The sequence below is a fragment of the Micromonospora sp. ATLC20 genome (assembly GCF_057196585.1).
This window is the reverse complement of the sequence record NZ_JBXUOV010000023.1, coordinates 1-50,767: the sequence shown is the minus strand read 5'-3', so window position 1 is coordinate 50,767 and position 50,767 is coordinate 1. Positions and strand designations below refer to the sequence as shown.

Here is a 50,767-nt window from a genome sequence, read left to right as displayed (position 1 = left end):
GCGAGGCGCAGCCGGCCGGCGCGCGAGCCGCGGCCGCGGCGGCCGGAACTCCGGTGACGAGGAGCGTCGCCAGGGCGGCCACGACGGGGTACGCGACTGGCCGAGACATCGACGACCTCCGTAGCGTGTCGGCTCCGGAACGGGATGTTAGCGCTTCGCTCACTTCGGGGCGGCCCGTCGATGGGCAAAAGTCCTGATCTTGCCGCCACCTTGTAGGTTGTATGCGATGCCTGTGGCCTGTTCGCGGAAGGAGAGGTGGCCGTGACCGGATGGGAGCCGGCCACCGAGGCCGAGGTGGCGATGCGGGATGCGCTGCGCGCGCAGGACCAGCAGCAGTACTTCCGCGTGCTGACCCGCGTCGATCTGCTGCTTCCGATCGCGAGCGGGCCGTCCGCCGGGTGGGGCACCTGGACCGCCGGGGGTCGTACCCACGTCCTGGCCTTCACCTCCGTCGCCGCGCTGCGCGCGAGCCTGGGGGAGAACGCGGGTGCCACCCGCCGCGTCCCCTACCCGGATCTGGCGGCCGGCTGGCCCAACCCCGAGTGGTGGCTGGCGGTCAATCCCGGCCTGCCGATCGAGGGCTACCTGCCAGCCTGGCACGTGGCTCAGCTATCCCGGGGCGACGTCCGCCTCCCCGGCCGCACCATGGGCGCCCGCGCCCGGCTGGAACGCGTGGAGAACGCCACCCGGGGAGCCCGGAACACGGTGCCCGAGGCCGCGCCCCGCCCGCCTGCCGTCCCCGTCCCCCCGGCCGTCGTCACGCCCGCGCCGGTGCCCCATGCCGCCGTCCCGTCGGCCGCTGTTCCGCCCCCGGCCGTGCCGCCACCCGCGATGCCGCCCCCGGCCGTGCCGCCGGTCGCCGGTTCGCCCGGCCGGGACGAGCGGCTGACGGAGGCCGGTGAGCCGCCCACGGTGCCGATGCGGGCCGCCTCGGTCCTGGGGCGACGGCTGCCCACCGTGCCGCCCCGCCGCCGAGGGCCGGACGGCGACGTCCGGAGCCGGACCGCTTCCGGCGCCGAGCCGGACACGGACGCCCTCGACGGCTGGCTCACCGACCTGCGCCGGCGCCCGGACGAGCCGGACCCGTTCGCCGCCGCCTCGGCGGCACCCGCCGACGAGCCACCGGCCGCCGCCGCTCCGCCCCCGGCCCGCTCCTTCTTCGAGCCCTCGTCCGGCGGCCGCTCGGCCCGTCGCCCGTCGCCGCTGGACCCGTCGCGCCGGGCCGGTGAGCGTGCCGCCCCGCCGACCCGGTTCGCCGGCGGACAGCCGTTTCCGCGTCGGCGGCCGCTGAACGAGCCGGTACGCGAGGGGCCGACCCAGGCCTTCCCGACACGGACGGACGAGCCGTCGGCCGTGCCCCGGTCGGAGGAGGCCACCCAGGCGTTCCGGCCGACCCGCCCGTCCGAGGACGCGACCGAGGCGCTGCCCCGGCGGCACACCGGCCCGGCCCCGGCTGCGCACACCGCACCGGCCGCTGCGGCGCAGGCCGGACCGGCCGCCGCGCACGCCGGACCGGCCACTGCCGACGGGTGGGGGGCCGCGCCGGGCAGCACGGAGGGCGACACCGCGCGGTGGGAGACGATCGACGAGCCGGTGGAGGAGCTGCCGCCGTCGATCGCCGAACCGGTGTCCGCGCCGCCCGCGTCGCGCCGCGACTTCACACCCATCGTCATCGAGGGCACCGTCATCGAGGCCCGCGACCTGACCGAGCCGGAACCGGTCCGGTCCGCGCAGCCGACCAGCCCGGTGCGTGCGGAACCGGCCGAGGGTGCGCCCTGGGCCGGCACCGCCGACCCGACGATGCCGCTCTCCGTGGACCGGCCGGTCGCCGACGACACGGTGAACCTCGCCGAGCCGGCGCCGACCCACCTCGGTGGACCGGACCGGAGTTCGGGGCCCGACGACTCGACGGTGTCGCTCACGTCCGCGCCCACCACGTCGCTGTTCGAGCCGTCGCCGCCGGCAGCGGAGGCCACGGCACCGCTGTTCGCGTCGTCGTCCGAGCCGACGGTCTCGCTGTTCGACCGGGTGCCGGCCGAGCCGACCGCGCCGCTGACAGGTCCGGCTGAGGGCGAGTCGACCGCGCCGCTGTCCACGTCGCCGGCTGAGGCCGAGCCGACGGCGCCACTTGCTTCGGCATCCGAGCCGACCACGTCGCTGTTCGAGCCGTCGTCCTCCGCAGGCGAGGCCACGGCGCCGCTGTTCGCGTCGTCGTCGGCTGAGCCGACGGTCTCGCTGTTCGACCCCGCACCGACCACGCCGCTGTCCGATCCCGCTCCGGCAGAGCAGCCGACCGTCTCCCTCTTCGAGCCGGCGACAAGCGACGACGAACCTGTCACCACGTCGCTGTTCGCGTCCAGCGACGCCACCGTCGCGCTGTCCCCGCCGACGGCGGAGCCCGCGGCACCCGCCACGACAGACGCCCCGCCGGCCGCCGAGTTCGTACCGGCGAACGACGTCGAGGAGGAGCTGCTGGCCGCTGCGGGCAGCGGCAGCACCGACGGTTTCCTCACCACCCTGCTGCTGGCCCGGGTGCTGCTGCCGGTCGCGCCCGATTCGGCCGCCGGCAGCCGGCCGGGCGACAGCGGCTTCGTCTGGCACGCCGACCAGGTCGACGGCGAGCGGTGCGTCTCGGTCTACACCTCGCCGGAACGCCTGGCCGAGCACACCGAGGGCCAGATCGAGACGGTACGGGTCAAGTTCGTGCAGCTCATCCGCAGATGGCCGGACGTGGCCTGGTCGTTCCGGGTGAACCCGGGCAGCCCGGTCGGTGCGACGTACCCGGGGGAGCAGGTCCTCGCGCTCGCCAACTGGGCGGCCGAGGTGGGCCTCGGCGACGACCCGGAGCCGGCCGCCGCGCCGCAGCCGGCGGAACGACAGCGCCCGGAGGCGCCCACCATCGCCGCGAACCGGCCGGTGACCATGCAGAAGGTGATCGCGGCGAGCCAGCTCGCGTACTACCTGGAGCGTGGCTACGACCGGGTCTCCGGCTTCGTGCACCGGGCCGGGGAGCTGGCGCATCTGCGGACCCCGGCGGAGCTGTACGGCGCGCTCGGGCTCGGCCACCCGGGTTCGCCGTTCTCCCCCGACGACGAGGAGATCTACCTGCTGCGCTGGCCCGCCTACCGGCCGAGCCTCTACCGGATCCCGTACGGCGGACCGAACGAGGCGGCGATGCGGGCGATGGAGGGCTGGGTGATCGAGCGGCCCCCGTTCCGCGGCAACGGCTTCGCGCCGGGGGAGAGCAGCGATGTGATCGCCGAGTTCAAGGTGGACAGCGCCCGGCTTCCGCACGGCGCCGAGCTGTGGCGGGTCGGTGCGGACGGCGACAGCAGGCTGGTCGCGGTCCTGGACACCGACGAGCTGCTGTGGCGCAAGGCGGACGAGGCGTGAGCCGCGACGGCTACGTGGCCCGCTGGCGGGGCCGGGAGTACCAGGCCAGCCCCGACGGCGACGACATCCGCCTGTACCAGCCGGGCCCGGACGAGGGATTCACCGAGGTACGCCCCGGCCGGTACGTCCGGGTGGTGCCGGCCGCCGAGGTCGACGATCTGGCGTACGTGCGGACCACCTGCACCTGGCAGGGGCAGCCGTTCATCGTGCTGGCCGAGCACGAGGGCTGGCTGCGGCTGGAGTACACCGGTGGGCGCTGGCCGGTGGCCGAGGCGATGGGGCTGGAGGCGTTCGACTTCGGCGTCTACCAGGGCTGGGCGCCGGCGGCCGAGGTGGCCGACCTGGGCGAGCAGCGGGTCTGAGTCAGGACTTCGCCCAGCGCAGGATCTCGCCGAGCACCAGATCGCGTGCCTCCACGTGCGGGAAGTGCCCCACGTCGTCGAGCAGCCGCCACTCGTACGGGGCGGTGACGTAGCGGCCGGAGCCCTGGGCGGTACGGGGAAGTGAGGCCCGGTCGAGGGCGCCGTGCAGTTGCAGGGTCGGCGTGACCAGTGGCTTCTGCATCAGCTTCACGAAGCGGTAGCCGTGCAGCCGCAGCACCGAGCGGAACGCCCAGCGGTAGCCCTCCATCGCGCAGAACGCGGCCTGCGGGATCTGCATCGCCACCCGGCAGCAGTGCGCGTAGTCGGCGAAGCCGGGGCCGGACACCCAGCGCGGCCCGCCCCACCGGCGCAGGATCTCCTCCACCTCGGCGGCGTCGTCGCGGGTCAGCACGTGCTCGTAGCGGGGGAGCTGGAACTTCAGCGTCGCGGTGGCCGAGGCGAACTGGCCGCGCGGGTCGGCGAAGATGGCCGCGCGCAGTCGCAGCGGGTGCGGCGCGCCGAGCACCACGAGCCGCCGGACCAGGGTCGGGTGGAAGGAGGCGGCGGTCCAGCCGATCAGTCCGCCCGCGCCGGTGCCGACAACGGTGGCCGACCGTTCACCGAGCGCCCGGATCAGGCCGGCGACGTCGGCGGCGAGCGTGTAGCCGTCGTACCCCCGGGGTGGTTTGTCGCTCGCGCCGTAACCGCGCAGGTCGACCGCTACCGCGCGGAAGCCCGCGTCGGCGACCGCCGGCAGCATCTCGTGCCAGGCGTACCAGTATTCGGGGAAGCCGTGCAGGAAGAGCACCATCGGACCGGTGCCCGCTTCGACGACGTGGAACCGGCTGCCGTTGGCGCCGACGAACCGGTGCGTCCACGGCCCTTCGGGCAGGACGCAGGAGTCGTCGACGGGTCCGCCGCGCTGGTCGGTCATGGGGCACAGCCTAGGGCCGCCGGTCACCCACCGGACCCGCAGGTGACGAGGATCAGGGATTTCTCCGGGCGGTCACCCGGAACCGCGCACCCGGGCCGACTCCCGGCGTCGTGAGCGGCCTGCCACCGGCTGTCACTCCTCGATGATCCGCATGGGGATGCCCGGTCCGCAGTCGACGGAGCGGTCCCGCGCGGTGAGCCGCAGCGTGACCAGGTCGCCCTTGCGCAGCTCACCGGCGTTCGGGCCGTACACCGCGTACTCCGTGCCGTTCTCGTCGATCAGGCCGTAGCACGGCCCGGAGCCGCCCCGGGTGATCCAGCCGGCGACGACGCCCGTCGGCCGGTTGTCGGTCGGCGTCTTCGGCGGCCCGGTGGGCCGCCGAAGAGTAGGCAGGTCGGTGGCGGACGACGGCGTGGGGCGATCGGCGGGCGAGGCGGGGCCGCTCGCGGCCGGCTGGTGGTCGTCGGACACGGATCCTCCGTCTCGGCCGCGCCGGCGATCAGCGCCCTCGCGGGGCGCCCGCCGGCGTGGTGCGGGTGTCGAACGGATGGGACGCGGGCGGGGTACGCCGGGTTCCCGGAAAGGGCGATGCCCGGGCGGGTGAACCGCCCGGGCATCGTGTGGTGCGTCGATCAGTGGATCAGGAGAAGCGGACCTTCAGCGAGGTGCCGTTCTGCTCCAGAACCTTGATCTTGGTGCCGGTGGCCGGGAGCTTGACGCCGTGGTTCGGCAGCTCCGGGAACCAGTACTGCTTGGTGTCGTCGAACAGCGGCTGCGCCGCCTGGCCGCGGATGTACTGCGGCTGGCTGTTGAGGTGCAGCGTGAACGAGTCGGCCTTCTTCAGGCTGAACGGCGCGTCGTAGACCTGGACACGGGCCCGCCAGGGCGCCCCGGTCAGGTTGTAGATCGGCCGCGGGTGCGCGTCGATGATCATGTTCCGACCCTCACCCGGGTGCGCGAACGTGTCGTTGTCCGCGAACCGGAGGTTCCAGTAGGAGATCAGCAGACCCTCCTGGTACGCGTAGTGGTCCACGTAGTCCGGGCGGGTGTTCGCGTAGCCGAAGAAGTACGGGCCGGTCTTGAGGTACTTGTCGTACGAGACGTACGACCGGTTGCCGGCGATGTAGTAGTTGTCGAACTTACGGGTGTAGGTCTCCTCGACGATGCTGAAGCCGCTGAGGGTCCAGCCGTTGGCACCGGCCTCGGCGCCGTCGGTGAGGAGGGTCTGACCGTCGGCGGTCACGGTGATCGCGTCACCGTAGAAGCCGCCCTCGGAGACACCGCCGTCCGTCTGGTAGCGCAGCCGGAACTGCACGACGTTGCCGGCGACCGCGTCCATCGGGATGTTGACGTCGACCCACTGGTCGTTGCTGGAGCCGTCCAGGGCGTAGCGCCCGGGGGAGATCTCCTTCAGCGGGGTGCCGTTGGCCGTACCGGGCAGCGAGGTCCAGGTCTGGCCACCGTCGGTGGACGCCTCGAAGAACAGGTAGTCGTAGTCCGCCTCGATGCTGTAGCGACCCTTCATCGACAGCGCGGCGCTGGTCTTCCCGGTGAGGTCGACAGTGCGCGTCATCGTGGTGTTCAGGTCGTCGTCGTTGCCCGAGAAGAACTGCTTCGTACCCTCGAACGGCTTGCCGTTCTGGAACGTGTACTCCCGCTGCGGCAGCACCACCACGGCGCCCTGGGCCTTGTTGGAGTTGTACTCCTGCGGGCCCAGCTCCAGGGTGCGCTTCTGGCCGGCCACGACGACCTCGTAGTCGAGCCAGCCGAGCTGGAGCTTGTTCCAGGCACCGAGGTCGCCACCGCGCTCGCCGATGCCGCCGTCGTTCTTGGCGCCGAGCCGGCTCTGGGCCATCAGGGTCCAGTGCTCGTTGTTGTTGTCCCCACCGCTGACCACGTTGTAGTCGTCCGGCAGACCGAGGTCGTGGCCGTACTCGTGGTAGAAGACGCTCCGGCCACCGTTCTCCGGCTGGATGGTGTAGTCACCGATCCAGACGCCGGTGTTGCCGATCTGGGTGCCGCCGGCCGGGAAGTTCTCCGGGCCGGTGTTGCCCTGGTCGCTGGCGAAGGCGTACCACCGGTGGCTCCAGATGGCGTCCTCACCCTGGTACGGGTCACCGTCGGCCTGGTCGCCGCCGGCGTGGACGATCTGGAAGTGGTCGATGTAGCCGTCCGGCTCGTTGAAGTTGCCGTCGCCGTCGAAGTCGTACCGGTCCCACTCGTCCATCGCCTTGACGTCCGCGGCGATCTCCGCGTCGGAGCGGCCCTGCGCCTTCTGGTCGGCGACCCACTGGTTGGCGGCGTCGCGGACCAGCGCCCAGGTGTTGGTGCAGACGTTCGAGGCGCACGGGTAGCCGTCGGAACGGCCGTAGCGGGCCTCGTTGTACCGCACCTTCACCCAGTTGGTGACCTCGCCGTCGACGCTGTACCGACCCGAGGACTGGGCCTCGTAGTACTGCTTCAGCGACTCGTCACCCGGGTTGGTGCCGAAGTACAGCTGCCGGAAGTGGTCGGCGCTGTAGTCGGCCTGCCACACGGTGGAGTTGTCCACCGCCCGGTTCGGCTGCGGGATCTGGTTGCGGAGCGGACCGTCGAACCGGGTCGGGCCCGGGGTGTCCGGGTCGGTGTCCTGGTCCGGGTAGTTCGGGTGCCGCTCGTCGCCGAACTCCGCGAGGATGACGAAGATCTTGTCGGTCCGCTCGCGGGAGAGTTCGACGTACTGGTCCTTGGTCGGACCCTTGCCGGCCTTGGTGCTCTTGGCGGACCTGCCCGCCGCGGCACCTTCGGCAGCCCGCTCGCCGACCTTGACGACCGTGCTGCCGTTGATCTTCTGGGCCTTCGCCCTGCCGGACAGGACCTCGCTCAGGCCCTCCTGGCGCAGCGCGCGCCGCTTCTCCTCGAGCGGGTTGGGCAGGTCGTGCTCAGCCTGCGCAGGCTCGGCCACCGACGGAGCGGCGGCCGGCAGCTTCGGCGTCGGCGCGGCGCTGGCGGCCGTGCCTGCCATCAGCCCCGTCGCGGTCAGCGAAAGCCCGAGCAGACCCACTGCGACTTTGCGCACGTGGTACCTCCGGTGTGAGGGAACCGGCCCAACTGGGGGTACGGGCCGGTGGAACGTCCCACTAGTGGGACCAAGGGTGAACATAGACACTGCTGCGACTGGTGGGAAGATGTGTGCGTCGATTTGTAGCAACTTTTTGTTGGGGATGCTTTCCGCCGTCACACCCCGCACCGTCACCGAGTCGTTGACCAGCAGCGATGTGTCGATCATGTAGTGCAGTGACAGTCATGGATCAATTGGTTACGCGGAAGGGCCGGGAGCACTCACGCTCCCGGCCCTTCCCCCATCGATACCGTTCAGATCATTTTTCGGTCATTCCGGTTCCGGTTTGACCGTACCGTTCAGTTGCGCGGCGGAACCACGTACACCTGGGCGTACGAGTTGTCCTTGGCGGCCCGCTTGATGATGATCGAGACGCCGTACTGGACACCCGCGTCACCCGGGTTGCCGGTGCCGAGCACGATCGCCCCACCACCCAGCGTCGAACCGTAGTAGTCCGTCGCGGGAGTGCCGTCCGGGTTCACCACCCGGGTCGTGTACTGCTGGTTGCCCCGCGACGGGATGACCACCGAGGCGTCGTTGTCCCGCGAGTACGCGGCGCCGTCACGGATCTCGATGCCCGGGTACCAGCCCTTGGCGTCGGTGAAGCCGCGCACCGGAGCCTGCGGGCCGAACTTCGTGCAGTACTCGCTGTACGGCTCGTCCGCCGCCTCCAGGCACTCCTTGAACGGGTACGTCGGCTTCAGGCCGAACGCGGCGTTGGAGGACTGCGGCCGGCTGGGCAGGTTCTTCAGCACCGACGGGTCCTTCTCGGCCGCGACGCCCTTGCGGCGCAGCGGGTCGTTGTGCGAGTCGACGATCAGCAGACCGCCCTTGGCGCCGTAGCTGGGCAGCGCGGTCATCTGCGCGGTGACGTGGTTGACGTCGCCGAGCTGGGTGTCCCGGTACCAGACCAGCATGCCCGGCGCGTTGTACGCGATCCGGTCGACCTTCCAGGCCTCGTGCGAGTAGACGGTGTCGTAGGTGTACTTCAGGCCCTTGTCGAAGCCGTCGAAGTTACGCCACTCGGCCAGGTAGTAGTGCGACTTCACCTGGGTGCCCGAGTCGATGTACCAACCCGCGCCGCTGGTGTCGGTGAAGGTGCCGCCGGTCTGGGTCCAGCCCGCCGCGCCGCTCTCCACGTCGTCGCTCCAGGTGGTGGCGCCGCCGCCGGTCACCGAGAAGTCGTCGGCGAACCAGCCGCGCTCCACGAACGCCTCGTCGGTGGCGTACCGCAGCCGCACCTGCACTGTCTGCCCGGCGTACGACGACAGGTCGACGTAGTCGTGCCGCCAGCCGTTCGTGCCGCCGGTCAGGCCGTACTTCTTGTTGCCGAAGTCGACCATGCGGCCGTTCGGGTCGGCGTAGCCGTCGTTCGTGGAGACGAGCGCGCCGCCCTCGGCGTACACCTTCTGCTCGTTCCAGGTGGCGCCGCCGTCGGTGGAGACCTCGACGAAGCCGAAGTCCCAGTCCGCCTCGATGACGTAGTTGTTCCACATCCAGAACTTCGCGTCCGCGGCGTTCGGGACGGTCACCGTGCGGCTGAGCTTGACGTCGGCCCAGTTCTGGTCGGCGCCGGAGTACCACATGTTCCCGCCGCTGTGCGGTGTCGCCAGTGAGATCACCTTGTCCGGCAGGTCGATCTTGATGCCGTCCTCGGTGCCGACCGGCGTACGCGACGTCTGTCCGAGGTTGACCAGCTTGGACCGGTCACCCGGCCCGAACGTCTTCGGCTCGGCCCAGCCCAGCACCCACTTGTCCCAGAGGCCCATGTGGGTGGGCAGCGCCTGGAAGATCTCGCCGGAGTGCGAGCCGGACGCCATCAGGTCCCAGAAGTCCACGTCCGAGTCGGCGTTGCCGGAGGTGTCGTACAGGTCCGGCAGACCCAGGTCGTGCCCGAACTCGTGGGCGAAGACGCCGACGCCGGCGTCCTCCGGCTGCACGATGTAGTTCGACACCTTCAGGTTGGTGCCCGGGATCGTGTAGCCACCGGCCACGGTCGAGGAGTGCGCCCAGACCGAGTAGATGCCGACGTCGCCGCCACCACGGGACTTGCCCTGGTTGGCGTGCACCAGCACGAGGTGGTCGATCACGCCGTCCGGCTCGTGGTAGTTGCCGTCGCCGTCGCGGTCGCTCTGGTCCTCGATGTCGTAGTCGGCCCAGGGGAAGTCCGGGTCGGCCGCGGCCAGCGCGTCGATCGCGTCGGTGGCGAGCCGGCCGGCGCCCTGCGGGTTGTCCGGGTGGCCGTTCATCGACTGCTCACGCCCGGCGACCCAGTTGCCGTTCTCGTCCTGGAAGCAGCGCGAGGCGGCGTACCAGCCCTCGGAGTGCGGCACCGTGATCCACGGGCTGGCCTGCCCGTCCACGGTGTACGCGTTCTTGGACATCTCCAGGTACATGTTGTGCATGGTCCGCCCGGCGAGGCTGATGCCCGGCTTGCCGTCCGGCCCCTTCAGATCCTTGCGGACCCGCTCGGTGATGCCCTTCTTGCTGTACAGCATCTTGTCGTAGTGGGCCGGGGAGAAGTCCGGCACCCACATCGAGTTGTTGTCCTTGTGCGGCAGCGTGGCCGGGTTCGGGATCGTGTTGTGCCGCGGCCCGTTCTGCACGGTGCCGGGAACGCAGGTGCGGTCCTCGAACACCGTCTTCGGGACCATCACGTTCGTGAAGTCGTCGTTGGCGTTGTCGTTGAACTCGACGAGCAGCGTCAGCAGCTTGGCGGTCTGCGTACTCTTGGCCTTCTTGATCTTGCGAGGGCTCTGGCCGGTCCGGATGGACTTGGCCTCCAGCTTGGCCAGCTCGCGCGCCGCGATCGGGTTGCCCCCGGCGTACTTGCGGTCGTAGGCGCGGGCCTCGTCCGCCGGCGAGGAGAAGATGCCGTCGCGGCCCTTCACCTCCTTGCCGCCGGTGTCCGGCTGGACCTCGGGCTCGGCGTAGTTGATGTAGTGCTCGTCCGCCCCGATCGTGACCGGTGCGGACCGGGCCGGCTGAGCCGCCGCGCTGCCCGTCACGGTCAGTGACGTGGCCGCGAGCGCGATGGCGGGCAGTGCGACGAGTAAGCGTCGCCGTGCCCTGTGCTGCGACATGGGGAGCATGCCACTCCGTTCGTAGGGAATGGTGAGGGACCGGCCGTCTCAGTGACGCTCGTCGAAATCCGCCGGCTGGCTGAACGTAACCGACGACGAGCGACATCGACAGAGTTGATCAGGCCCTCTGGCCGATCAGGTCAGTCCCGGCTCCCCCGATCGACCGGCGCGGATCCCGGATGCGACGAGGGGGCGGGCCGCCCGGCGGCCCGCCCCCTCGTCGTCAGTCGTCGTCAGTCCTCGTCGGACTTCCCGCCGCTCATCCCCGACGAGATCAACTCCATCACCGAGGAGTCCTGGAGCGTGGTCACGTCGCCGAGCGACCGGTTCTCCGCCACGTCCCGCAGCAGCCGGCGCATGATCTTCCCGGAGCGGGTCTTCGGCAGCTCCGGGACCAGCATGATCTGCCGCGGCTTGGCGATCGGGCCGAGCGTCTTCGCCACGTGGTTACGCAGCTCGGCGATGAGCTGCTCGCCCGCGTCACCGGAGATCTCCGCGCTGCCGCGCGGGATGGCGAACGCGACGATCGCCTGGCCGGTGGTCGGGTCGGTCGCGCCCACCACCGCCGCCTCCGCCACCGACGGGTGGCTGACCAGCGCCGACTCCACCTCCGTGGTGGAGATGTTGTGGCCCGAGACCAGCATCACGTCGTCCACCCGGCCGAGCAGCCAGATGTGCCCGTCGTCGTCCTTCTTCGCGCCGTCACCGGCGAAGTAGACCCACTCGCCGCCGGTGTTCGCGCCCGCGCCGAACCGGGACCAGTACGTCTCCAGGAACCGGTTGTCGTCGCCCCAGATGGTCCGCAGCATCGACGGCCACGGCTCCTTCAGCACCAGGTATCCGCCGCCGCCGTTCGGCACCGACTGGCCCTGGTCGTCGACGACGTCGGCGACGATGCCGGGCAGCGGGCTCATCGCCGAGCCGGGCTTCGCCTCGGTCACGCCGGGCAGCGGCGAGATCATGATGGCGCCGGTCTCGGTCTGCCACCAGGTGTCCACCACCGGCAGTTCGCCGCGGCCGACGTGCTGCCGGTACCAGATCCACGCCTCCGGGTTGATCGGCTCACCGACGCTGCCGAGCAGGCGCAGCGACGACAGGTCGTACCCGGCCGGGATGTCCTCGCCCCACTTCATCATGGTGCGGATCAGCGTCGGCGCGGTGTACAGGATGGTCACCTTGTACTTGTCGACGACCTCCCAGAACCGGCCCTTGTGCGGCGTGTCCGGGGTGCCCTCGTACATGACCTGGGTGGCGCCGTTGGAGAGCGGGCCGTACACGATGTAGGAGTGCCCGGTCACCCAGCCGATGTCGGCCGTGCACCAGTAGACGTCCGTCTCCGGCTTCAGGTCGAACACCGCGTGCGTGGTGTACGACGCCTGGGTCAGGTAGCCGCCGGTGGTGTGCAGGATGCCCTTCGGCCGGGCCGTCGTGCCGCTGGTGTAGAGGATGAACAGCGGGTGCTCGGCGTCGAACGCCTGCGCCTCGTGCTCCGGCGACGCCGTCTCCACCGTCTCGTGCCACCAGTGGTCCTTCGCCGACCAGGCGACCTCCTCACCGGTACGCCGGACCACCAGCACGTGCTCCACCGACGGGCAGTTCGCCACCGCCTCGTCCACGGTCGGCTTGAGCGCCGACGGCTTGCCCCGGCGGAAGCCGCCGTCCGCGGTGATCACCACCTTGGCGCTGGCGTCCTGGATCCGGTTGGTGAGCGCGTCGGCGGAGAAGCCGCCGAAGACCACGCTGTGCGTGGCGCCGATCCGGGCGCAGGCGAGCATCGCCACCGCCGCCTCCGGGATCATCGGCAGGTAGATCGCCACCCGGTCACCGGCGGTCACGCCCAGCTCGGTCAGCGCGTTCGCCGCCTGGCACGTGAGCTTGTGCAGGTCGGCGTAGGTGACGGTACGGGTGTCGCCCGGCTCGCCCTCCCAGTGGATCGCCACCTTGTCGCCGCGGCCCGCCTCGACGTGCCGGTCCAGGCAGTTGTACGCCACGTTGAGCCTGCCCCCGGTGAACCACTTCGCGAACGGGGCGTTCGACCAGTCGAGCACCTGCTCCCACGGCTGGGCCCAGGCGAGCCGGCCGGCCTGGCGCTCCCAGAAGGCCAGCCGGTCACCGGCCGCCTCCTCGTACGCCTCGGCGGTCACGTTGGCGTTCGCGGCGAGTTCAGCCGGCGGCGGGAACTGGCGCGTCTCGTTCAGCAAGTTGGCCAATGCCTCGCTCATGCGGTGACTCCTTCGTCGCGTGACCTGCGTCTCCTGATGCGGGGAAGGTTAGTCCCGGCGTACCCCGGCCGCGACCGCCCGGCCCCTCACCGCGCGCCGAGCGGCCCCGTCCCCGCGCCGAGTGCACCGCGCGACGCCGACGGCGTCACTTTCCCGGCGGGCGGAGGCGGATACCGGCCCGGCGGTCGCTAGCGTGACGGGGTGACCACCGATCCGCTCGCCCCGCTGCTCGCGCTCGCCGACGTCGCCACCGCCGTCGAGCAGGCCCGCGAGCGGGTCGACCTGGCCCACCGGCACCGCGCGCTGCGCCGCCAGGGCGGCCAGGTCGCCGCCGAGGTCAGCCTCCGCTCCGCCGTGGCCAGCGCCGCGCTGGAGGGCCGCGTCCACGACCGCGAGGAGGTACGCGCCGGCACCGTCACCGACCCGGTGCTCCAGGGCGCGCTGCGGGTCGCCGGGGCACTACCCGGCCTCAGCGACCTCTGGCCGAAGGCCCCCCGGCAGGTGATGGCCCGGCTGCACGTACTCGCCGCCCGCGACGTGGTGACCGAGGAGGAACTGGGCCGGCCGGTCGCCGACCCGGTGGTCGCGGCCCGCCTCGACGGCCTGGCCGCGCTGGTCGCCGGCGGCACCAAGGTGCCACCGCTGGTGCTGGCCGCCGTCGTACACGGCGAGCTGCTGAACCTGCGCCCGTTCCCGGGCCCGTCCGGGGTGGTGGCCCGCGCCGCCGCCCGGCTGGTGCTGATCTCCACCGGGTTCGACCCCCGCGGGCTGGTCGCGGTGGACGTCGGTCACCGCGAGCGCGAACCGGAGTACGTGGGCGCGGCCGGCGCGTTCGCCACCGGCACGCCCGACGGCCTGCGCTCCTGGCTGCGGCACTACATGACGGCGGTGGAGGTCGGCGCCGACCAGATCACGCTGATCGGCGACGAGATCCTCGCCGCGTCCTGACGGGCGCGAGGCGTCAGGCGGTGGGTGCGGCGGCGCGGGTGCGCCGGTGCCGGCCGTACCAGGCGATGCCGATGGCCACGCCGACGCCCACGCCGAGCGCCGCCGCCGCGACCGGCACCGCCGGCCGCTCGCGCAGCCGGCGGCCCAGCGGGATCGGGTGCCGGAACTCCAGCACCGGCCACGCGTTCTCCACCGCCAGCTTGCGCAGCGCCCGGTCCGGGTTGACCACCGTCGGATGCCCCACGCACTCCAGCAGCGGCCGATCGGAGTACGAGTCGGAGTACGCGTACGAGTCGGCCAGGTCGTAGTCGCGCTCCAGAGCCAGTTCGCTGACCGCCTCGACCTTGCTCGGGCCGGCGGCGTAAAACTCGACCTCGCCGCTGTACCGGCCGTCCACCACGCCCATCCGGGTGGCGATCACGTCGGTGATCCCGAGCAGCTCACCGATCGGCCGGACCATCTCGTCGCCGGACGCCGAGACCAGCACCACGTCCCGCCCGGCGGCCTGGTGCTCCTCGATGAGGGCTGCCGCCTCGGCGTACACATAGGGGTTGATCAGTTCGTGGAGTGTCTCCGCGACGATCTGGCGGACCTGTTCCACTGGCCAGCCCTTGCAGAGCGTGGCGAGGTAGTCCCGGGTGCGGGCCATGGTCTGCTCGTCGGTGCCGCCCAGCCGGAACATCAACTGCGCGTACGCCGACTTGACCACGTCACGCCGAGTGATCAGCCCGTCCCGGTAGAACGGCCGACCGAACGCCAGGGCGCTCGACTTGGCGATGACGGTCTTGTCGAGATCGAAGAAAGCGGCGCTACGGCCCACGGCGCGAAAGTCTAGCCCGACCGGAGGCGTCGAGGCGTCCGCCCGGGTCGCGAAAGCCGATGAGCACCCGGTGGAGTGACGGCGGTCACAGGCATCTATCGATGAATTTAGCTTTGCGTGGAGTGAACAACACTCGACGTATAAGGGTCGACTGCGGCATGCTTGTCCTCGCGGCGGGAGTTCGCATACCCGGCGTCGATGGGCCTCGGCGGTTGCACCCCCCGTAACCGCTGAGTCGGTTCGGCTCGACCCCCCCGGAGCCGAACCACAAGACGACCCCCGTCTCCCCCCGACGGGGGTCGTCCCTTTGTGGCCTCCCCTTTCGGCGCAGGTGGAGGCGGGTTCTCCGGATCGGCCGGGTGCGGCTCCGGGCGGAAAGTCAGCGAATCGTCAGCGAACGTCAGCCGGACCCGATCGGCGTAGTCGTCGGGCGTGTGCGTGTACCGGTCAAGCGTCGTCGACGCCTTCTCGTGGCCCACCACCCGCCGCACCACGTTGACCGGCACCCCGTCCGTCACCAGCCACGTGATGTACGAGTGCCGCAGGTCGTGGAACCGCAGCCCCCCGACCGCCGAGGCCGCCGCGTGCGCAACCGCCGCCGCCTCCGTGGCGAACTCCGTCCGCTGCTCCCGCCCGTCCCGGTCCGGCCATACCGCCAGCCACCGGCCCGGCGCCACCTCGGTCACGCGGCCGAGCAGGCTGGCCCGTACCAGCGACGGCAGCCACACCCGGCGCCGGAAGTTCGACCGCCGCTGCGGCCCGCCGTCCCGGTCGGCGAAGACCAGCGCCCGGCCGTCCGGCGAGCCGGCCCCGCGCCGCCGGCGTAGCTCGTCGACGAGGAACTGAGGCATCGGCACCGCGCGCACGCCGGCCCGAGTCTTCGGGTACGCCCGCAGCACGACCCCGCCGTGGGTCTCGACCGCCACCTGGGCGACGTGCACGAGCCCTCGGTCGAGGTTGACCGCTTCCCAGGGCAGGCCCGCGCACTCACCCCAGCGCAGTCCCGCCCCGGCGGCGGCGCAGACGATCCCCCGGTGTTCGGCCGGCACGGCAGGCAGCAGCCGGCCGAGGAAGACCTCTCGGCTGATCGTGCCGGCGCGAGCCTCACCAGCCCGGTTTCGCGGTATCCGCACCCCCTCGCACGGGTTCACCGCGATCAGCCGCGCCCGGATCGCCGTCTGCAGGATCATCGACAGCATGCCGAGGTGCTTAGCCGTCGTCGAGGGCGCCAAGGCCCGGCCCAGGTTCGTCACCCACTCCTGCACCGCCAGGTAGTCGATCCGCGCCAACGGCCATTCCGCCCACTGTGGCAGCAGATGCGCCCGCAGCATCGATTCCGTCCGCTCGGCCGTCCGAACCTCCACCGACCGCCCGGCCAGCCACCGCGTCACGAACTCGCCGAACCGCATCCGCCCGGCGTGCGGGTCGACGTACGTGCCCCGGTTGATCGCGCCTTCCACCTCAGCGAGGTACGCGTTCGCCTCCTTCTTCGTGCGGAACGTCTTGGCCTTCTGTCGGTTGGCTGAGTCCCGCCAGTTCGCCCGGTAGGTCCCGGCCGGCGTCTTGCTCACGAAGCCCACGGTCACCATCCCCCACGTGGCGAGTCGGTCCCGGTCGCCGAAAGCCCGCCGGCCGCACCGTCCAGCCAGGCGCCGATGTCCAGCCGCCCGTGATCTTCTTCTAATCCTCGGGCTGCTTGGAGCGCTGGTCGGATGCTGGACCTAGCCCGCTTCACCGACGTGTGGTCCGGCACCAGAGGCAATGGCAACGTTTGATGGGAACTGGAAGAGCTAGTGGGAAGATCTCTCGAAGTTCCGCGCAATTCCATCACATTCATTGAGGCAGCGGTCACAGACAACATTCATGCCAGGTTTGAACCGTTCGCCGAGTCGAGCGCGGAACTCGTGATTTCCAATACTAAGGGACTGTATCCGAGCATCGGGCATGTTTGGCCTCCCGACAATAGAAATCTCCAGCAGTTCGAAATCTGTGATTACATGATGGCACCGTTGGCCATCGTATTCGAATCCCGCTATGTGGTCACAGTCTTCTGGGTCTAGGTTGCACACCGAGCATTCGATATCGCTGATCGCGAAAGCTGGACTCAAGCCCACTCGGTTGTGTGCAAGCGCGACTGGGCATCGCTGGTGATACGCCCCGTCTTCGTAGGGAAATCGGCAGCCTCGTGGAAAGTATGTTCGAGCAAGTCGGCCGGCCTCGTCGAGCATCAGGTGGGCAATCTCGAACCGAGGCGAGTCCTCCAGCCAGTTCATCGCGCTACGCAGAGTGCGTAGGGCCTCCCGAAGCTCTTTGTGCAGCTGGTCGGTCGGTCCGGTAAGTGGAAGCAAGTGGGCGACGCTCTCAAACCTTCTGCGCCCCCTACTAAGGATCCTTTTGCCCTCAGCCAGCGTGTGATCGTTGAAAGGCATTGATTGCCTCCACCACTTCCTGCCCTGGTCCATGCGCCTCGAAATTGCGCTCGCTGCCGTCGGGCGAGGTGACAATGAACTTCACGTGCAGATTCTTCTCTTTGTGGCCAATCTCTCCGAAGTACTGCATGATGATCGTCGATAGAATATTTGCTGGAATGTTAGCTAAGACAGATTGGGCGAAGGCGAGCACCGGCAACCACGCATCGGCCGCATTGTGGCTTACCTGAACGCGCTCATCGCGTTCGTGATCGTATGTAACACCGAAGCCGTTCAGTTTTAGTAGCTTCGCAATGTCGCTCGTCGTGGCCGGGTAGGCGTATCGCCCGGTGTCCAGCCGGTGCATACCTGTCCCGGGTACGCCCGCTCGAATTTGCACCTCTGCACTTGTCATCCGCGGATGTCCTCAGCTGTTGGGCGTGGCTTAGTGGCAGGGATAGTAGCTACCGCTTGCAACCCGAGTGGAGCACCCGCCGCTGGGGTGCCAGGAAGGGAAACGGCCGAGCGTTGGTGCAGCGGCTGCTTGTCCAGCCGATCGCGTATCGCTGGGCCCGTCTCCGTGCTCGGAAGGCGGTCACGCGGCACATGTCTGAGCAGTAGAGGTCGTTCTGCGGCGGAGTCGCCTCCGCGACCGGTGCTGTCCGGCATGAAGATTCGGCTCAGCGGCACCAGAGGCAACGGCTGGCAGCCGATGATGGCGACGTGCGGGACGAGGAGGCCGCCGACCGGCAGGTGAGGGTGGACACCCATGCACCAGTGACGGCCTGCTAGACCAGGTTTCAGTACAGATTGAGAACCGGTGGTCGTGGCGGGCCAACGCCTATCGCCGCCGGTGCTGCCGATGGACTGTGGACCACGCGCGCACCAGCAAAGCGAGTCGGATTAGCGACAGTTGGAAGCTATCCGAGGTTGGTACATTGGCAATTCTGCCAGCGTCAATCGGGCGAAAGAGCAATGAAAGAGTGGGCCGGATGACTGAATTTATCGACTTTCCAACATTGACTGGGGCTGCACTTGGCCAAACGGTAGGATTTTTTTTTGGACGTCTGAGCGCCTTGCTCGACCGGCGGCGAGCCTCAAACGAAAAGATAGAAGCTAGGGAGGTCCCGGATGTCCCAGAGGTATTCGAGGGAGAGCTTGGGCCCTTCCAAGTCGACGAAGCGCTAGTCGAGCAACGCGCGGACGAGTTGGCATCCCTCGCAAACGCTCTCGGCGTTTACAACGACCATCCTGAGATCCTGCGAGCCGATGATTCTCGCCTCTTCCGAAACTTGGCGCAAGCGAGAAGTCTCCTCGAAGAGGTGTATGGGCAGTACTTCACGCTCAAAGGCGAAAAAAGGCCGGAATCCGGCGTGAGAATCGACCAAGACATTAAACGTGTGGCCGGAGAGGTTATCGGCCTCGATGCTGATGGCTTCGGTCGAAAAGCAAGCGCGGAAGTAAGTCAGAAGGTGGAAGACAGTCAGCCTGGTTCTTCTGTAATTGGCGCGCGAATCAAAAGGTTGGGATAAAACAATTCGCTTCTTTCCTCGGAGCCAGAGAATGCACCCAGATGAGCGCGTTGCCATTAGTTCTGACCATGATGCAGTCAGCCCGTCGACGGACATAGGACCGGAGGGCGCCAAGAGAGCCGATACGGGTGAGTCCTCACAGGCACGCCGCCCCGCCGACGGCACCGGCTCGTCCTGGACGCATAATTCAGCGAGCGACATGGTTTCAGATAGGTCGCTGTGGTTGGCGCAGAATGTTTCGACCTATACCGAAGATCCCGATAAGACGGAAGTCGCCCCATCGTCTGAGCCGGCGGGGGGGACATATGGCGCCGAGTCAATTCTAAGTCCGCATGAACAGCAAGCCGACCACCTCCGATCCGATTCTCCTAGCGAGTCGACGAGCCGTGACGCGGCTGCCCAACTATCGCCTGAAAACACCCGTTCCCAGAATAGCGAGGATTTTGGAGTCCAAGAGAATCTACCGTTCGACAACAGCGAGGATGCGCTCGTATCGATCAAACAGGAAGTATCCCACAATGAAGGGGTTATAGTTGGAGTTCTGCACCAAACCGTGCGTCGAATGCTGGACTCCCATGACCTGCGGTCAGATTATGTAAGTGAAGTAGCCGCACTCTTCGAGCCGCCTGATAATATCAGCACGGCAGCCGAGCGGCTTCGTCAAAGCCGTATTGTGGTGCTCGTGGGTGATTATCAATCCGGAAGACACAGCGCGGCGGTGTCGCTCTTGCACGAGCAGGGAGGGCTGGAGCTCCGGGAAGTGCGACGAGAGCCGGGCGATGGCTTTATTACTGAAAACCTGGTTTCGCGCCGACCTACGGGGTGGATTCTCGATCTACGTGGAGACATCGACTCGGTTGCACTGAACTTCGGCCGAGTTCTCGCAACCAGCAGCGCCCTACTTACCTCAACGGATTCCTTTCTCGTGGTTGTAATTCGTCGTGGGCTGTGGGAGAAGACCCGAGCGGGCGCCATGCACCTTGCAGTAGAACTTAGCCCCCCCGACGCTGTAAAGGTTATCGAACGCAGACTGCAGCACCTCAATCCTTCCTTGTCACCTGCCGACATTGAACGGTGGACTGGCGATGGTGAACTGCGACGGTACCTGGAAAACCTTCCTCCCGCCCGAGCCGTTGAATGGGCGGAGGCGATACGGGAGGAACACTTCGCGCATGCGGACTCAGGTATAGCTACCACTGCCAGTAAGCTAAATGCTGACGACGCGTTCCGTTTAAGAGTAGCGAATGTAATTAAGTCTCGGGGCAACTGGCGGACCGACTTATTGGAATGGCATAGAAAGAATCCGGATAGCAGGCGTCGTAACTTTTTGCTGGCCACGGCCTTGCTCGAAGACGCCTCCGCTGCCGATATTTACACCGCTGCAGAAGAGCTAGCTCAGACATTCCGAGAGCCTGAACCAGTCGCGCCCGGCCAAACGGGCCCTGGCCTTATTGAGTTACTCGACGATGTTAACGCGACGTTGGCTGACGACGACTCTGTGTCCTACGCCCGTACTGGATTCGCGAATGCAGTGCTGGACTACTTTTGGCTTGACAGAATGCACCTTCGTGGGGATTTCATGAGTTGGGCCACGAGCCTGCCTCTCCGCCACGAGGGGAAGTCCGCTCAAGAGATTGCTGACCGAGTGGGGCAATATTCTCTCAGATGGAGTATCCAACGCAACGACTTGGAGTTGGTCGAGAAGGCCGTTCTGGCATGGGCGGAGCACGAGAATGCCGCTCCATCGGCCGAGGCTCTGCTATCAGCAGCCGCGCTCGATAGTGTTCTCGGAAGTAACATGCGAGCAAGGATGCTCACCTGGTCAAAAAGTGACACAGAAATAAGCCCTCGGGTTCAAGTAATCGTGGCGCAAGTGTGCGGGGGCCCCGTGGGCGCTATCTACCCTAAGCTGATGCTGTACCGACTCGGGCACCTAGCTAAGAGCTTCGATCCGAAAGTTCGGAAAGCTGTGGAAGAGGCGACCTTCTCCCTTTGGGCTCGGTTCGATTTGCGAGACCAAATTCGTTCTGAGATTGCGAAGTGGCTTGACTCCCCTCAAGAAGCTCAGAGCGGGGCTGGTCGACGGGCCTTCACTACCCTTGCAAGTCTTACTGAACCCAGTGGTTCACTTCCCATTCTACTTTCCAGCGACGGAAATCTTGATGTGGCGACCCTTGAGACTGGGCGCGAGTTCCTGGTTAAGGGCTGGCGTTCTGTCTTTAACCAGAGGCGCCCTGACTCGAAGGCCGATGCAGCTTTTGCTCTTTTCATGGAAGCCGCTCTAGCATCGGAGGAGTTTAGGATAGAGCTGCTTTCGGTCCTGGTTGACTCCGTGCATAGATCGGGCGACGGCATGTTTCATGCTACTCGTCGAGTAAGCCTTGACAACCTGGCTTTTCGGTGGCAGCCGAGTTCGGCGGGAGAATACGGAAGCGATCGCCAGCGGATACGCGATGAGCTTATTCTAATGGCGTCGAACCGAGATCCCGTTCTCCCGAACGTCGCGTCCTTGCCTAACGAAGCGCGGTCGGATGAGTAAGTGGTTCCGTTGGAGGCGAGGGCCTCAACTAGAACAGTACCGTTTCGATCTTCCGGCTGTTAGGAGCGCGGACGAGGACCTGTGCTTCCACGTTTCCTTGACCGTACGATGGCATTTGCTTCCGTCTGCGTCGGTTCATCATGACCCGCTCGCTGCCATTCGCACGCATGTTTCGGAAGTGGTCCACGTGGAAGCATCGCGTGAACCTGTGAACCGGGCTGCACTTGTGCAAGATCGGATTAACTCGCGGATGGGTCTCCCTGCGGGGCTGAAGGAGTCGTGCGTTCAGCTACTGTGGGTCGAGGCTACGGTCACGGTCGACTCTATTTCATTGTCGACAGCCCTGCGGCGAGCGGTGCGACGCAGCGAACGCCGCCAGCAAAATGAGGACCAGGAAGCCCATGTCCAGCGCATAGAGACGTTTCGCCGACGCGTACTTACAAAACCTGATATGGCGCTTACCTTCTATTTTCTTGAGAACAAGGGTTCTTTGGACGAGTCGGTGTTGACGCACCTTGAAAAACTTTCGAAGCGCATTGCAAGTTACGATCCCGAGAACTATTGGATCCAGGTGGCAGAGATCCTTCTTGCGTTCGTACGTGACCTTAGCGACGAAGAGCGTCAGGATAGTATAAGGGCGTTGACTTTTTGGCTAAAGAGATACGATCGAAAGTCGCTTGTTGCGGATCTGGAGTCGTTGCAGCCCTCAAAGTCAGGCCTCGATAGTGCTGGATAAAGCAGCCCGTCCAGGTCTCTCGTGGGTGGACTGCCTGAGCGAGATCGAGATCGAAGCGGGGCCGCTCGCGCCGTCAAGCTTGGGCGGACATAGGGCCGCCGCGCCTCCGCCCGCGAGCGCTTGGGTCGCAGGTCGTCGGCGGCTCGGAACGTGGCGAAACCGCGGCCGCTGATCCCAGCAGGTACCAGGGCTGCTGGGACGCCGTCGGTCGCTACGTCAGTTAGGAGTCCGACGTTCTTCATCGCTAGGCGACCTAAGGCGTGTTTCATAAGCCCGGTCAGAGCCATTCACAGATGATGGTGATGGTCAGGACGGCCTGGAACCGGACGGCTAACTTGTCGTAGCGGGTGGCCAGGCCGCGGTGGCGCTTGAGCCTGTTGATGCCGTTCTCGACGGCGTGTCGCATCCGGTAGAGGTCTCGGTCGAACTTCGGCGGGCGCCCGCCGCGGCTGCCCTTGGCCTTGCGGTGGGCGTCTTGATCGGTCTTACTCGGGATGCACGCCTTGATCCCGCGCTTGCGCAGGTAGGCGCGGTTTCCACGGCTGGTGTACGCCTTGTCGGCCAGGACCAGGTCGGGGCAGGTGCGGGGCCGGCCCACCCCGAGACGGGTCACCTTGATGCGACGCAGGACCGGGATGAACTGCGGGCTGTCACCACGGTGCCCGGCGGTCACGACCATCGATAGGACCTTCTGTCCCTGCTCACAGGCCAGATGCGTCTTGGTGGTCAGACCGCCGCGAGATCGTCCGAGGGCGTGATCGGCGGGTTCGTCGTGCACGCCGCCGGGTGGCTCTTTCTGCAGGTGGCCGTCTCTGCGGGCGCCGGCGGCATGCTGGTGGGCGCGGCTGGTCATCGAGTCCACGCTGACCGTCCAGGTGATCCGGCCTTGCGCATCGCCGGCGGCCTGTGACGCGGCCAGGATCTTGTCCCAGGTGCCGTCGCGCTGCCAGCGACGGAACAGGCCGTAGAGCGTCTGCCAGGGTCCGTACTCGGCCGGGACGTCACGCCAGGGCGACCCGATCCGGATCCGCCACCTGATCCCGTCGATGAGCTGCCGTTTCTGCCACTTCGGCGGCCGGCCCTTCGCCGACGCGGCCGGCAGTAGCGCAGCGAGCCGCTGCCACTGAGCGTCGGTGAGGTCGTACCGCCTCGTCACCGCTAAGGTGGCCACGAGGTCTCCGGTATGAAGTTCTTGCTTGGTCGCAGAACCAGATACCGGAGACCTCTTCAGTTGTCGATCACCGCCACGCCGCGACCTTCACCGGCCACCACGACTTCTGAAACACGCCTTAAGCCCGCGGTGAGTACCGAGGCGAGTGTATCGGCGAGAGACAAGAGGCATATGCGCCAGCCACCGCGGAGCTTCCCGCACGAGGTGAGCACGTCCAAGGCCAGAGCTGCGAAAAGGCGGCGACCGGGAGGTAGCTTCTGACGGCTGGGTGCCTGGGTCATCTTGGTCTCTTTGGCGCAGTCGCGCTGGCCGCACGGATTCGATCACAATGGGCTGTCGACAGCAACGAGCCGGGCTCGGTGCAGCTGTAGCGCCGGGAGGCCGGACGTTCGAGGTGAAGGACGCAGCCGGACAGCACTGATTGCGGGGCAGAGCTTCAGGCGAGACGCCGGCGCCTGTGGCAACCGCCGCGTCGAGGGCGGGCTGCCAGCATGAGTTACGACTTGGCGGTCTGGGAAGGCGATTTGCCGGCCGACGACGGTGCGGCTGGGGAGGTCTATGACCAGCTCTACGCCGAGTACCTGGAGGGTGAGGAGCTGCCACCCACCCCGGGGATTCGCGCCTAAGTCCTTGCACTGCTTGAGCGGTGGGTTGACATGCCTGACGACGAGTACGACGTGAGCCCCTGGTCCGCTGGTCCCCTGATGGACGAGGCGTCGGGCCCGTTCGTCTACTTCACCATGCGGTACAGCGTGTGCGAGGAGGTGTCGGCCGAGGCGGCGCGCATGGCGGCAGATCGCGGGCTGGTCTGTTACGACCCACAGTGGGAGCGCCTTCGCCCGACCGCTGACGAGTGAAGCGGAATACCTACCGTGGACGGTCCCGGGGCGTCGACCCCATGCCCAGGCGCCTGAACTAGCCGGGAAGCAGGCTGCCGGCACCGGGAGCCTCGGCCTTTACTCGCATCGTCAGCGGATCGTCAGCGAGCGCCGTACCGCGTAGCGACTCTCGATCATGCTCGACGGCACGACCAGCGCGTCTGACCACGCGGTACGGCACTCGATCACACTCGCTGCTACGTCAGGTCACTTTCCCCCCCCCCCCGGGACGGGGGTCGTCCCTTTGCATCCGCAGTGAGATCAGGACGCGCGGCGACCGCCTCGGCGATCCGGGTGAGCCAGTGCAGATCGTTGGCCCGGGACTCCGCACTGGCCTCCGGATCGAGGATGCTGCCCAGAAACGCCGCGACGTCGTCGAGGTGCCGCTCACCGCGGTAGTAACTCAGCAGGACCGGGTCTGGCTCCAGCGGTCCGTAGCCTTCGCGGAAGAGTTCGGCCCGGCGCGCGTCGATCGGGTGGTCGCCGAAGTCGGTGCTGTAGACGAACATCAGGTCCCGCTCGCGCGGCGCGAGGATCGGTGCGTCCCAGTCCACGACGTGCAGGGGACCGTCGCCGTCGGCGATGAGGTTGCCCGGATGGATGTCCGCGTGGCAGATGACGTGCTGCCCCGGCGTCACGCGCGACGCCAGGTCGTCGACGGTCTCCGCCAACCGGTGCAACGCGGCGCCGTACCGCTTCCAGAAGGCGCCCAGGGTCTCGCTCGTCGCGGCCCGCCGGCCGAAGGTCCGCAGCCGCTGGCCCGCACCCGATCGGTAGGTCTCGGCCGGCAGGACGGCGGCGATCTCCGCGCTCGGCGTGACCCGGTGCAGCCGGCCCAGGAACTCGCCGTACTCGATCCACTGGCGGTCGGTGAGGCCGCGCCCCCACAGGCTGCCGCCGTAGTGGAACGGGTAGAGCAGTAGTCGATAGTCTCCGTACCCGCGCCCGGCGCCACCGTCGGGAAGGTCCAGCGGCGCGACCACCTGCCGAAGGCCCTGCGCCCGGAGGAAGCCGGGCAGCAGGACGGCGGCCGGCGTGAAGTCGCCCCTCCGCACCTTCAGGAAGTAGCGCCCGCCGTCGGACGTCTCCACCCGGTACGCCCACGCCTGCCCGTCGAGTCCGACCGGCATGAACACCAGGTCGACGACGTCCACCGACCAGGCGGCGGCGACCTCGGCCGCCAGCGTCCGCTCGTCGATGTCCGGCTTGTCGATCACCCGACGGAGCGTCGCAGCCGCCGGTCGGGCCCGGCAAGGGAGTTACCGGATCACCGCGCGCAGCGTCCGCCGGTCCGGCTCGAAGCACACCAAGCCTCGGCCTCGCTCGTCGGCCACGACCCACGGATGACCGACGTATGTCTGCTGCCGGTAGGACTGCCCGGGGCGCAGAACCGCGTACTGCTGTCGACGGCCGTCGTAGTTGATCCAGTGGACCACCACTGTCGACTCCCGGGTGTTGACGAAGTCGATGAAGGTCGACGGACCACCGCCGTGCGAGCGCAGCCGCGACTCGCGCGAGGCCGGCAGCGGGGCCAGTTCCCCGGGCCCGACCACCGGCGGCTTCGGCCGGGGAGGCGTGGGCTTCGACGAGGTCGGCCGGCTGCTCGGGGTGGGGCGGCGGGTCGGTGCGGCGGTGCGGCTGGGCGGCACGGCACGGCTGGAGAACGACACCGACGGCGGCGCGTAGGACTCGGCGGGCGTCTCCGTCACCGACCCCGCCCTCGTCGGGGATGCCAGGATCGCCTGGCCTTCGAGCGGCGGCGGGAGGTCGGGGCGACGGGGTGCGGCGAAGACGCTGACGATGCTCGCCAGCACCACGACCACGAGTCCGATGGCGATGGCGGCGAGCAGTGTCGGCGACGGATCGCGGAGCCAGATCTCGCTGCCGGCCGTGGGGGCGGACCGTGAGTGGGGTCGTACCGAGGGGGGCGTGAGGGGGTGCGGTGAATCGGTCATGGCCTCGATTCCGCAAGCCGGTGCCGTTCATCGAGCGGCGAGGGGCCCCGATTATCCGTTACTGATCGTCCCCGTCGTCAATGGCCGACGGGCCACTCGTTGTTCCCGTCTCCGGCGCATAGCAGATCAACCGGGCCACCGAGGTCTGTCCACAACGCCCTCCGTTGTCCACAGGGCACCTGTCTCACCTCCCCCGGCCGGGCAGGCTGCACCGCGGCACGTCCGAGTTCGACTGATGGAGGCCGCCATGCCGCCCCGTACCCCGCTCCCGCCGTACCGTCGCCTGCCCCTGCTCGTCACCTCCGACGGCGACCTTCTCGACGAGCTGTTGCGACTCGCGGCGGCCGGCGGCACCGAGGTCGAGCTGGCGGCCGATCCGGCCGCCGCCCGGGCCCGCTGGGCGCCGGCGCCGCTGGTGCTCATCGGCGCCGACCAGGCGGCGGCCTGCCTGCGGGCGCGCCTTCCCCGCCGCGCCCGCACGGTCCTGGTCGGTCGCTCCGGAGAGCTCGACCCGGGTACGGAGTTGGCCGAACTCGTCGGCGCGGAGCACGTCGCGACGTTGCCGGCGGCCGAGCCCTGGCTGGTCGACCGGTTCGCCGAGTGCGTGGCCGGTCCGGCGGGCCCGGGTCAGGGCCGGGTGGTGGCTGTCCTCGGCGGCCGGGGCGGCGCCGGAGCCAGCGTGCTGGCAGGTGGGCTCGCCGTCAGCGCGGCCCGGTCCCGGCTCCGCACGCTGCTCGTCGACGCCGACCCCCTCGGCGGCGGTCTCGACCTGGTGCTCGGCTGGGAGCAGCTCGACGGGTTGCGCTGGCCCGAGCTGGCCGGCACGGACGGGCGGGTCGACCCGCCGTCGCTGATCCGCGCGCTGCCCAGCCGGGGCGACCTGGTGGTGCTCTCCTGGGACCGGGGCGACCTGCGGCACCTGCCGGCCGAGGCGATGGCCGCCACCGTCGACGCCGGCCGGCGCGGGCGGGACCTGGTCGTGCTCGACCTGCCCCGGCACCTCGACGACGCGGCGGTGGTCGCGCTCCAGGCCGCCGACCGGGCGCTGCTCGTCGTACCGGCCGAGCTGCGGGCGGCGGCCGCCGCGGCCCGGGTCGCCGCCGTCGCCGCGCCGCACTGCGTCGACCTGTCGGTCATCGTGCGCGGTCCGGCGCCCGGTCGGCTGCGCGCGGCCGAGGTGTCCCGGGCGCTGGGGCTGCCGCTCGCCGGCACGCTGCGACCCGAGCCCGGGCTGTGCCGTGGGCTGGAGCGGGGCGAGGCGCCGGGCGCGAGTGGGAAGGGGCCGCTCGCCGCGCTGTGCCAGCGGCTCGTGGACGAGATGATCGGGTCGTCCGCCGCGGGTGCGGCGTGACCGCGCCCGCCGGCCCGGGGGAACTGGCCGCGCGGGTCCGGCACCGGTTCGCCGCCGAGGCCACCCCGGTCACGCCCGCGGCGATCGTCTCCGCGGTTCGCGCCGAACCGGCGACGGCGGTGCTCGGCGACACCACGCTGCTGCGGATCGCCGACCGGGTGCACGACGACCTGGTCGGCGCCGGGCCACTGGCGCCGCTGCTCGCCGACCCGCAGGTCACCGACGTACTGGTGAACGGGGTGCGGGTCTGGGTCGACAGGGGACGGGGACTACAGCAGGTCGCGGTGCCGCTGGGCACGCTCGACGACGTACGCCGGTTGGCGCAGCGCCTCACTTCGGCGGCCGGTCGCCGGCTCGACGACGCCTCGCCGTACGCCGACGCGCGGTTGCCCGACGGCACCCGGCTGCACGCGGTGCTGCCTCCGGTGGCGACCGACGGGCCCTACCTGTCGCTGCGTACCTTCCGGCAGCGGCCGTTCACCCTCGACGAACTCGTCGAGCGGGGCACAGTGCCCCGGCCGGTCGCCCCGCTGCTCGCCGCACTCGTGGCGGGCCGCCTCGCGTACCTGGTCAGCGGCGGCACCGGATCCGGCAAGACGACGCTGCTGAACACGCTGCTCGGACTCGTGCCCGGCACCGAGCGGATCGTGCTGGTGGAGGACGCCGCCGAGCTGCGCCCGGTGCACCCGCACGTGATCGGCCTGCAGGCTCGGACGGCGAACGTCGAGGGTGCCGGTGCCGTCGGGCTCGGTGACCTGGTCCGGCAGGCGCTGCGGATGCGGCCCGACCGGCTGGTGGTGGGCGAGTGCCGGGGCGCCGAGGTGGTCGACCTGCTGGCCGCGTTGAACACCGGCCACGACGGCGGGGCGTGGACGCTGCACGCGAACGCCCCGGCCGACGTTCCGGCCCGGCTGGAGGCGCTGGGGATGCTCGGCGGCCTGCCCCGGCTCGCGCTGCACGCCCAGGTCGCCGCCGCGTTGCAGGTAGTCCTGCAGCTCCGCCGCACCGGCGAGGGACGCGTCCTGGACTCCATCGGCCTGCTGCTGCCCGACGGGCCCGACCGGGTGGTGAGAGTGGTGCCGGCCTGGGTGCGAGGCAGAGGTCTCGGTCCGGCGGCCCGGGCGCTCGCCGACCTGGTGCGCGAGCGGGGAACGCCGGTGCCCCCGATCCTCCAGGCGGCGTGGCCCACCCCGGCGGAACCGTCGTGACCGGCCACCTCTGGCCTGCGGTGCTGCTCCTGGCCGCCGCGGCGGTAGCCGTGGCCTGGCCGGTACGAACCGGTCGCGCCCGGCGGCTGGCGGTCCTGGGCGAGGCGGGTACCCCGGCCGAGCCGGCGAAGGGCGCGCGTGCAGCATCCCCGGAACCGCCGCGGCGGCCGCTTGACTCCGGGCCGACGGCGTCCGCCCGTCCGCCCGGCCGGGGCCGGGAACGACGTCGACCCGGAGCCGGGCATCAGACACGGCGATGGTCCGACCTCGGGTCGGCAGCGGCGTCCGGCTCGTCGGCGTCGGTTCCCGGATTGGCGGGGCGGATCCGGAGGTGGGCCGGACTCGGCGCGCCCGCCGCGTCAGCGCCTCCCGTCGAACACGTCTCGCCTACCACTCCCGCCCTGTCCGCCGGACGCGTGCTGCCGGTGGCGGCGCTGTGTGGCGCCGTGACCGGGGCGCTGCTCGGTGGCCCGGTGGCAGCCGTGGTGCTCGCCGCCTATGGCGTGCTCGGGGCCCGGGCGGTGCTGCGCCGGCGTACCCACCGGACGGCCGCCCTCGCGCACCGCCGCGATCTCGACCGGCTCGCCGCCGTCGCCGCCGACCTGCGGGCCGGGCTACCCGCCGACGGCGGTGTCGACGACGGCCCGGGACGCGTCGCGCGGCTGGCCCGAGCCGCCGGAAGGCTGGCTGACCGGACCGGCGCGCCGCTGGCCGATCTGCTGGAACGGATCGAGGCCGACGCCCGCGCCGCCGACCGGGGACTTGCCGCTGCCGCCGCCCAGGCCGCGGGGGCGCGGGCGACCGCCTGGCTGCTCGCCGGGTTGCCGCTCGGCGGGATCGGGCTCGGCTACGGCATCGGGGTGGACCCGGTGGCGGTGCTCCTGCACACGCCGGTGGGTGCGGGTAGCGCGGTGGCGGCAGTCGTGTTGCAGGTCGGCGGGTTGCTCTGGGCCGAGCGGCTCGGCGTCACGCCCGGGCGGGCCGCCTGATGTCGCGCCAGGTACTGGCCGCCGTCTGCCTCGGCGGCGCCGCGTCGCTCCTGGTCGTCGCCGGTCCGGTCGTCCGTCCGGTACGGCGGCTGCGCCGGCTCGCCCCGGCACCGCCGCCGACTCGCCCGGCGTGGTGGCCGGACCGGGTACGCCTCGGCGCAGCGCTGGCCGGGATCGCCGTGGCCGTGGTCGTCGGCGGGGTGACGGGCGTGGTCCTCGGGCTGCTGGCCGGTGTCGTCGCCGACCGTCTGCTGCGCCGGATCGAGCCGCGCGCCGCCCGGGAACGGCGACTGCGGGAGACCGCCGACCTGCCGCTGGCCGCTGACCTGCTGGCCGCCGCGCTGCGGGCGGGCGCACCGGTCGACCGCTCGGTGCTGGCCGTCGCCGAGGCGCTCGACGGGCCACTCGCGGACCGGCTCGGCCGGGTCGGCCGCACGCTCCGGCTCGGTGGCGGCCCCGGCGAGGCGTGGGCGCACCTGGACGGCGTCGCCGGTGCCGAACCCGTGGTCGCGGCGGCCGTCCGCTCGTCGAACAGCGGCGCCGCCCTGGCCCGCGCGCTGACCAGGCTGGCCGACGACCTGCGTGCCGAACGGTCGACCGCGGCCGAGGCGGCGGCCCGTCGCGCGGGTGTGCTCATCGTGCTGCCGCTCGGGCTGTGCTTCCTGCCCGCCTTCATTCTCGCCGGTCTGGTGCCGGTGATCGTCGCCGTTCTCGGCGACGTGCTGTGAACCATCGAGAAGGGACGTACGACATGCGCAAGCTCCTCACCCGCCTGCGAGGTGACGCGGGTATGAACACCGCCGAGTACGCGGTGGGCACCCTCGCGGCGGTCGCCTTCGCCGGGATCCTGCTGAAGGTGCTGACCTCCGGCAACGTGCAGTCCGCGCTGACCGCCGTCATCGACCGGGCCCTGAAGTGATCGGGCGCCGGCGGGCCGGCCGTGGTGGCCGGTCGCCCCATCCGCTCGACGTGTCGACCGAGTCCGCCCGGGACACCGCCGGCCGCCGGGCCGGGGCGGTGTGGCGCGGGTGGCGCTCGCGGGTCGCGTGCGAGCGGGGCTCGTTCACCGCCGAGTTGGCGGCCGGCCTGCCGGCGCTCATGCTGCTCCTCGTCGCCGGGTTGACTGCGGTGAACGCGGTGGGTACCCGGGTCGCGTGCGTCGACGCGGCCCGGGAGGCGGCTCTCGCCGCAGCCCGGGGCGAGTCCGGCGCGGTCGCCGGAACCCGGTACGCCCCGGACGGCGCCGAAGTGGCCGTGACGGTGGCCGGTGATCGGGTCACGGCGACGGTCCGGGCACCGGTCCGGACGTTCGGTACGCGGCTGCCCCGGCTGGTCGTGTCGGCGGAGGCGGTGGCCGCCGTGGAACCCGGCGCGCCGGGCCCGGTGCCGTGAGTCCCAGCAGTGCCGGGGCCGACTCCTCGTTCCGCCGGCTCGCCGTGGAAGGGCCAGCCAACACGAGCAGGCTCAGAACAAGCAGGCTCAGAACAAGCAGGCTCAGAACGAGCGGGCCCGGGACGACCACATCCCGGGTGGACGGGACCGTGGGGAGCGGAGAGCGCGGGGAGCCCGTTGGTGGGGCGCCCTCGGCCGACCGGGGCGGGGCCACGGTCTGCCTGCTCGCGATCGGACTGGTGTTCGTGCTGGTCGGGGTGTTCGGCGCCGCGGTCGGGGCGGCCCGGTGCGCGCGGCATCAGGCCCGCAACGCGGCGGACTTCGGTGCGCTGGCCGGTGCCGGTCGGGTACTCGACGGCGTGGACGCCGCCTGCGCTCGCGCGGCCGACCTGGTCTCGGTCAACGGCGGCCGGATGACCGGGTGCCGGGTCGACGGACTGGACCTGATCGTCACGGCGCGGGTACGCGTCGCGCCGCTGCCGGGACTGACCCGGGACGCCACCGCGACGTCCCGGGCCGGCCCGGCCCGGTCCTGACACGCGAAAACCGCGCCTGAGCCGAAAACCGCGCCTGAGCCGAAAACCGCGCCTGAGCCGAGAGTCGGGCCAGGCCGAGAGCCGGGCCAGGTCAGCGGGACTGGAGGGCGTCCAGTCCGACCGCCATGGCGATCACCAGCCGGCGGTCGATCTGCGGGTGCTGGATCTCCACCGAGTACCGGTCCCGCAGGCCCCACTTGCGGTCGACCGAGAACACCGGCTGGCCGCCGGCCATGAAGTCGAAGTGGTACGGCAGCCAGGAGAGCGAGTCGACGAACCGGCGCAGCAGCGCCACCGGCAGGCTGCGCTCCTGCCCGGTGGCAGGCGGCAGGCCGGGCTGCTCGACGTGCCACGTCGAGCGCAGCAGCGACTGGGCGAAGTCCTTGCGGAACAGCCCGATGGGGTTGCCCGCATGATCGGTCACGTCGTAGGTGGCACCGAGGTCGAGCCGCTGACGGGCCTTGAAGCCGAGGAGGGGGTACTGCTTGGAGTCATCGGTGTAGATGGTCACCTGCTCCTTGAAGGCGAGCCGCTTCTGCTGCGCGAACGCGAGCAGCCCGCCTTCGGAGCCGTCGGGCGCGACCGAGTGCACCTCGTACTGGTTGACCATCATCCGCAGCCGCTGACGGATGATGAACCGGTGCTGGGCCTGCAGGTTGTCGGGCGACATGGGATCTCCTTCGAGGGGTCGCCGGAGTCTTGCACAGCAGACCGACCACCGCTCACCCGATCGCACCCACACACCACGCCGCCGGCACACCGGGCGAGGCGCAAGGTCAGCGAGGTCAACGACCGCCGTCGACCGTGGCCTTCATCGCCCAGCTGTTCAGCACCTGATGGATACCGCGCAGGCGCTCGTTGATCTGCTCCAGCCGTTCCGCCTGGGCGAGCGTGGCCATCGCGGTGCCCAGCGCTATCTGCTGGTCGGGCGTGAGGTTCTCCTGGTCGATGGTATAGAGCAGCTCGACGGTCTCGGCGATCGTGTCGGCCACGGCGGCACCTCCGGCGGGACGGGTCTCGGGTCACCTGTGCGCTACCGGAAATGATGCATGGAAGCGCTCCCATACATCAATGCCCCGACGGCCCTACCCTCATGCACCCGTCCCACAAACCAGACACCCCGGCCTCTGGAAGGCCGTCCGAGCCAGCTTGATCGACACCAGTTCGGGGAAGTGGCGGGGTCCAACACCCGCCGATACCGCAACCTCCCCGAACTGGCGGACGGGCAGGCCACCCACCCGGCCTGGTCACGCGGGTGGGCCACCGGCTGGCTGGGCCGGGCGGGCCACCCGGTCGCCCTGCCGGGGCAACACCTCGCCTCGCCCCGGGTCGACGCCCGCTTCCGGGTCGACGCCCGCCTCCGGGCCGGTGACAGTGGCGAGGTTGGTCAGCACCACGTCGAGGACCTGCACCGCCTCCGCCTTGGCCAGCGGGTTGTTGCCGTTGCCGCACTTCGGGGACTGGACGCACGACGGGCACCCGGTCTCGCACCCGCACTCGGCGATCGCATCCCGGGTGGCGCGCAGCCAGGCGGCGGCGGTGCCGTACGCCCGCTCGGCGAAACCCGCGCCGCCGGGGTGACCGTCGTAGACGAAGACGGTGGGCGCCTCGGTGTCCGGGTGCAGGGCGGTGGACAGCCCACCGATGTCCCACCTGTCGCACGTCGCCATCAGCGGCAGCAGACCGATGGCGGCGTGCTCGGCGGCGTGCAGCGCGCCCGGCACGTCCGCCGCCTCGACACCGGCGGCGGTCAGCGACTCGGGGGAGAGCGTGAACCACACCGCGACGGTGCGCAACTCCCGGGCGGGCAGGTCGAGCGGCCGGGTGTCGATCACCTCGCCGGTGGCGATGCGCCGCCGCTGGTAAGACACCACCTGGCTGGTCACGTCCACCTCGCCGAGGAACAGGCCGACCGGCCCGGCGTCCACGTACGAGCGGACCGACACCACCGACAGCGAGGTCACGTCGCGGGCGTGGGTGGACCAGTCCGGCTCCTCGGCGTGCACCAGCGCGCACCCGTCGGCCAGGTCGAGCGAGTCGACCACGTACGAGACGCCCTGGTGCAGGTAGACCGCGCCGGTGTGCAGCAGGAAGTGCGCCGACCCGCCGTCGACGGTGCCGAGCAGGCGGCCGGTGGACACCTCCACCACGCACACCGGGGCGCCGCCCTCGCCGCGCAGGTCGACCTCGGGGCGTTCCCGGTGCCGCCAGTACCAGCCGGTGGGCCGCTGCCGCAGCGCCCCCGCCTCGACCAGCGAGTCCACCGCCTCCTTCGCACCCTCGCCGAACAGGTCCAGGTCGGCCGGGGTGAGCGGGGACTCGTGGGCGGCGCAGGCGAGTTGCGGCGCGAGCACGTACGGGTTGGCCGGGTCGAGCACCGTCGCCTCGACCGGCCGCCCGAACAGTGCCTCCGGGTGGTGCACCAGGTAGGTGTCGAGCGGGTCGTCCCGCGCCACCAGCACGGCGAGTGCCTCGTCGCCGGAGCGCCCGGCCCGCCCGGCCTGCTGCCACAGCGACGCGCGGGTGCCGGGCCAGCCGCAGATCAGCACCGCGTCCAGCCCGACCAGGTCGACGCCGAGTTCGAGGGCGTTCGTGGAGGCGAGGCCGAGCAGGTCGCCGTGCAGCAGCGCCCGTTCCAGCTCGCGGCGCTCCTCGCGCAGGTAGCCGGCCCGGTAGGCGGCCACCCGGTCGCCCAGCCCGGGCACCGCCTCGTCGAGCGACCGCCGGGCGTTCGCGGCGACCACCTCGGCGCCCCGGCGGGACCGTACGAACGCGAGCGTGCGTACCCCCTCGACCACGCTGTCGGCGAGCAGGTCGGCGGTCTCCCGCAGCGCCGAGCGCCGGACCTGGACGAGGTCGGCGTCGACTGACGAATCGGTGGGCGGCAGCAGCGGCGGCTCCCAGAGCGCGAACGTCACCCCGCCGCGCGGCGACGTGTCCTCGGTGACGGCGGTGACGGGCAGGCCGGTGAGCCGCCCGGCCGCCGCCGCCGGGTCACCCGACGTGGCGGAGGCCAGGAGGAAGGTCGGGGTGCCGCGCGAGCCTGCGAGCGCCTGACCGGGGGTACGCCCGAAGCGCGCGCACTGCCGCCGCAACCGCCGCAGTACGTGCGCGACGTGTGAGCCGAAGACGCCCCGGTAGGTGTGGCACTCGTCGACCACCACGTACGCGAGCCGTCGCAGGAACCCGGACCAGTGGGCGTGCCCGGGAAGGATGCCGTGGTGCAGCATGTCCGGGTTGGTCAGCACGAACCGGGAGTGCCGGCGGATCCACTCCCGCTCGGCGCGCGGAGTGTCCCCGTCGTAGGTGGCGGGGCGTACCCCGTCGAGTTCGAGACCGGCGACGGCGCGGAGCTGGTCGGCGGCGAGCGCCTTGGTCGGCGCCAGGTAGAGGACCGTGGCGCGCGGGTCGGCGAGCAGCGTGCTCAGTGCGGGAAGCTGGTACGCCAGGGACTTGCCGGACGCCGTGCCGGTGGCGACCACCACGTGCCGGCCCGCGTACGCCAGCTCGGCGGCCTCGGCCTGGTGCCGCCACGGGGCGGTGACGCCGCGCCGCGCGAACGCCGCCCGCAGTTCCTCCGGCGCCCAGCCGGGCCACCCGACCGGCTCGCCGGCGCGGGCCGGGACGCGTTCGACGTGGGTGACCGGGTCGGTGGGGTGACGCAGCCGCAACCGGCGCAGCAGCTCGCCCGGCGCACGCCGCGGGCCGGGGCTGTGGTCGGTCACGTCCTGCACTCTCGCACTGGTGTTCGGAATTGGGAACCGCAGGGTGGGGGTATGGGGGAGGGCGTGGCCGGTGACCCGAGAGGGCCGCACGGGGGGATGGTTAGATGCCCAGGAGAGTTTACCGAGGAGGGACCGATGGAGCTGTCGCTGGCGACCCGCGCCGTGGGGGAGCACACGGTGCTCGAGGTCGGTGGTGAGGTGGATGTCTACACCGCCCCCCGCCTGCGGGAACGGCTCCTGGAGTTGATCGACGGCGGGGCCCGCCACGTGGTGGTCGACCTCGGCCGGGTGGACTTCCTCGACTCGACCGGGCTGGGTGTGCTCGTCGGCGCGCTCAAGCGGCTGCGCTCGGCCGGTGGCTCGTTCGCGCTGGTCTGCGACAAGGAACCGCTGCTCAAGATCTTCCGGATCACCGCCCTGGACCAGGTCTTCCCATTGCATCCGACGGTCGACGCGGCCATCGCCGCCGACTCCACCGGCGCGTGATGGCGACCGTCAAGCTGTCCTTCTCTCCGGCCCCGGTGCACGTGCGCACCGCCCGCCTGGTCGGCGTCGCGGTGGCCCGGCGGGCCGGCGTACGCGAGGACCTGCTGGACGAGGTGCGTCTGGCCATCGGTGAGGCGTGCACCCGGGCGGTGGCGCTCCACCGGCAGTACGGCCTGGCCGACCCGGTGTACGTGGAGATGTCCGACGGCGGCGGCTACACGGTCCGGGTGGTGGACCGGGCCCCGATCGAGGCGGGTCTCGGCCTGGCCGCGCTCGGCCCGGACGAGCTGGCCAAGGAGTCGCTCAGCGAGGACGCGCTCACCACCGGCGTGGGCTTCGCGCTGCTCGCCGGGTTCGTGGAGGACCTCCAGGTCCGCCCGGTCGAGGACGGCGTCGGCACCGAGGTACGGATGTCCTGGCCGGCCGGCCGCGCCTGACCCGATTCGCACACGCAGGCCGCGTTCCCCGAGAGGGGAGCGCGGCCTCGTCGTATTGGCCGCGCCATATATCAGATTTCTTCGCATAACACAGTTACGAAGATCATCGAGACACGGTGCCCCCTCGGTGTGACCTCCGCCACGCCGGAGGGCTACAGTACGCGGGTTGTCAGCAAGTGATCCCATCCCGTAGCCAGCGGGAACGGGAGTTCATCGCTGGTCCGCCGGGGTGGGTTGGCGCGCGCTTGCGAGTCCGCATCCAGGCGTCGGCCCGTGCGTCTCCACAGGTCGGCGCGAGTTGTTCGGTACAGGAGGACATAGATGTCCGGGACCTTGGCCGCCGACGGCGGCGCACTGTCCCTTACCGGAGCCAACGTGACGTACGTCGTCATCGCCGCGGTCATCGCGCTGGTGGCGCTCGTCTTCGCGGCCGCCCTCACCAGGGCGGTCCTGGCGGCCGGTAAGGGAACCACAAACATGCAGGAGATCTCCGGCGCGGTGCAGGAGGGCGCGTCGGCGTACCTGCTGCGGCAGTTCCGCACGCTGGCGATCTTCGTGGTGATCGCCGTCGTGCTGCTGTTCCTGCTGCCGGTGCACGACACCGACGGCAACGAAACGCTGGTGAAGCTCGGCCGCTCGGCGTTCTTCGTGGTGGGTGCGCTGTTCAGCGCGTTCATCGGCGGCGCCGGCATGTGGCTGGCCACCCGCGCGAACCTGCGGGTGGCGGCGGCCGCGCGGGAGCGGGAAGGCGGGCGCGAGGGCGCCATGAAGATCGCCTTCCGCACCGGCGGCGTGGTCGGCTTCCTCACCGTCGGCCTCGGCCTGTTCGGTGCGGCGCTGGTCGTGCTGATCTTCCGGGGTGACGCACCGACCGTGCTGGAGGGCTTCGGCTTCGGCGCCGCGCTGCTCGCCATGTTCATGCGGGTCGGCGGCGGCATCTTCACCAAGGCCGCCGACGTCGGCGCCGACCTGGTCGGCAAGGTCGAGCAGGGCATCCCGGAGGACGACCCGCGCAACGCCGCCACCATCGCCGACAACGTGGGCGACAACGTCGGCGACTGCGCCGGCATGGCCGCCGACCTGTTCGAGTCGTACGCGGTCACGCTCGTCGCGGCGCTGATCCTCGGCCGGGCCGCGTTCGGCGAGACCGGCCTGGTCTTCCCGCTGATCATCTCCACCATCGGCGTGCTCGTCGCGATCGTCGGCGTGTTCATCACCCGGCTGCGCACCAGCGACCGCAACGGCCTGACCGCCATCAACCGGGCCTTCTACCTGTCCGCGCTGCTCGCCGCGGTGCTCGTCGCGATCGCCGCGTTCGCGTACCTGCCGGCCACGTTCGCCGAGCTGGAGGGCGGGCTGACCGACGTCGACCGCAACCCGCGGCTGGTGGCCATCGGCGCGGTGGTGATCGGTATCGTGCTGGCCGCCGCGATCCAGGCGCTGACCGGCTATTTCACCGAGACCAACCGGCGCCCGGTGCAGGACATCGGCAAGAGCTCGCAGACCGGCGCGGCCACCGTCATCCTCGCCGGCATCAGCGTCGGCCTGGAGTCGGCCGTCTACTCGGCGCTGCTGATCGGCGCCGGCGTCTTCGGCGCGTTCCTGCTCGGCGGCAGCTCGATCACGCTGTCGCTGTTCGCCGTCGCGCTGGCCGGTACCGGCCTGCTCACCACCGTCGGCGTCATCGTCGCGATGGACACGTTCGGCCCGATCTCCGACAACGCGCAGGGCGTGGCCGAGATGTCCGGCGACATCGACGAGCACGGCGCGCGGACGCTCACCGAGCTGGACGCCGTCGGCAACACCACCAAGGCGATCACCAAGGGCATCGCGATCGCCACCGCGGTGCTGGCCGCGACCGCGCTGTTCGGCTCGTACACCGACACGCTGCGCTCCGCCTACGAGGACGCGGGAGTGAACGACGTGGGCAGCGAGATCCTCAACTCGCTGAACGTGTCGAACCCGCGCAACCTGGTCGGCCTGATCATCGGCGCCGCAGTGGTCTTCCTCTTCTCCGGCCTGGCCATCAACGCGGTCTCCCGCTCGGCCGGTGCCGTGGTGATGGAGGTACGCCGGCAGTTCCGCGAGATGCCGGGCATCATGGACCGCACCCAGCGGCCCGAGTACGGCAAGGTCGTGGACATCTGCACCCGGGACGCGCAGCGCGAGCTGATGACCCCCGGCCTGCTGGCCATCCTGGCCCCGATCGCTGTCGGCTTCGGCCTCGGCCCCGGCGCGCTGGCGGCGTATCTGGCCGGGGCGATCGGCGCGGGCACGCTGATGGCGGTGTTCCTGGCCAACTCCGGTGGCGCCTGGGACAACGCCAAGAAGCTGGTGGAGGACGGCGCGTACGGCGGCAAGGGCTCCGACGCGCACGCCGCCACCGTCATCGGCGACACCGTCGGCGACCCGTTCAAGGACACCGCCGGCCCGGCGATCAACCCGCTGCTCAAGGTGATGAACCTGGTCTCGCTGCTGATCGCCCCGGCCGTGGTGGCCTGGAGCGTGGGCGACGACAAGAACCCGGCGCTGCGCATCACGATCGCCGTGGTCGCCGCGCTGATCATCGCGGCGGCGGTGGTGTTCAGCAAGCGCAAGGGCGTGGCGATGACCGACGAGGACAGCGACGCCGGCACCCCGGACCAGCGTCCGGAGACGGTGAACGCCTGATCGCACGCGACGGTTCCCGGCCGGCCCCGGCCGGCCGGGAACCCGGTGCCCGGCAAACCTGACCGGTGGCGGTTCCGCCCGGAGGTCGTACGCTGCTTCGCATGCGTACGCGCCGGGCGGCAACCGCCGGAAAGCTCACGGTGGTCCTGGCCACGCTGGTCCTCGTGGTCACCGGGTGCGGTGGCGGTCCCAGCCCTCGGGTCTGGGCCGCGTCGGTGTGCCAGGCGCTCACCCCGTGGCGCGCGGAGATCTCGAAGCTGACCAGTAGCACCCAGCAGCAGATGACCGCGCAGACGACTCCGCCGCAGGCCAAGGAGAACCTGGTCCGGCTCTTCGCCGGCGCCGAGCAGGCCAGCGAGACGGCCCGGCGCAAGGTCGAGGAGGCGGGCGTGCCCGAGGCCGAACGCGGCGCCGAGGTGTCCGCCGGGTTCCTCGGGTCGCTGAGCAAGATGCGCGACGCGTACGGCCGGGCCCGGGGCGCCATCGACCGGCTCGACACCGCCCAGGCCGGGCCGTTCTACGACGGCGTGCGCGCCGCCGTGGACACGCTCAACAAGGAGTACGACGCGAGCGCGCTGGACACCAGCAAGCTCAACTCGACCGAGCTGAAAGAGGCCTTCGACGAGGTCCCGGAGTGTCGCTGACCCCTCCCACCCCGAACCCCGCCCGCCAGCCCTCACTGTTCTCCACCGAGGCGGCCGATCCGGCCCTGGCGGATCTCGCCGGCCTGCTCGCCGGGCCGGGTGAGGTGGGGCGGATGGGCGGCACGGCCCGGATCTCCGTGGTGGTCGACGCCGCCTGGCGGGTGCACGTGCTGGTGGCCGAACTGGGTGCCCGGGGCGTGCCGGCGAGCTGGGAGCCGACCGAGGACGGGCGGCACCGGGTGCGCACCGCGTACACGAGCATGCTGGCGCCGCTCGCGCGGGCCTGGCTGCGCGGCGGTGTGAAGCGGCCGCCGGCCCGCTTCTACCTGGACGGACGGCGGCTGCGGCTCTGGGCGGCCGCGGCCGGCACGGCCGAGCCGGCCGGGTTCCGGCTGCGGCTCGGACCGGCCGACGAGCCGTCCTGGCCGGTGGTCCGCGCCGCGCTGGCGGCGGTCGGCCTGCCGGCCGCGTTCGTGGAGCCGGACGAGGGCGGACCCGCGTTCCGGATCGGCGGGCGGCGCATGTCGCGGCTCGCCGAACTGGTGGGGGAACGGCCGGCCACGGCGCCGGCGGCGGAGTGGCCGGGCTCGCCCGGCTGACCGCCGGGTGTCCGAAGCCGGACACCCGGCGACGGCTCCGCCGGGTGTACGCGATCGTCACAGTGACCCGCCTGTCGCCCTACCCACGGTGTACCGTGACGCCGTCCGGCAGGGTGCGGCCGGCGGTCGCCGGGAGGGCGGCCCGTTTGCCGCCCACGAAACCCGGAACGCGGACGGCGCGTTACGTTGGACATCCGGACCGCCTCTGGTCCGGGTGGCGCAACAGGGCCCGAAGCGGGCATGGCGTAGGAGTGAGGTCGGGGAGAGACGTGCCGAGCAACGCTGGAACCACCCGTCTGGTCATCGTCGAGTCACCGGCGAAGGCCAAGACGATCTCGGGCTACCTCGGCCCGGGGTACGTCGTGGAGGCCAGCTTCGGCCACGTCCGGGACCTGCCCCGCAACGCCGCCGACGTCCCGGCGAAGTACAAGGGTGAGCCGTGGGCGCGCCTCGGCGTCGACGTCGACAACGGCTTCCACGCCCTCTACGTGGTGTCGCCCGACCGTAAGCAGCAGATCAGTAAGCTGGTGAAGCTGGCCAAGGAGGTCGACGAGATCTTCCTGGCGACGGATGAGGACCGCGAGGGCGAGGCCATCGCCTGGCACCTGGTGGAGACGCTCAAGCCCAAGGTGCCGGTCAAGCGGATGGTCTTCCACGAGATCACCAAGCCGGCCATCCAGGCCGCCGTGGCGAACCCCCGGGAGATCGACCGCGACCTGGTCGACGCCCAGGAGGCGCGGCGCATCCTCGACCGCCTCTACGGCTACGAGGTCTCGCCGGTGCTGTGGAAGAAGGTCATGCCGAAGCTGTCGGCGGGCCGGGTGCAGTCCGTGGCGACGCGGATCGTGGTCGAGCGGGAGCGCCAGCGGATGGCGTTCCGCACCGCCGAGTACTGGGACATCCTGGCCACGCTCGCCGTGGCGAAGCCGGGCGAGGGCCCGCGCACGTTCAACGCCACGCTCGTCGCGCTCAACGGTGACCGGATCGCCACCGGCAAGGACTTCGAGCCGACCACTGGTCGTGTTCGCGCCGGTGCGGGTGTCGTCCACCTGGACGAGGGCGGGGCCCGGGGGCTCGCCGCCCGCCTGGCCGACCGGCCGTTCACCGTCACCCGGGTCGAGGAGAAGCCCTACCGCCGCCGCCCGTACGCGCCGTTCATCACCTCCACGCTCCAGCAGGAGGCGGCCCGCAAGATGCGGTTCTCGTCGCAGCAGACGATGCGCACCGCGCAGCGCCTGTACGAGAACGGCTACATCACCTACATGCGTACCGACTCGGTGAACCTGTCCGAGACGGCCATCGCGGCGGCCCGCCGGCAGATCGTCGAGCTGTACGGCGAGCGCAGCGTGCCGCCGGAGCCGCGCCGCTACACCGGCAAGGTGAAGAACGCGCAGGAGGCACACGAGGCGATCCGCCCCGCGGGCGACAACTTCCGCACCCCGGGCGAGGTGGCCAAGGAGCTGTCCGCCGAGGAGTTCAAGCTCTACGAGCTGATCTGGCGGCGCACCATCGCCTCGCAGATGACCGACGCGGTCGGCTCCAGCGTGTCGGTGCGCATCCGCGCCGTCTCCTCCGCCCAGGAGGAGGCCGACTTCGGCGCGACCGGCAAGACCATCACCGACCCGGGCTTCCTGCGCGCGTACGTCGAGTCCAGCGACGACGAGAACGCCGAGGCCGAGGACGCCGAGCGGCGGCTGCCCACGCTGGTCAAGGACCAGCCGCTGACCGCAGACGAGCTGGCCGCGCAGGGCCACCACACCCAGCCGCCCGCCCGCTACACCGAGGCGTCGCTGGTCAAGGCCCTGGAGGAGCTGGGCATCGGCCGGCCCTCCACGTACGCGTCGATCATGCAGACGATCCAGGACCGCGGGTACGTGGTGAAGCGCGGCCAGGCCATGATCCCGTCGTTCCTGGCGTTCGCGGTGATCGGGCTGATGGAGCGGCACTACCCGCGCCTGATCGACTACGACTTCACCGCCAGCATGGAGAACGAGCTGGACGAGATCGCCGGTGGTGACCACGCCGCCGTCGACTTCCTCACCTCCTTCTACTTCGGCAGCACCAACGGCACCGGCGACCAGGCCATCGCGCACGCCGGTGGCCTGAAGAAGCTGGTCACCGAGAACCTCAGCGAGATCGACGCGCGCAGCGTCAACTCCATCCCGCTGTTCACCGACGACGAGGGCCGCGAGGTCGTCGTCCGGGTCGGCCGGTACGGGCCGTACCTCCAGCGGGCGCTGCCCGGCTCGGCCTCGGCCTCGGCCTCGGCCTCGCGTGAGGGTGAGGGTGAGGGCGAGGAGGGCGGCTCGCAGGGTGACCGGGCGCCGATCCCGGAGGGCCTGGCGCCGGACGAGCTGACCCCGGAGAAGGTGCACGAGCTGTTCCTCGGCGGCGGCGGTGAGCGCAAGCTCGGCGACGACCCGTCGACCGGCGAGCCGATCGTGCTCAAGTCCGGCCGGTTCGGCCCGTACGTCGCGAGCGGTGAGCGCAAGTCGTCGCTGCTGCGCTCGCAGACGCCGGACAGCCTCACCCTGGAGCAGGCGTTGCAGCTGCTGCGCCTGCCCCGGCTGATCGGCGTGGCCCCGGACGGCGCCGAGGTGGTCGCCAACAACGGCCGCTACGGCCCGTACGTCAAGCGCGGTGACGAGTTCCGCTCGCTGGACTCGGAAGACAAGATGTTCACCGTCACGCTGGACGAGGCGCTGGCCTTGCTCGCCGCCCCGAAGACGCGTCAGCGCCGGGCGGCCGCGCCGCCGCTGCGGGAGATGGGCAACGACCCGCTCACCGAGAAGCCGCTGGTGATCAAGGACGGGCGCTTCGGACCGTACGTGACGGACGGCGAGTTCAACGCGTCGCTGCGGCGCGGGCAGACGCCGGAGGAACTGACGCTGGAGCAGGCGTCGGAGATGCTGGCCGAGAAGCGCGCGAAGGGCCCGGCGCCGAAGAAGAAGGCCGCTCCGGCGAAGAAGACCACCGCGGCCAAGAAGACGACGGCCAAGAAGACCACGGCCGCGAAGAAGACCACGGCGGCCAAGAAGACGACGGCCAAGAAGGCCGCCCCCAAGAAGGCGACCTCAACCCCGAACGAGTGATCTTGGTACGGAGGCGCCCTTCCAGGGGCGGGTCCGTACCAAGATCTCAGCCCGGCCAGCCCGCGGATCGCAGGGCGGCACGCAACTGGGTCACGACTCGGGTGGGGTCGTTGCGGACGGCCCAGGCGGGGAAGCGGAGCACCCGGTCACCGGTGGCCCACACGTCGTTCTGCCGCTGCATGTCCGCCCAGGCGGTCCTCGGGTCGAGGTGCTGCCCGCCGTCGATCTCGACGTGCACACGCCACCGCTCGAACCAGACATCCAGGTAGCGCCGCCGCCCGGTGGCGTCCCGCCGCACGACCTGGAGGGACGGTTCGGGCAGCCCGGCCCGCCGGACGAGATCGAGGAAGTCGAGTTCGGCGAGGGAGTGGGCGCCGCCCGCCGCGTCGGTGGCAGTCGTCAGGATCAGGCGGCGGCGACGAGCCCGGGGAAGCCGTTCCAACACCCGGTGCAGGTCGTCGCCCCACACCAGGCGTTGCTGGAAGCCCGCCGCGACGACGGCACGTGCCTCCTCGTCGGTCGCCGCCCATTGCGCCGCGTCGACGAGCGAGCGGGCCGGCATGGTCCGGCGGGGCCGGCCGACCGCGAGCACGTCCTCCGACGGCAGCACTGTGGTGCGGTGGATCCGTACGCCAGGTGGCAGCGCCCGGGTCTGGTGCCGTGCCGGCAGCAGCAGATGCACCAGCCGGCTCTCGTAGCGCCTGAGTCCCCAGCACTGGGCCGCGGTGAGCCCGCCCAACGTCGCGGCCGGTCCAGCCGCCAGCACCGCGATCCAGCGTCGCTCATCCGGGCCGACGGGACCGTCGTGCGTGACGTAGACCCTGGGGTGCACCTGCCGCCAGCGCCCGCTGGCGATGCGGTGCCGGACCGCCTTCTCGGACAGGAACCGCCGAGCCTGCGCCGCACCCAGCACGCGCGCCTGATGGAAGAGCAACCAGCTCAGTTCGCCCGCGTCGTCCCCTGGCATCTCCACACCGGCAACCCCACCCGAACAGCGCCCGTCGTCGCTGTCCCTGTGGACAACCGCCGAGATCTTGGTACGGAAACGCCCCTCAAAGGGCGTCCTCGTACCAAGGTCTTCAGGCGCCCAGGACCTGGGTCACGTAGGGGTTCTGGAAGAGGTTATGGGGGTCCAGGCGGGTGCGGACGGACTGGAAGTCGGCGAATCTCGGGTAGGCCGCCGCCAGTGAGTCGGCGGTGCGCCAGTGCAGCTTGCCCCAGTGCGGGCGGCCGCCCAACTCCGCCGCCACCTCCTCGAACGCGCGGAAATAAGGCTCGTACGGCATGCCCACGTACTGGTGCACGGCGATGTACGCCGAGTCCCGCCCGTACGAGTGGGACAGCCAGATGTCGTCGGCGGCGGTGAACCGCACCTCGACCGGGAACAGCACCTTGAACGGCAACCGGTCCACGATCCGGCGCAGCTCGGCCAGCGCGGTCGGCAGCGCCTCGCGCGGCAGCCCGTACTCCATCTCTACGAAGCGGACCCGGCGCGGCGTGCAGAACACCCGGTCGGAGCGGCCGGTGTAGGTGCGTTCGGTGAGCGCGCGGGCGGAGACGGCGCTGATCGTGGGTGCGAGGGCGGGTACGGCGCGGCCGAGGCGGCAGGCGCCGGCGAAGACGGTGTTGGAGAGGAACTCGTCGTCCAGCCAGCCGCGCCAGCCGGGCAGTGGCTGATCGTCGGCGGGTACCCGGTCGTTGGTCTTGACCTGCACCCGGTCGGTGTACGGGAACCAGTAGAACTCGGCGTGGTCGTGCGCGTCGTAGAGGCCGGGCAGGTCGTCGAGCACCTCGGCGAGCGGGGCCGGGCGTTCGTGCGCGCGCAGCACGAAGGCGTCCACGCAGCGCAGCGTGACCTCGACCAGCACGCCGACCGCGCCGAGCCCGACCCGGGCGGCGTCGAACACGTCGCGGTTCTCCTCGGCCGAGCAGCGCAGCACCTCGCCGGTGCCGGTGACGAGCGTCAGCCCGGCCACGAAGGTGGACAGGCAGCCCAGTTTCGCGCCGGTGCCGTGGGTGCCGGTGGAGAGCGCACCGGCGATGGTCTGGGCGTCGATGTCGCCGAGGTTCGGCATCGCGAGGCCGTGCCCGGCGAGCAGTTCGTTGAGCGTGTGCAACGTCATCCCGGCCGGTACGGTGACCAGGCGGCGCGCCACATCGACTTCGACGTCCGTCTCCAGCGCGGCGAGGTCGATCCGGTGCCCGTCGGCGACGGCGGTGGCGGTGAAGGAGTGGCCGCTGCCGGTGGCCCGGATGGTCCGGCCCGCCGCCGCGGCCTGGCGCACCGCCTCGGCCACGTCGGAGACGCTATGCGGGCGCACGGTGAGGAGCGCGGTGCTGTGCTGGTTGCCGGCCCAGTTGGACCAGGTGGCGGTGGTACCGGTCATCGCGGCCACTCCTCGACATGAATATGAACTGAATTCATATCAGGAACGTTGTGCCTGGTAAATACCGCAATCGAGCCCGGCTCGTTGTACCGGTAGTCACAGACTCGTGACGTGCAGATATGTTCATCCGTCGAAGGGGGGTGGCGCCGAGTGTCCACACCAGCCGCCACGACCGGGCCGCTGCGTCGGGTACCGGTGCAGGGTCGAAGTGTCGCGCGGGTCCAGCGGATGCTGGACGCCTGCGCCGAGCTCGTCGACGAGGTGGGGTACGAAGGGCTGACCACTACCCTGCTCGCCGAGCGTGCCGAGGTGGCGATCGGGTCGGTCTACCAGTTCTTCCCGGACAAACGGGCGATCGTGCAGGCGCTGACGCTGCGCACCATGGAGTCCTACCTCCAGCGGCTCGACGAGCGGTTCTCCTCGGACGACCTGACCCACTGGTGGGACGGCGTCGACGCGGCGATCGACGAGTACATCTCGATGCACCGCACCGTCCCCGGCTTCCGTACCCTGCACTTCGGCGACGTGGTCGACCTGCACCTGCTGGACGACCAGCGGGACAACAACGGGGTCATCGCGGAGCAGCTCGCCCGCGTACTCACCGAGCGTTTCGGCCTGGCCGGTGTACCCGACCTGCGGTTCCACCTGGAGGTCGCGGTGGAGGCCGCCGATGCCCTGATCAAGCTGGCCTTCCGCCGCCGCACCGACGGCGACGAGCGGGTGCTGGTCGAGGCGAAGGCGCTCATCCGGGAGTACCTGCACCGGCAGGTGAACGCCCCCACGGAGGCCGTCCACCAGGGCTGAGCGGTACGCCGAGCGGCGGGTTCCCGGGTGCGCCGGGGCCCGCCGTCGTCACGTGGTGGGCGGAGCCGCGGGGCGGCTCAGAGGAAGGCGTGCCCCTCGCCCCGGTAGGTCGGCACGGTGGCGACCACCGCGTCCCCCTCGATCAGGTGCACCTCGTTGACGTGCTCGCACAGCTCGCCCGCCTTGGCGTGGCGGAACCACACCCGGTCGCCGACGCGCAGGTCGTCGGCGGCCTTCCCGGCCAGCGGGGTCTGCACCTCGCCGGCGCCCTCCGCGCCGAGCAGCTTCAGCCCGTGCGGCAGCCAGGGCCGCGGCAGCCGGCTGCTCGCCGCCTGGCCGGAGGCGATCCAGCCGCCGCCGAGCACCGTCGCCAGCCCGGGTGCCGGGCGACGGACCACCGAGCAGGCGAAGAACGCCGCCGGGGTCGGCCGCCAGGCACGGTACGCGTCGAACAGCGTCGGCCCGTACAGGCCGGAGCCCGCGGTGACCTCGGTGACCGCGGGGTCCGCGCTGGTGGCGGCCACGCTGCCGGTGCCGCCGCCGTTGACGAATTCCAGGTCGGCGTGCTCGCGTACCGCACCGACCGCAGCCGAGCGGCGCGCGAGCAGTTCCCGGTACGACCCGCGCTGCGCGACCCGGATCGCCGAGCCGAGCATCGCCTGTCCGGGCGGCGCGTCGCCGAGGCCGGCGATCTGTGCCTCGTACGACATCAGGCCGACCAGCCGGAAGCCCGGCCGGCCGGCGACGGCCGAGGCGAGCGCACCGGCCGCCGTGGCGCTGTGCACCGGGGAGCGGCGCACGCCGACGTGCACCCGGCCGCCCAGCGGGCGCCAGGAGGCGTCCAGGTCGAGGCAGATCCGCAGCGCGGGGCGGCGCGCGGGCGGGCAGACCGCGTCGATCAGGTCGAGCTGCCCGGTGTCGTCGACCATCAGCGTCACCGCGTCGGCGAGCGCCGGGTCGGCGGCCAGCTCGGCGAGGCCGCCCCGGTGGGCCGTCGGGTACGCCACGAGCACGTCGTCGCTGACCCCGGAGCGGACCAGCCACAGCGCCTCGGGCAGCGTGAAGGCCATCACGCCGTGCCAGCCGGGCCGCTTGAGCGCCCGGGTCAGCAGCTCGCGGACGCGTACCGACTTGCTCGCCACGCGCAGCGGCTTGCCGCCGGAGCGGCCGGCGAGCGCCTCGGCGTTGGTGTCGAACGCGGTGAGGTCGACCACGGCGTACGGCGGGTCGAGGTGAGCGGTCGCCCGGTCGAGACGCTCGCGAAGTTTGTCACGGTCGATGGCCACGTCTGCACGCTAACTGTCTGGACGGCAATGCGAAATACCCTCGCGTCTGTCCGGGCTGCGGGCGGTGGTCCCGGCGGCCTAGGCTCGGCGAGCAGGTGAATGTCGCGGGGGACGACCCTTCCTGCGCGACTAGAGTGTTCCACCGGGGATGCCCAGACCTGGGCCGGCACGTGGAGGTACGGCCATCGAAAGCCAGAACAACGGCGAGTCGCCCGGCGTGTCGTCGTCCGGGACAGCCGCCGACCACTCCGGCGTCGCCGCCATCCGCTCGGTGCTGCGCATCCGGCCGTTCCGCAGGCTGTGGATCGTGCTCAGCGCCGCCTCCTTCGGCGACTGGCTCGGCCTGCTCGCCACCGCGCTGTTCGCCGCCTCCCAGGTCTCCGGCAGCACCGCCCAGGGCGCCGCGTTCGGTGGCGTGACCGCGATCCGGCTGCTCCCGGCGCTGGTGCTCGGCCCGGTGGCCGGCGTGTTCGCCGACCGGTTCGACCGCCGGTGGACGATGGTCATCTGCGACCTGCTGCGCTTCGTGCTGTTCGCCTCGATCCCGCTGTACGCGCTCACCGGCGCCGCGGGCGGGCTGGTGGTCGGCTGGGCGCTGATCGCCACGTTCCTGATCGAGTCGATCACCCTGCTGTGGATCCCGGCCAAGGAGGCGGCGGTCCCCAACCTCATCCCGCGTACCCGGCTGGAGGCGGCCAACCAGCTCACGCTGATCACCACGTACGGCCTGACGCCGGTGGCCGCGGCCGTCGCGCTGGCCGTGCTGACCCGCGGCCTGCCCGGCGCGTTCGGCGGCGACCTGCCGAACTGGGCCGAGCCGGCCCAGCTCGCGCTCTGGTTCAACGCCCTCTCCCGCCTGGCCACCGCGCTCGTGGTGGCGATCGGGATCAAGGAGATCAGCCAAGCCCAGCGCGCCGAGGCGGAGCGCACCGAGCAGAGCATGTTCCGGCAGTTCTCCGAGGGATGGAAATACATCGGCCAGACCCCGCTGGTGCGTGGCCTGGTGCTGGGCATCTTCGGCGCGTTCGCCGGCGGCGGCATCGTGGTCGGCACGGGCAAGTTCTTCGCGAACTCGCTCGGCGCCGGCGATGCCGCGTTCTCGCTGCTCTTCGGCGCGATCTTCGTCGGCCTGGCGCTCGGCATCGGCCTCGGGCCGATGATCGTGCGGGACATGTCCCGCCGCCGCTGGTTCGGCATGAGCATCGTGCTCGCCAGCGCCTCCGTGCTGGTGCTCGCGTTCGCCATCCACCTGTCGATGGCCATCCTCGGCGCGATCCTGGTCGGCGCGGGCGCCGGCATGGCGTTCCTGGCCGGCACCACGCTGCTCGGTGGCGAGGTGGCCGACGAGGTGCGCGGCCGGGTCTTCGCGGTGGTGCAGATCGGCACCCGGCTGGTGCTGATCCTGGCCATCGCGCTCAGCAGCCTCCTGGTCGGCGTCGGCGGCTCCCGCCAGCTCACCATCGCCGACCTGGGCATCTCCATCTCCTCCACCCGCCTGCTGCTGCTCGCCGCCGGCGCAGCCGGCATCATCGCCGGAATCAGCGCGTTCGGCCAGATGGACGACAAGAAGGGCGTACCGGTCCTCGCCGACCTGTGGGGCTCGATCCGGGGCCGCCCGCTGATGCCGGCCGAACCGTTCGTCTCCAGCGGCCTGTTCGTGGTCTTCGAGGGCGGCGAGGGCGCCGGCAAGTCCACCCAGCTCGCCCAGCTCGCCGACCGGCTGCGCGCGCAGGGCCGCGACGTGGTGGTCACCCGCGAGCCGGGTGCCACGCCGGTCGGCGAACGGATCCGCTCCCTGGTGCTCGGCACCACTCCCGGCGAGGCGCCGTCGCCGCGCGCCGAGGCGCTGCTCTACGCCGCCGACCGGGCGCACCACGTGGCCACAGTCGTCCGCCCGGCGCTCGTACGCGGCGCTGTGGTGATCAGCGACCGGTACGTCGACTCGTCGCTCGCCTACCAGGGCGCCGGCCGGACGCTTCCGGTGGACGAGGTCTCCTGGCTCTCCTCCTGGGCCACCGGCGGCCTCAAGCCCGACCTGGTGGTGCTGCTCGACGTCGAGCCGCGTACCGGCCTGAGCCGGGTCGAGGACCGCGCCGAGGGCACCGACCGGCTGGAGGCCGAGTCGCTGACGTTCCACGAGCGGGTCCGGTACGCCTTCCTCGACCTCGCCGCCGGCGACCCGAAGCGCTACCTGGTGCTCGACGCGTCCCGCCCGATCGACGAGACCGCCGACGCGGTCGCCCGCCGGGTGGGCGAGCTGCTCGCCGATCCGGCCGGCATCGTGCACCCCCGTCCGGCGCAGGGCCCGGACACCTCGGTCCAGCCCGAGTTATCCGACGCGGAGCTGGTGACGATGGAGCAACCCCGACGATGACCGACGTCTTCGGCGATCTGGTCGGGCAGGACGAGGCGGTGGCCATGCTGCGGCGGGCCGCCGCCTCGGCCGCCGCCCTGCTGCGCGCGCCGGTGACGTCCCCCGCGGGCGGGTACGACGACCTCGACGCGCTCGCCGAGGAGCACGACGGCGACCCGGGTCCGGCGCCGGCCGATCCGGGCGCCGGCATGACCCACGCCTGGATCTTCACCGGGCCGCCCGGATCGGGCCGATCGGTGGCCGCCCGCGCGTTCGCCGCCGCCCTGGAGTGCGTGCACGGCACCGGGTGCGGCACCTGCCCCGGCTGCCACACCACGCTCACCGGCACCCACGCGGACGTCCGCCTCGTGGTGCCGGAGGGCCTGTCCATCGGCGTCAACGAGATGCGCGCGCTGGTGCTGCGGGCGGCCAGCGCGCCGTCCGGCGGCCGGTGGCAGATCGTGATCATCGAGGACGCCGACCGGCTCACCGAGGCCGCCGGCAACGCGCTGCTCAAGGCGATCGAGGAGCCGCCGCCGCGTACCGTCTTCCTGCTCTGCGCCCCGTCCACCCACCCGGACGACATCTCCGTGACCATCCGGTCGCGCTGCCGCGTCGTACCCCTGCGGCAGCCGCCCCCCGCAGCGGTGGCCGAGGTGCTGGTCCGCCGCGACGGGGTCGCGCCGGACGTGGCCGAGTGGGCCGCCGCGGCGGCGCAGGGGCACGT

The 50,767-nt window shown here is 70.8% G+C and carries 41 protein-coding genes; 24 read left to right on the top strand and 17 right to left on the bottom strand.

All coding sequences use genetic code 11. The annotated features are described in order from the left end of the window. The first annotated feature begins 261 nt into the window (after window positions 1-261). Both AC2CHG_RS08110 and AC2CHG_RS08105 read left to right on the top strand, forming a co-directional pair. Window positions 262-3,393 carry an SseB family protein gene (locus AC2CHG_RS08110; RefSeq protein ID WP_484524467.1) on the top strand — a complete coding sequence of 1,044 codons (3,132 nt, stop codon included), beginning with the start codon at window positions 262-264 and terminating at the stop codon, window positions 3,391-3,393. Continuing rightward, window positions 3,390-3,755, top strand: coding sequence for a hypothetical protein (locus tag AC2CHG_RS08105; protein WP_013283629.1), 366 nt, complete (start codon window positions 3,390-3,392; stop codon window positions 3,753-3,755). The genes AC2CHG_RS08110 and AC2CHG_RS08105 overlap by 4 nt, the downstream gene beginning before the upstream one ends. Window position 3,756: 1 nt before the next feature. Here AC2CHG_RS08105 and AC2CHG_RS08100 read toward each other — a convergent pair whose 3' ends face one another. The 5 genes from AC2CHG_RS08100 to acs form a co-directional block, all read right to left on the bottom strand. Then, on the bottom strand, window positions 3,757-4,689 hold the full coding sequence (locus AC2CHG_RS08100; RefSeq protein ID WP_484524466.1) for an alpha/beta fold hydrolase: 933 nt from the start codon (window positions 4,687-4,689) through the stop codon (window positions 3,757-3,759). Between the two features lie 132 nt (window positions 4,690-4,821). Then, window positions 4,822-5,160, bottom strand: coding sequence for a hypothetical protein (locus AC2CHG_RS08095; protein ID WP_262015333.1), 339 nt, complete (start codon window positions 5,158-5,160; stop codon window positions 4,822-4,824). 169 nt (window positions 5,161-5,329) lie between these two features. Continuing rightward, complete coding sequence (locus AC2CHG_RS08090) at window positions 5,330-7,732, bottom strand: immune inhibitor A domain-containing protein (protein ID WP_366618913.1); 2,403 nt, start codon at window positions 7,730-7,732, stop codon at window positions 5,330-5,332. A 356-nt stretch (window positions 7,733-8,088) separates the two neighbouring features. Next, window positions 8,089-10,872, bottom strand: a complete 2,784-nt coding sequence (locus tag AC2CHG_RS08085; RefSeq protein WP_484524465.1) for an immune inhibitor A domain-containing protein — start codon at window positions 10,870-10,872, stop codon at window positions 8,089-8,091. A gap of 233 nt (window positions 10,873-11,105) precedes the next feature. Further along, complete coding sequence (acs, locus tag AC2CHG_RS08080) at window positions 11,106-13,094, bottom strand: acetate--CoA ligase (RefSeq protein ID WP_484524464.1); 1,989 nt, start codon at window positions 13,092-13,094, stop codon at window positions 11,106-11,108. Window positions 13,095-13,295: 201 nt separating this feature from the next. Here acs and AC2CHG_RS08075 point away from each other — a divergent pair, with 201 nt between their 5' ends. Beyond that, a complete protein-coding gene (locus AC2CHG_RS08075; protein WP_135242913.1) occupies window positions 13,296-14,042 on the top strand; it encodes a Fic family protein in 747 nt (248 codons plus the stop codon). A gap of 13 nt (window positions 14,043-14,055) precedes the next feature. Here AC2CHG_RS08075 and AC2CHG_RS08070 read toward each other — a convergent pair whose 3' ends face one another. The 3 genes from AC2CHG_RS08070 to AC2CHG_RS08060 form a co-directional block, all read right to left on the bottom strand. Beyond that, complete coding sequence (locus AC2CHG_RS08070) at window positions 14,056-14,862, bottom strand: HAD family hydrolase (protein WP_013283636.1); 807 nt, start codon at window positions 14,860-14,862, stop codon at window positions 14,056-14,058. A gap of 107 nt (window positions 14,863-14,969) precedes the next feature. Beyond that, the gene (locus AC2CHG_RS08065) at window positions 14,970-16,433 is read right to left on the bottom strand and encodes a tyrosine-type recombinase/integrase (RefSeq protein WP_484524463.1); all 1,464 of its coding nucleotides are present in this window, start codon (window positions 16,431-16,433) and stop codon (window positions 14,970-14,972) included. Between the two features lie 829 nt (window positions 16,434-17,262). Next, window positions 17,263-17,685, bottom strand: a complete 423-nt coding sequence (locus tag AC2CHG_RS08060; protein ID WP_484524462.1) for a hypothetical protein — start codon at window positions 17,683-17,685, stop codon at window positions 17,263-17,265. A gap of 577 nt (window positions 17,686-18,262) precedes the next feature. Here AC2CHG_RS08060 and AC2CHG_RS08055 point away from each other — a divergent pair. The 3 genes from AC2CHG_RS08055 to AC2CHG_RS08045 all read left to right on the top strand — a co-directional run bounded on the left by AC2CHG_RS08055 (window position 18,263) and on the right by AC2CHG_RS08045 (window position 22,077). Continuing rightward, window positions 18,263-18,802: a hypothetical protein gene (locus AC2CHG_RS08055; protein WP_484524461.1), complete on the top strand. Its 540-nt coding sequence runs from the start codon at window positions 18,263-18,265 to the stop codon at window positions 18,800-18,802. 562 nt (window positions 18,803-19,364) lie between these two features. After that, window positions 19,365-21,341: a hypothetical protein gene (locus AC2CHG_RS08050; protein ID WP_484524460.1), complete on the top strand. Its 1,977-nt coding sequence runs from the start codon at window positions 19,365-19,367 to the stop codon at window positions 21,339-21,341. Between the two features lie 178 nt (window positions 21,342-21,519). Beyond that, window positions 21,520-22,077 carry a hypothetical protein gene (locus AC2CHG_RS08045; protein ID WP_484524459.1) on the top strand — a complete coding sequence of 186 codons (558 nt, stop codon included), beginning with the start codon at window positions 21,520-21,522 and terminating at the stop codon, window positions 22,075-22,077. 277 nt (window positions 22,078-22,354) lie between these two features. On the opposite strand, the gene AC2CHG_RS08040 is transcribed toward AC2CHG_RS08045, so the two are convergent. After that, window positions 22,355-23,233 (bottom strand): IS5 family transposase, encoded by an 879-nt coding sequence (locus AC2CHG_RS08040; protein ID WP_484524468.1) that lies wholly within the window; start codon window positions 23,231-23,233, stop codon window positions 22,355-22,357. Window positions 23,234-23,739: 506 nt separating this feature from the next. Between AC2CHG_RS08040 and AC2CHG_RS08035 the strand changes: the two genes are divergently transcribed. Beyond that, on the top strand, window positions 23,740-23,874 hold the full coding sequence (locus tag AC2CHG_RS08035) for a hypothetical protein (protein WP_484524458.1): 135 nt from the start codon (window positions 23,740-23,742) through the stop codon (window positions 23,872-23,874). Window positions 23,875-23,904: 30 nt separating this feature from the next. Further along, the gene (locus AC2CHG_RS08030) at window positions 23,905-24,105 is read left to right on the top strand and encodes a hypothetical protein (protein WP_484524457.1); all 201 of its coding nucleotides are present in this window, start codon (window positions 23,905-23,907) and stop codon (window positions 24,103-24,105) included. 218 nt (window positions 24,106-24,323) lie between these two features. Here the strand turns inward: AC2CHG_RS08030 and AC2CHG_RS08025 are convergent, their stop codons facing one another. After that, on the bottom strand, window positions 24,324-25,343 hold the full coding sequence (locus AC2CHG_RS08025; protein WP_484524456.1) for a phosphotransferase enzyme family protein: 1,020 nt from the start codon (window positions 25,341-25,343) through the stop codon (window positions 24,324-24,326). Between the two features lie 42 nt (window positions 25,344-25,385). Beyond that, a complete protein-coding gene (locus AC2CHG_RS08020; RefSeq protein WP_484524455.1) occupies window positions 25,386-26,081 on the bottom strand; it encodes a VHL beta domain-containing protein in 696 nt (231 codons plus the stop codon). 247 nt (window positions 26,082-26,328) lie between these two features. Here AC2CHG_RS08020 and ssd point away from each other — a divergent pair, with 247 nt between their 5' ends. From ssd to AC2CHG_RS07985, 7 genes are all read left to right on the top strand, one after another. Beyond that, window positions 26,329-27,432: a septum site-determining protein Ssd gene (gene ssd, locus AC2CHG_RS08015; RefSeq protein WP_484524454.1), complete on the top strand. Its 1,104-nt coding sequence runs from the start codon at window positions 26,329-26,331 to the stop codon at window positions 27,430-27,432. Beyond that, window positions 27,429-28,640, top strand: a complete 1,212-nt coding sequence (locus AC2CHG_RS08010) for a TadA family conjugal transfer-associated ATPase (protein ID WP_402814174.1) — start codon at window positions 27,429-27,431, stop codon at window positions 28,638-28,640. Before ssd ends, AC2CHG_RS08010 begins: the two co-directional genes overlap by 4 nt. Beyond that, entirely contained in the window at window positions 28,637-29,629 is a 993-nt protein-coding gene (locus AC2CHG_RS08005) for a hypothetical protein (RefSeq protein ID WP_402814177.1), read from the top strand. The genes AC2CHG_RS08010 and AC2CHG_RS08005 overlap by 4 nt, the downstream gene beginning before the upstream one ends. Continuing rightward, on the top strand, window positions 29,629-30,357 hold the full coding sequence (locus AC2CHG_RS08000) for a type II secretion system F family protein (protein ID WP_402814180.1): 729 nt from the start codon (window positions 29,629-29,631) through the stop codon (window positions 30,355-30,357). The genes AC2CHG_RS08005 and AC2CHG_RS08000 overlap by 1 nt, the downstream gene beginning before the upstream one ends. Window positions 30,358-30,380: 23 nt before the next feature. Further along, window positions 30,381-30,548: a DUF4244 domain-containing protein gene (locus AC2CHG_RS07995; RefSeq protein ID WP_013283643.1), complete on the top strand. Its 168-nt coding sequence runs from the start codon at window positions 30,381-30,383 to the stop codon at window positions 30,546-30,548. A 50-nt stretch (window positions 30,549-30,598) separates the two neighbouring features. After that, a complete protein-coding gene (locus tag AC2CHG_RS07990) occupies window positions 30,599-31,021 on the top strand; it encodes a TadE family type IV pilus minor pilin (protein ID WP_402814183.1) in 423 nt (140 codons plus the stop codon). 149 nt (window positions 31,022-31,170) lie between these two features. After that, on the top strand, window positions 31,171-31,557 hold the full coding sequence (locus AC2CHG_RS07985) for an Rv3654c family TadE-like protein (RefSeq protein WP_402814186.1): 387 nt from the start codon (window positions 31,171-31,173) through the stop codon (window positions 31,555-31,557). A gap of 91 nt (window positions 31,558-31,648) precedes the next feature. On the opposite strand, the gene AC2CHG_RS07980 is transcribed toward AC2CHG_RS07985, so the two are convergent. From AC2CHG_RS07980 to AC2CHG_RS07970, 3 genes are all read right to left on the bottom strand, one after another. After that, window positions 31,649-32,227 (bottom strand): LURP-one-related family protein, encoded by a 579-nt coding sequence (locus AC2CHG_RS07980; RefSeq protein WP_091414614.1) that lies wholly within the window; start codon window positions 32,225-32,227, stop codon window positions 31,649-31,651. A 115-nt stretch (window positions 32,228-32,342) separates the two neighbouring features. Further along, window positions 32,343-32,549 (bottom strand): hypothetical protein, encoded by a 207-nt coding sequence (locus AC2CHG_RS07975; RefSeq protein ID WP_013283647.1) that lies wholly within the window; start codon window positions 32,547-32,549, stop codon window positions 32,343-32,345. A gap of 255 nt (window positions 32,550-32,804) precedes the next feature. Continuing rightward, window positions 32,805-35,282, bottom strand: a complete 2,478-nt coding sequence (locus AC2CHG_RS07970) for a DEAD/DEAH box helicase (RefSeq protein WP_484524453.1) — start codon at window positions 35,280-35,282, stop codon at window positions 32,805-32,807. Window positions 35,283-35,417: 135 nt separating this feature from the next. On the opposite strand from AC2CHG_RS07970, the gene AC2CHG_RS07965 reads away from it, so the two are divergent. From AC2CHG_RS07965 to topA, 6 genes are all read left to right on the top strand, one after another. Further along, window positions 35,418-35,768, top strand: a complete 351-nt coding sequence (locus AC2CHG_RS07965) for an STAS domain-containing protein (RefSeq protein WP_013283649.1) — start codon at window positions 35,418-35,420, stop codon at window positions 35,766-35,768. Continuing rightward, complete coding sequence (locus AC2CHG_RS07960; RefSeq protein WP_262015346.1) at window positions 35,768-36,205, top strand: ATP-binding protein; 438 nt, start codon at window positions 35,768-35,770, stop codon at window positions 36,203-36,205. Before AC2CHG_RS07965 ends, AC2CHG_RS07960 begins: the two co-directional genes overlap by 1 nt. Before the next feature lie 321 nt (window positions 36,206-36,526). Beyond that, a complete protein-coding gene (locus tag AC2CHG_RS07955) occupies window positions 36,527-38,875 on the top strand; it encodes a sodium-translocating pyrophosphatase (protein ID WP_366618409.1) in 2,349 nt (782 codons plus the stop codon). 101 nt (window positions 38,876-38,976) lie between these two features. Continuing rightward, window positions 38,977-39,519 (top strand): hypothetical protein, encoded by a 543-nt coding sequence (locus AC2CHG_RS07950; protein WP_262015348.1) that lies wholly within the window; start codon window positions 38,977-38,979, stop codon window positions 39,517-39,519. Next, window positions 39,510-40,118, top strand: coding sequence for a hypothetical protein (locus tag AC2CHG_RS07945; RefSeq protein WP_484524452.1), 609 nt, complete (start codon window positions 39,510-39,512; stop codon window positions 40,116-40,118). The genes AC2CHG_RS07950 and AC2CHG_RS07945 overlap by 10 nt, the downstream gene beginning before the upstream one ends. A 269-nt stretch (window positions 40,119-40,387) precedes the next feature. Further along, window positions 40,388-43,210 carry a type I DNA topoisomerase gene (topA, locus tag AC2CHG_RS07940; RefSeq protein ID WP_484524451.1) on the top strand — a complete coding sequence of 941 codons (2,823 nt, stop codon included), beginning with the start codon at window positions 40,388-40,390 and terminating at the stop codon, window positions 43,208-43,210. Between the two features lie 46 nt (window positions 43,211-43,256). Here the strand turns inward: topA and AC2CHG_RS07935 are convergent, their stop codons facing one another. Both AC2CHG_RS07935 and AC2CHG_RS07930 read right to left on the bottom strand, forming a co-directional pair. Further along, the gene (locus AC2CHG_RS07935; protein ID WP_484524450.1) at window positions 43,257-44,177 is read right to left on the bottom strand and encodes a DUF559 domain-containing protein; all 921 of its coding nucleotides are present in this window, start codon (window positions 44,175-44,177) and stop codon (window positions 43,257-43,259) included. A 112-nt stretch (window positions 44,178-44,289) separates the two neighbouring features. After that, window positions 44,290-45,606, bottom strand: coding sequence for a D-arabinono-1,4-lactone oxidase (locus AC2CHG_RS07930; RefSeq protein ID WP_484524449.1), 1,317 nt, complete (start codon window positions 45,604-45,606; stop codon window positions 44,290-44,292). 219 nt (window positions 45,607-45,825) lie between these two features. Between AC2CHG_RS07930 and AC2CHG_RS07925 the strand changes: the two genes are divergently transcribed. Then, a complete protein-coding gene (locus AC2CHG_RS07925; RefSeq protein WP_030274442.1) occupies window positions 45,826-46,401 on the top strand; it encodes a TetR/AcrR family transcriptional regulator in 576 nt (191 codons plus the stop codon). A 77-nt stretch (window positions 46,402-46,478) separates the two neighbouring features. Here AC2CHG_RS07925 and AC2CHG_RS07920 read toward each other — a convergent pair whose 3' ends face one another. After that, window positions 46,479-47,687, bottom strand: a complete 1,209-nt coding sequence (locus tag AC2CHG_RS07920; RefSeq protein ID WP_355511973.1) for an amino acid deaminase/aldolase — start codon at window positions 47,685-47,687, stop codon at window positions 46,479-46,481. Window positions 47,688-47,904: 217 nt separating this feature from the next. Here AC2CHG_RS07920 and tmk point away from each other — a divergent pair, with 217 nt between their 5' ends. Together tmk and AC2CHG_RS07910 are read left to right on the top strand one after the other, a co-directional pair. Continuing rightward, window positions 47,905-50,061: a dTMP kinase gene (tmk, locus tag AC2CHG_RS07915; protein ID WP_357207355.1), complete on the top strand. Its 2,157-nt coding sequence runs from the start codon at window positions 47,905-47,907 to the stop codon at window positions 50,059-50,061. Continuing rightward, on the top strand, window positions 50,058-50,767 hold a 710-nt coding region (locus tag AC2CHG_RS07910), incomplete at its 3' end, for a DNA polymerase III subunit delta' (RefSeq protein WP_484524448.1). The genes tmk and AC2CHG_RS07910, both read left to right, overlap by 4 nt.

Coding starts and splice junctions, on each gene's coding strand:
- AC2CHG_RS08100 (WP_484524466.1), bottom strand. CDS start 4,689: ATGACCGACCAGCGCGGCGGACCCGTCGACGACTCCTGCGTCCTGCCC.
- AC2CHG_RS08085 (WP_484524465.1), bottom strand. CDS start 10,872: ATGTCGCAGCACAGGGCACGGCGACGCTTACTCGTCGCACTGCCCGCC.
- acs (WP_484524464.1), bottom strand. CDS start 13,094: ATGAGCGAGGCATTGGCCAACTTGCTGAACGAGACGCGCCAGTTCCCG.
- AC2CHG_RS08060 (WP_484524462.1), bottom strand. CDS start 17,685: ATGACAAGTGCAGAGGTGCAAATTCGAGCGGGCGTACCCGGGACAGGT.
- AC2CHG_RS08055 (WP_484524461.1), top strand. CDS start 18,263: ATGACTGAATTTATCGACTTTCCAACATTGACTGGGGCTGCACTTGGC.
- AC2CHG_RS08050 (WP_484524460.1), top strand. CDS start 19,365: ATGCTGGACTCCCATGACCTGCGGTCAGATTATGTAAGTGAAGTAGCC.
- AC2CHG_RS08035 (WP_484524458.1), top strand. CDS start 23,740: ATGAGTTACGACTTGGCGGTCTGGGAAGGCGATTTGCCGGCCGACGAC.
- AC2CHG_RS08030 (WP_484524457.1), top strand. CDS start 23,905: ATGCCTGACGACGAGTACGACGTGAGCCCCTGGTCCGCTGGTCCCCTG.
- AC2CHG_RS08020 (WP_484524455.1), bottom strand. CDS start 26,081: ATGACCGATTCACCGCACCCCCTCACGCCCCCCTCGGTACGACCCCAC.
- ssd (WP_484524454.1), top strand. CDS start 26,329: ATGCCGCCCCGTACCCCGCTCCCGCCGTACCGTCGCCTGCCCCTGCTC.
- AC2CHG_RS08000 (WP_402814180.1), top strand. CDS start 29,629: ATGTCGCGCCAGGTACTGGCCGCCGTCTGCCTCGGCGGCGCCGCGTCG.
- AC2CHG_RS07995 (WP_013283643.1), top strand. CDS start 30,381: ATGCGCAAGCTCCTCACCCGCCTGCGAGGTGACGCGGGTATGAACACC.
- AC2CHG_RS07980 (WP_091414614.1), bottom strand. CDS start 32,227: ATGTCGCCCGACAACCTGCAGGCCCAGCACCGGTTCATCATCCGTCAG.
- AC2CHG_RS07965 (WP_013283649.1), top strand. CDS start 35,418: ATGGAGCTGTCGCTGGCGACCCGCGCCGTGGGGGAGCACACGGTGCTC.
- AC2CHG_RS07960 (WP_262015346.1), top strand. CDS start 35,768: ATGGCGACCGTCAAGCTGTCCTTCTCTCCGGCCCCGGTGCACGTGCGC.
- AC2CHG_RS07955 (WP_366618409.1), top strand. CDS start 36,527: ATGTCCGGGACCTTGGCCGCCGACGGCGGCGCACTGTCCCTTACCGGA.
- AC2CHG_RS07950 (WP_262015348.1), top strand. CDS start 38,977: ATGCGTACGCGCCGGGCGGCAACCGCCGGAAAGCTCACGGTGGTCCTG.
- AC2CHG_RS07935 (WP_484524450.1), bottom strand. CDS start 44,177: ATGCCAGGGGACGACGCGGGCGAACTGAGCTGGTTGCTCTTCCATCAG.
- AC2CHG_RS07925 (WP_030274442.1), top strand. CDS start 45,826: ATGCTGGACGCCTGCGCCGAGCTCGTCGACGAGGTGGGGTACGAAGGG.